The organism is Pseudomonas sp. YJ42 (assembly GCF_047225135.1).
Classification (GTDB): domain Bacteria; phylum Pseudomonadota; class Gammaproteobacteria; order Pseudomonadales; family Pseudomonadaceae; genus Stutzerimonas; species Stutzerimonas stutzeri_E.
In genome coordinates, this window is the sequence record NZ_CP178378.1 from 2599917 (window position 1) to 2656472 (window position 56556).

Below are 56556 nucleotides of genomic sequence, written 5' to 3' on the forward strand. Positions count from 1 at the left end.
GGCTGGACAGACTCAGCGAACAGCATCCAAAAGAATTGCTGCGTCTGACCCGGTCACTGAACAGACTGCTCGTCGGCGAGCGCCGCCAGCGTGAGCAGTACCGCAACTCGCTCGGCGATCTGGCGCACAGCCTGAAAACCCCGCTGACCGTGCTGCAGAGCGTGGGCGAGGTGATGAGCGCGCAGCCGGGCAATCGCGAGCAAGCCCGCGTCATGCATGCGCAGATCGAGCGAATGAGCCAACAGATCGGCTATCAGCTGCAACGTGCGAGCCTGGGCCAGAGCGGCCTGGTGCGTCACCGAGTCCCTCTGCATCCGCTGCTGGTACGGCTGTGCGGCACGCTGGACAAGGTCTACCAGGACAAGCGGGTGCAGATCGACCTGCAGCTGCCGCAGGATGCGACCCTACCGCTGGAGCAGGGTGCATTGATGGAACTGCTCGGCAATCTGCTCGAAAACGCCTACCGCCTCTGCCTGTATCAGGTGCGCGTCAGCTTGAAGCAGGACGCTGATCGGCTGTGGCTGAGCATCGAAGACGACGGCCCAGGCGTGCCGGTCGATCAACGCGCACGTATCCTGCGTCGCGGCGAACGTCTGGATGCCCAGCACCCCGGTCAGGGTATCGGCCTGGCGGTGGTCAAGGACATTCTCGACAGCTATGGCGGTGAGCTCCGGCTCGACGATTCCAGCCTGGGCGGCGCTGCGTTCAGGCTTAGTCTGCCTATCGACTGATTTGCCGAAGCGCATGCGGTGGCTGCCCGTCGCCAGTGGCTGCTACAGTAGAACCACCGCCGCGCAACGGATGATCGAAATGTCATTGAGCGACAATAAAAAGCTGGTTCGCAAACACATCGAGCTGTCCTGGAACCGCGGCCACATGGCCCTCGCCGAGCAGTTCCACAGCAAGGACTTTCTCTACAAGAGCTCGTTCGTTGGCCATCCCCTGAGCAGCGCCGAGTTCGCCGCGATGATCATGCAGATCCGCACCGCCATGCCCGATCTCGAAGTGGTGATAGAGGACTGCATCGCCGAGGACGACAAAGTGGTCACCTGGAGCACGCTGATCGGCACCATCGAGAATCCAGCCCTGGGATATCCGCCCAGCGACAAGGTCTTGAGCATCTCGGCCATGGCGTTCTGGACCCTGACACCGAGCGGGCAGATTCGCGACATCTGCACCATGTTCGACATGGAAAGCTTCCGCTCTCAGCTCGGACTGCCGACACGCACCTACGCTGAAAAAGCCCTGCCCTGACTGACACGGTCAGCCACAACCCGACGCTTTATCCCCTTCGTGGCAGTCTTCGCCTCGGTTTCGCGATCCGCTTCCGGTTCGCATGCATAGCCGCTATAAACCTCTCTCGCCTAATTAAAAGAAACGTACACAGCGCAATTATCAGTTAATTCGGCCACTCGTTTAACTATCGCCTCGATCGATTTATATAATTAGCCGAATCGATATATATAAAGATCAATCGACTTATCACGACTGTCGATGTTCACTATTGATACGCTCGCGTTTGCCCATGTAGTTCTCGCCCGTAGCATAGGCCCGTACCTAGCTCCTACCGAGGACAACTTATGAAAACGTTACTTGCAAGTTTGATTCTGGCGAGCGCCGCCTCCACCGCCTTCGCTGTTCCGCCGAGCCATCCGCAACCCCTGCTGGGTGAAGCTCATGACAGCGACACCGTGCGCCAGCATGTTGAGAGCGATCGCACGTTGGTGGAAAACGGCTCCGAACGCACGCCGCTAAGGCAACAACTGGCAGAAGATGGCTTTGATCTTACCCCACTTGGTGAACAGCTTGCCGAGGACGGTTTCGATCTGACTCCACACGCCGATCGATTGGCGGACGATGGTTTCGACCGTACGCCGCTGGGTCAGCTGCTTGCAGAAGATGGCAGTGACCGAACCCACTTGGGACGGACATGAAACAAACGATTCACTCAAGGCGCCGTTGGCGCCTTTTTTATTGCGGATGCGTTATTAACATTTTGAAACGCATAATTACTTTAGGGTTATAGAGTTTAGAGCCATAGGAATATGCAACTAACGTAGCGGCAGCGAAACATAGTATCGGCCTAACAACGAATGTTGCCTTCAGCAAGTTTGTCACATTATGAAAAAAGGATGCTCATCATCCCCCGTATAGTGAGAAGACTCACCACAACCATCCCAACCACAGCAGCGCCATCAGCAACCAGGCGCTGATGGCGAGCGTGCCGGTATTCCACAAGCGGTTCCAGCGTCGCTCCCGCCGCCGCCAACGGGGCCGATCCGGGTTCGCGTTCGGCACCACCAAGGGCGGCCGTTGCAGCAGCCGCTTGAGCCATAGCGATAACCAGAGCGTCAGCTTCGGACCGGCAGCCAGCCGTGACGGGACGTTCCAGCCGAGCCGCAACGCCAGCATCGCCAACGTGAGCGCCAACAGCAGCGGCCACAGCGCAGACCAGACGCCGCTTGGATAAACGCCATGCAACATGGGCGCACGCAAGGCGGGCCAGAACCAGGGCAGCAGCAGCGCCAGGCCGCTCAGCAGTGCCCAGGGCAACAGCTGCGCCAACGGCGGCCGCGACGGCGGCGCATCTGCTGCATCTCGGCGCAGTAGCCACAGGGCGCGCGTCAGCAATAGAGCGGTGGTCAGGCTGCTGAGGCTCAACCAGGGCAGCCAGGCCTCGAACGAACCGCCGTGCCAGGCCTCCTTCAGTGCCGTCTTCACCGCCCCGCCACTGGTCAAGGGCAGCCCGATGATCGCCAGTGCCGGTACGGCCAGCAGCAGCCAGCCGGTACGGGGCAGCCGTCCGGCATGGATCAGGCCGGCCGCGAGAAACAACGCCCCCTTGGCCAGCCCATGGTGCACGCCGTAGAGAACCAGCACGACAGTCAGCGCCTGCACTTGCTGCGGGTGGCGCCAAACCAGCGCCAGCAGCATCAGCAGATAGCCCATCTGGCTGACCGAGGAATAGGCCAGAACCGCCTTGGCTTTACCTGCACAGAGGCCCAGCAGTGCTGGGTAGAGGGCGCCGAAAATAGCGACGGCAAGCAGCCCGTCGGCCCAACCGGACAGCAACGGATCCGCTTCCGGCAAACAGCGCCAGAGGCCGAGAAAGCCCGCCTTGAGCATTGCCCCGGAGAGCACCGCACTGGCCGGTGCCGGCGCCGCCGGGTGCGCCAGCGGCAGCCACACGTGCAGCGGCCAGAACCCGGCTTTCAGCCCGAGGCCGATCAGCAACAGCAGTAGCGTCAGACCATCAATCGGCAGTGTCCGCCAGGCGGCAAAGGCAAAGTCGCCATCGGCGGCATGGCTGCGCAGCATCAGCCCTGCCAACAGTGCCATCTCGCCACAGATCGCCAGTTGCAGGTACAGCCGTCCGGCACGGCGCGGACCCGGGCCGCCCTGATGCACGATCAATCCGTAAGCGGAAAGGCTCATGGCGCTGAAACCGAGATAGAAGCTCAGCGCATCGGTGGCGATGATCAGCAGTAGGTTGCCGGACAGCGCCAGCAGCCAGAACGTCCAGAAACGCATTCGCTTGGGGTCGTCCCGCTGACTGCTGACGGCAAATACCCCGGCGCATCCCCAGAGTAGCGCTGTGAAGCCCAGCCAGGCGCGGCTCAGCTCATCATCCGCCCCCCAGCGTACGCCTTCCCAGAGCATTGGCAGATCCAGCGTCGGCATCGGCCAGACGACCATCGCCAGCGCCGGCCCACAACCGAGCCAGAGCCAGCCGAGGGCCCGCTCGCGCCAGATCAGCAGGCCCAAGCCGACCAGCAATGGAACCAGCGGGACGAGGAGCCACAGCCAGGAACTCATATGTCGAACTCCCGCCGGACGATCAGCTGCGCCCAGCCCAGCGGGCTTAGCGCGGTGCCGGCAAGCAACCCGACCACCACCGACAGCGCTGCGGTGAACAACGCCGGCAGCAACAACATCCAATGCGTTTCCCAGCGCTCCTCGCGCCAGTTGTCTTCATGCCAGTCGGCCGGGGCGGCAAACCAGCCGCGCCACAGCAGCGGTAGGAAATAGCCGGCATTGAGCAGCGCCGAGCCCATCAGCACCAGCAGCACCCAGTCCTGGCCGACCTCCAGTGCGCCCATCCCCAGCGCCCACTTGCTGACGAAACCGGCAATCGGCGGAATGCCGATCATACCCAGGGCGCCGATGCTGAAGGCGGTCATGGTCAGCGGCATGCGTCGGCCCACGCCATCCATCTCGCGGATGCGGTGAATCCCCAAGGTTTCGGCGAAATTGCCGGCGCAGTAGAAGAGCGTCACCTTCATCAGGCCCTGATGCACCAGATGCACCAGGCCACCGACCGCCGCAATCGGCCCGAGCAGCGCTACGCCAAGGGTCACGTAAGACACCTGGCTGATGGTCGAGTACGCCAGGCGTTTCTTCAGTTCCTGCTGCTGCAATGCCCGCCACGAGCCGTAGAGGATGGTCGCCGCGGCCAGCCAGAGCAGCGGCCCGGCCATGTCCAGTTTTAACAGCGCCTCGGCGCCGAACACGTCATAGACCACCCGGACGATACCGAAAGCGCCGGCCTTGACGACCGCCACTGCATGCAGCAACGCGCTGACCGGCGCGGGCGCCACCATCGCCTGCGGTAGCCAGCCATGTAGCGGAATCAGCGCCGCCTTGACGCCGAGCCCGGCGACCAACAGGACAAAGGCGACGCGCAGCGTTAGACCGTGCTCGCCCACCGCCTGCAGGAGATAGCCGCCGGGCTGGAAATCCTGTCCACCGGCCAGCCCATGCAGCAGCGCCACACCCATCAGCACCAGCGCACCGCCGCCCACCGTGTAGGCCAGATAGACCCGCCCGGCGCGCAGCGCTTCGGGCGTGCCGCGATGCACCACCAGCGGGAAGGTGGCCAGCGTCAGCATCTCGTAGAACAGCAGGAAGCTGACCAGATTTCCCGCGAGCGCCAGCCCCACGGTGGCACTGACGCAGAGGCTGAAGTAGCCGAAGAAGCGCGAGCGCAGCGGTGACTTTTCCAGATAGCCGATGGCGTAGACGGTGGTCGCCATCCACAGCACCGAGGACAGCGCAACGAACAGCAGCGACAGCGCATCGCCTTGCAACACCAGCGGCGCGCCGGGCAGGAACGGCAGACTGAAGCGAAACTCCAGGCCGCGACTGACCCCGTAAATCATCGCTCCCACCAGCACCAGTTTGACGCCGACTCCGCACAGGTTGAGCGCCACTCGGGTCCGCTGTTGGTCTTCGCGCAGGGTGAATATCAGCAGTCCCGGCAGCAATGAGCTGAGCACGATCGTCAACGGCAGCCAGTTGGTCCAGCTCATCGCGCCACCCCACCAAGCCAGAGCAGCAGCGGTTCGCTGATGAGCGCCAGGCTCAGCACCAGCAGGGCCGGCAGCATGGCCAGCCATTGCGCCAGGCGGTCCGGCACGACACTCGGCGGATTCGGCTTGGCGCGATCGAACCCCAGCGCCACCACGCGAAACACGTAAGCGGCCGACATCAGCGTGCCGAGCAGTACGCCAAAGGCCCAGGGCCAGTGCTGCGGTTGCTCGAACAGCGGCTGCAGCAACAGCCATTTGGCGAGAAATCCGCCGCTGGGGGGCAAGCCGATCAGGCTGGCGCCGGCCACCGCGAAAGCCGCCATGGCCACCGGCATGTTCTGACTGGCGCCCTTCAGCGCGCGCACCCGACGTGTGCCGAGCACCCGCTGCAACTCACCCGCGGCAAGAAACATCGAGACCTTGGCCAGGCCGTGGGCAAGGATGAACAGCCACAGCGCCGCCGTCATGCGCGGCTCCTGCCACCGCAACAACAGTCCCAGCGCCAGCAACGCATAGCCCAGCTGCGCGACGGTCGAATAAGCCACCAGCATCTTCAGCCGCGGCGCGCGCAACGCCGACCAGCCGCCGGAAATCAGCGCAAGGATGCCGGCGGCCGCGAACAGCCCACCCGCCTGGCGGCCCAGCTCCGGCGGGGCGATCTGGCTCCAGACCAGCCACAGAATGTAGATCGGGCCCTTGACCACCAACGCCGAGAGCAGCGCGCTGACCGCCGTCGGTGCGCCGGAATGTGCCGGCGGCAGCCACAGGTGCAGCGGCCATAGGGCCGCCTTGAGCATCAGGCCGACGCTCATCAGCAGCAGCGCCAGTCGCGTGCTGGCGTCCGCTTCGGCCAGTTCCGCCAGCAACAGCACATCGAGCACGCCGTAGCGGCCGTAGAACAGCGCGACACCGAACAGATAGGCAAGCGATCCGGCCAGCGACAGCATCAGGTAATTGAACGCCGGCCGGTAGGCCTTGCGCCCGGCCAGCGCCACCAGCGCAACCGCCGTGAGGCTGAGCAATTCGAGCGTGACGTAGAGATTGAACAGATCCGCTGACAGCCACAGCGCCACCAGCGCGCCGTGCAACAGGCAGGACAGCGGCCAATAATCCTCACTGCCAGTGGCATGCGGGCTGCGCGCGGCATAGAGCGCCACCAGCAAATGCAACCCTGCGGTAAACACCATCAGCAAGGCGGTCAGCGGAGTCAGCTGGAAGCGGATCGCCAGGGGCGTATCCCAGCCACCGACGTGCAGCAATTGCGGGCCCAGTTGCATCGCCTGGTGCAGTGCGGCAGACGCGGCCAGCAGGCTGGCGAGGCTGATGGCGATCACCCACAGGCCGTTATGCCGCGGCTGCAGCAGAACCAGCAGCAGTCCGCCGAGCAAGGGCAGGATCAGGCTCAGGAGCGCCAGGCTCATAGGCGCCGCTCCCCATCGCCCTGCACCACCCCAGCCAGCCGCAAAGCCAATGCCGTGGCGCTGACCGCCACCACCAGGCCGGTCACCACCAATGCCACCAGCAGCGGATCGCTCGGCTGGCTACGCGTTGCCAGCGCAATCATCACCAGAAACACGCCGCTGCCCATCAGATTGAAGGCGATGATCCGCCTCAGCGCCTGGCGTAGGGTCAGCAGGCCATGCAGCCCGAGCAGCCAGAGCGCGGCGCCGACACCCATCCAGAACAGCGCACTGCTCATGATGGTGATTCCTCGCCGTCACCAATCACCAACAAGCTGAGGCTGGCCGCGATCGACAGGGTCGCCATCGCCTCGACCAGCAGGATCAGGTACTTGGCCGATCCGTCCGGGTAGATGAGCCAGCCCTCCCCCAGCCAGGCAGTGCTGACGGCCACGGCGACAAATACCAGCAGGCCGCCCAGCACCAGCAGCCGTAGCGGCGCGAAGGACCAGCGCAACCTCGGCAGCAGCCCGGACAAGCGCAGCAACACCACCCCGGCCGCGAGCAACGAACCCGCCTGAAAGGCACCGCCCGGCGCGCTGGCGCCACGCCAAAGGATGTAACCCGCCGCCAGCACCAGCAACGGCGCCAGTACCCGCGCCCAGGCGCGCAACAGCGGCCAGGGTTCAGCCAGATCGAGGCTGCGCGGCCCCAGCTGGCGCGCGCCGAGCAGCGCCAGCAGCAGGACTGCCAGTTCCAGCAGCGTGTCCCAGGCGCGCAGGTTAAGCAGCACGGCGGTGACCGGATGGCTGACACCGGTCTGCGGCAACACCCGGTCAATGGCTGCCGGCAGCGCCGATGTGCGATCGGCCATCGGCGCGAGCCCCTGCACGAGCATGATCAGCAAGGGCAGCACCACCATCGACGCGGCGAGGCGCTTCCGGACCGGGGTGATATCCGGCAGCTCCGCCGGCCCCGGTTGGCGTGCCAACGCTGCGAACAGCAACACCCCGGTCAGCCCCGCCCCGATGGCCGTTTCGGCCAGGGCCAGGTCTGCCGCGCCCAGGCGCGCCCAGATCAGCGCCAGCGCCAAGCCGAAGGCAATGAACAGCAGCACGCTGGCGTAGAGGTTGCGTCCATGCAGCGCACCAAAGGCAAGGCCGAGCAACAGTAGGCCGAGCGCGCCGTCGAATAGCCACTCAGTCATCGTCCGGCTCCTCGCCAGCCTGGCGTGCCAGCAGCTGGCAGGCGGTGGCACTGGAGGCAAGCAGCAGTAGCCAGATCAACAGCATCTGGCCGACTTCCAGCAGGCTGTCGGCGCGAAGCGACAGACCGGCGATCACCAATCCCAGGCCAAGCGTATCGGCCTTGGTCAGGGCGTGCAGGCGGCTGACGGTATCGGGAAAACGCAGCAGACCGATGCTACCGGCCGCGAAGAAAAGCAGGCCGCCAACCAGCAGCAGCCAGCTCCACACTGCCAGCAGCAGATCAATCATGACGGCTCCGTCGCAGCAGCTGCACCAGTGCGGCACTGGCGACCGCCGCCAGCAAGCCCAGCAGCAGCGCCACGTCACGCAGTGCGGGTTGCTCCTGCCACTGCGCCAGGACCAGCAACAATGCCGTGCCGGCCGTGCCGAACAGCTGGATCGCCAGCAGCCGGTCCACCCGCCCCGGCCCCAGCACCACGCGGCCCAGGCCGACGACGATGGTCAGCAGCAACAGCGCCGAGTACAACGCCATCAGCGGTTGTCTCCGTCGCCGACCAGTCGCATCAGACGATCCTCGAGTTCGATCACCGTCGGCTCCCACCGCTGCCGTCGATCCAGTACATGCACGAGCATGCAGTCGGCATCGATCCGCGAAGCCAGGGTGCCCGGCAGCAGCCCGACCAATGCCGACAGCAGCAGCCGTACCCGTGGCGATTCGCTGCGTAGCCGGTAGTCGAGCCAGGCCGGCTGCAATGACCGTCGAGGGTGCAGCGCGCGCACCGCCACGTCCCAGGCGCCCAGCGTCATGCGCCCGAGGAAGAACCAGGCAAAGCCCGGCAGCGCCCGCAAGGCGGGCTGCCAGGGCCGCGAACCAAGCCGAAGTGACAGCGCGACAGCGAGCAGAATGCTCGGCACCCCCAGCGCCCAACCGCCACCCTCGGCGAACAGCGCCCAAAGCGCCGCGTAGAGCAGCGCCCAACCCAGCCCATCGACCCAGCGGCCTATCCCGATCTGTACCATCACTGTTGCTCCTTGCAGCAGGCCGACTCCGAAAGGGTCGCCGCGGCGCTCTGTCGAGATTGGCGCTGGCTGGGATCGCTGCGTTGTCGGCAAGACGGCCGCATGCCGCGCCTCACACGTCCACCCGACATGGCACCAGCAGCGACTGGCCAGGTTCAAGCAGCGACAGCCCCGCGGCGTGCTGCACCGGTACCGACCGCTGATTGTCGCCATGGGAAGTCACCCGCAGCTGCCCACCGCGCAATTGCAGTTCGATCCAGGCCTGGCGGTAGACCAACTGCCAGGTCAGATCGCCCAATGCTGGCGGCGCTGCCGGAAAGATGTGCAGCCCATCGAGTTCCAGACGAACCCCGAGATAGTGGCGCTGCAACACGTCCAACGCGCCACACATCGCCCCCAGATGCACGCCCTCTTGGGTCCCCGAGTTGCCCGGCGCATGCAGATCGGTGTTCAGCGCCTGCTGGAAATAGGTCCACGACGCCGGCCCGTCGACCGCCGCCAGGGCACCGGCACAGACCACATTGGACAGACTCGACTCATGGGTGATACGCGCCAGGTGATAGGCAAGCGTGCGCCGCTGGCTCTTTTCGTCATGGTGATAGCCGAGCCGTTCGCACAACGCCTCCAGTGCCGGCGGCGACAGTAGGTGATAAGCCATCAGCGCATCCGCCTGCTTGGTCAGCTGGTAGCGGTCGCTGCTGTCGTGGCGTGCTTCGAGCATCCAATCCAGACGCGGCCGATCCCCGTGCAGCCACTGCTGCGGCGGCGCTTGCAGCTGCTCGAAGCCGTCGAACTGATTGAGCACATCCTCGTCGATGAACGGCAGGTACATGCGACGGCTGATCTGCGTCCACTGACTGAGCTCATCCGCAGTCAATTGCAGCCGATCGGCCAATTCGGCAGCCCGGGACTCAGGCAACAGCTCCAGTACCTGCAGCGCACGGCACAGGGTCCAGACCGCCATCAGGTTGGTGTAGGCGTTGTTATCCAGGCCGGGCTCGGCGGCGTCGGGGTAGCCGTTGTGGTACTCATCCGGGCCGATCACGCCGCCGATCAGGTAGCGCTGCCGCGCCGGGTCAAAGCGCGCCAGACTGGCCCAGAAACGCGCAACTTCGATGATGATTTCCCCGGCAGGCCCGGCCAGCAGCGCCTCGTCGCCGGTCGCCAGGTACAGTTGCCAGGCGTCGTAGGCCACCGCGGAGCCGATGTGTCGCTGCAGGTAGGTGTGATCGGCCATCCAGCGCCCGGACATCGGATTGAACTGCCGGGGCGGCGTTTCCTCTTCGCCACTGCGGGCGCTGCGCCAGGGAAACAGGGCGCCCCGCAGTCCGGCCCGACGCGCCCGCTCACGGGCCTTATCCAGGCGTCTATGGCGGTAATCCAGCAGGCTGCGCGCCAGTTCTGGGAAGTGTGTGACGAGAAACGGAAAAGCGAACAGCTCATCCCAGAACACCTGACCGTAGTAGCCCTCCGTCCATCCGCGCGGTGGGAAGCCGATGTCATGCCCGACGCTGTGTGGAGACACCGTTTGTAGCAGATGGAAGGCATGAAAGCGCAGCGTCAGCTCGAGCCGCGCGTCATCGGCATCGATGCGCATCCGTTGCCAGAGCCGTGCCCAGGCTGTGCTGTGCGCCCGCTGCAAATGGATGAAGCTGTCGCCCGGCAGTTGCTCGAGTAGCTGCGCGAGCGCCACGCGATCCTCCGCCGGCCGCTCCTGATCGACCCGAACCAGTACCCGCTTCTCGATGATCAACCGGCCGTCAGCGGGACGGCGGCATTCGGCCTCCTGCTGCAGCCTCTGCTCGGCCTGCCGGCCCTGCCAACGCAGATCCATCCCCGGCGTGAGTACCTGGGTGGCCATCACCAGCCGGCGCTGATCATCGGCCAATCCGGCGCCAAGCGCGGCGCGCCCGTCCTCTTCGTGCTGCAGCACGACGTCACGCAGCCGCGGCCCTTCATAAGCCTGATTGCGCCGGATAGCGGCATTCGTGACGCCACCGTTCAGGACAGTGCGCAAGCGCAGCCGGTCGACTTGCGGCGGGATATTCAGCTCCCAACGCAACACCACGAGCTGCGAGGCGGCCATACTGACGAAGCGGGTTTCATGCAGACGCAACCTGTGACCACCCAGCTCGAATTCCAGCTCGCGTTCGAGCAGCCCGCTGTCCAGCGCCAGCGACTGGCGATACTCATGCAATTCGACGCCATCGAGACGGAACCAATCGCCGCCATCTAGCGCAAAGCTCAGTCCGAAGGGATCGGGCACATTGACCAGCGCCGCCATCTGCACCTCTCTGCCGTTGACCTCCCGCGGTGCCTGGTCATACCAGCCGGCGCGATAGAAGCCGGCGTAGTGATCGCCGTCGCGGGCAGCAGGCCACGCAGACGCTTCCGGTGCGCTGGCGCGGCAGGACAACAGGCCGTTGCCCTGGGCCAACAGCGCCTCGCGGCGGCGCTCATCGGCGGGATCGTAATGATCGAAGAGCAGCTTGCATGGCACTTGCCGATTACCCATCGACTGCCCTCGCTCGCTCCAGCAGACCGTTCGCCATCTGCTCCACCTGTTTACGTGCCGGGTAACTCGGTTGCGAGCCATAGCCGGTGACCGCCAGGTTGGCCGCCGCCACGCCCCAGGCAGCGGCCTCTCGAGGCAACCGGCCTTCCAGCAGCGCGATGGCGAAGACGCCGGTGAAGGCATCCCCAGCACCGGTTGTGTCCACCGGCTCCACCTCGCCCGGCGGGATATGCAGCAGTTCTTGCTCGTGGGCTAGCACGCAGCCGCCATCGGCCAACTTGATGCAGACGATGGGCGTGCCTGACCGTTGCAGTTCGCGCGCAGCGCTGGCAGCCTCCGTTACCGAGCCGATGGCACGTCCAACCAACCCCTCGGCTTCGGCCAGGTTCGGCGTGATGGCGTGCAGCTTGCCCAACAGGTCGCGCTCGAGACGAACGGGGAAGGACGGATCGAGCACCGTCTGCACACCCTTGCGTGCCGCAGCCTCGATGGCGCGTCGTACGACCCAACCCGGAATTTCATAATCGAGCACCAGGCTGGCCGGCGTTTCGCATCCGTCAATGCAGGCGGCCATGGCGTCGGCAGCCGCGTCATCCCAGCAGTCGTTGGCCTCCGTGGCCAGGACGATCTGCTTCTTCGCGTCCGGCGGCACCATGATCATCGACACGCCGGTGGATCGCCCTTCGGCATGCCCGACCCAGTTCACCTCAACGCCAGCCTCGCGCAGCGGCCCAAGCGCCTGCTCGGCCAATGCGTCGTCACCCACTCGGCCTAGCAGGATGCTGCGGTGGCCGAAGCCCGCCGCGAGGTAGGCGGTATTGCTGGCCTTGCCGCCGGACAGGCGGCACAGATCATGGGCCAGCAGGGTTTCGCGATGGCCAAGCGGCTCATCGACTCGCACCTGGAAATCGGCGTTAATGCTGCCCAGCGACAGCAGCGTGAGGCGGTCCATGACAGGCTCCGGTGAATCAGGCTCGTCCTTCAACGGACCTGAACCGTCGCCCAGGGTTCGCGTTTCGCTGAGCGCGGCAGTCCAGTCAGGTCGCGTCCGTCAGCCGTGACGTGTGGCCCGGTGGGACGGCGCTCGATCGTTCGGCAGGCTGTTGGAATAGAACGATACCGCCCGACAGCGCATCACGACGCAGTGATCAATCCAGGCAATCCAAACCGAAAAAGGCCGTCACTGCAGATGCGGATGGACATCAAACCGAGAAGAAATAACGGGTGAGATGAAAGAATACCGGCGCGGCAAAGCACACCGAGTCCATCCGATCCAGCATGCCCCCGTGGCCTTTGATCATGGTGCCCCAATCCTTGGCTTGCAGGCTGCGCTTGATCGCCGAGAGCGTCAGGCCGCCCAGAAAACCCATCACCACGATCACGAAGGACATGGCTACCGATTGATAGAAGCTGAACGGCGTGAGCCAGTACATGCCGCCGCCCGCCAGCGTTGCCGCCAAGCCGCCGCCAACCAGCCCTTCAACTGTCTTGGAGGGGCTGACGACAGGCGCAACCTTGGTTTTCCCGAACAGTTTTCCGAACACGTACTGCAATACGTCGCTGATCTGAACGACGAACATGAGGTAGAACAGCAGCAGGGCGTTCTGCCCCTCGAACCCCTCAAGGTCGAGTATGAGCAGCGCGGGCGCATGGCTGATGCAATACACCGTAATCATGACGCCCCATTGGATCTTGGCCGCGCGCTCGAGAAAGCCATCGGTTTCTTGTGACAGCACGGCAATCGACGGCAGGAAAAGGAACGCATAAACCGGAATCAGCAACGTGACCATCGAATACCAGTGGACTCCGATGAAGACGTACTGCAAAGGGATGAGAATAAAGAAGGCTGCGAACAGCGCATTGTGATCGCCTAGCCGGGTAGGAGTCAGGGTGATGAACTCTCGCAGGGCAAACAACGACACGAATGCGAACAGCACCACCGTCGCCGTGTTGCCCATCAGGTATGAGGCGACAAAAATCGCGATCATCGACCACCAGGCGTTGACTCTCAGATTCAGGTTGTCGACGGTCGCAATCGAGCCTTCCGCCTTGACCAAGCGCTTCAGGATCAGCCCCGTGACGGTGGCGACCGCCAAAAGGGAAACGACCCCGGCCATCAACAGGTAGAACTTGTTCTCGATCATCATCGGGCAAGCCTCACCACCGCTTCGCGGGCTCTGTTCAAGAAGTCGCCGATCTCTTCGTTCTCTAGAACCGCAAGCGGATCGCCGATCCGAATGGTGCAGATGATCGGCAGGGGCACGTGCTTGCCCTTCGGCATCGAGCGATAAAGGTTGTCCAGATAGATGGGGACCAGGTGCGCCTGCGGAAACGCCCTATGGAGTCGGTAAAGACCGGATTTAAACTCGCCGGGAAGTGCCTGAAAACTGCGTGTCCCTTCCGGAAAGATGATGACCGAGCAACCCTGCTCCATCACCTGGCGCACCGGCTCCAGCGGATCTTCACCGTCTTTCGATTGGCGATTGATCAGTACCGAGTTGAGCCCACGCGTTGCGATGTATCTCAGAAACCTGTTTTTGCCCCAGTAATCGGCTGCCGCAACGGGCTTCGTGTTGAGCCTCGCCTCCTTCGGTAGGGCCGCCATGATCGCCAGCGTGTCGATATGGCTTGTGTGATTGGCGAAATAGATGCGCTGACCGGACAGGTCTGGCGTGCTTTCGAAGCGAGCGCTGGCCCCCAGCAGTAGCCGCAAAATCGAAATCAACAGGGCGGAGATCCACATCACTGGGCCTCCTTCAACTGACCAGCGATTATTCGGGTGCGGGAGACACAAGTCACAACGGAGCCCGCCGCGATAGTGATCAGCGCGACAAACAGGCTATGGTGTGTGGAGAACAAAAGAGACTCTGGAATATTAAGCGCCAGGCCAGCCGTCATGACCGCCATGCGATGCTGCTTGGCCATGGGACCGACGAAGGTTTGCTTAAGCCCTAGCGCTCCGCCAAACACCCGCACATAGGCAGTCAAAGCAGCGGCGAGCGCGGCAAACCAGCCAAGCGAAGGATTGGCCGCTGCATACCCAAACGTAACGATCAGCAGGCTGTCTGCGATGCGATCCGGAAATTCGTTATACAGGCTGCCCAGCGCCGATTGCTTCCCGCCTTCGATGGCCACCATCCCATCGAGCAGGTTACATACCAGCCTGAGTTGGATGAATGTGATCGCCACAAGCGAAGCGAGTACACCGATAGACGCCGCCATACTGGCAGCCGCCGCTGCCGCGAATCCGATACTCGCAACTGAAATTTGATTAGGGGAGACGCCTTGGTTGATCAGATGCGTGGCAAGGTTCATTGCCCAACCTTGCGATCGGGACGTAACGGGTCTTCGGTTGTCTTGCATTTGGCGCTCCCTTCCCTGGTATTTATCCGCATTTGATTTAAAGCGAAAGCTGCTATCTCGTATTTATCGAGAAAACTGCACTCGAAATAATTCTGCTCGTTATGCCGCACCGTGCGCATAGTTACCTGAGCATTCTCCATCTCTACCAGCTGCCGTAAGGAATGCCGTACTTGTCGATGTATCGCTTGGTTTTTTCATTGATCTTGTAAGCGTATCGCCCATCAGTCTTCCCTTGCGAAGGACCGAGCGGCTCGATTTCAGCTTGCGCACGGGCGATTTTGACCGGCCTGTTGCATTCATCCCGAGTCCATACCTGCACAATACCGCCCGGCGCCAAACCCAGATGAAGGGCCGCTAAGTATAGGGCCGGGCGGCCCGGTGTTTCCGGGCAACGCCGATGAGTCGACATGTGCATAAGCTGCCGAGCTCTCTCAGGGATATCGATCCATACTCGATAAGTTTGCGGCTCCACGATGGATTGCCAACGTACATAGACACGCTTGGGCAGATCTGCGCCGACTACCCCCTGAATACCTCCTGACTTACCCCTGGGCCAACCTCTAGCCAGCTCACTGTCATATCCATGATTACCAGTCCCGATAATTCCACCACTGCCATGATTGAACAGTTCGCCGTGAATATCCTCGACCCAGCTCGCCTCAACCCAACCAGTCATGTAAAGCGGCGCAAAAAACTCCAGGCTCCACCACGGATCCTTTGGATCGTGCTCGCCTGATAACGGATCAGACTGGCAACCCGATAAAAACAGGATCCCGACAAGGGCAAAAAAAAGTTTAATCACAGTAAAGTCCATTCAGCTACGTGAGGATGAAATTGACGCACCCCACTGGAATTAGGCGCATTGAAGTAGATCAAGTTAAGCCCGCTAGAATCTTTCTTTCCGAACGGATTATTCCAATGTGCCGAAACATGTATATAACGATATTTAAGAATGCGTTCTTCCTCATCAGCCAGAGCGTAGTCGCCCCGAATAAACCGGTCGGACATCGCTGACAACTCATCGGGAATGAGATATTGCGGCTCATCGGGAATATCATCAAACCTAACGCCATTCTTTCTTGCCAACTCGTGCATGACTCGGAGATAGACGCGCGATAGCGCATTACTCACCCTGCGCTTGAGTTGCAGACCGACATATACCCGCTTTTGCCGAGGCGCCAACCGATCTTGCGGATCGACCGGCAGTAGTAGTGCCTCCGGGGTGATGATCTCCAGCATGGCAGACGGCCAACCCTCGGCAAGCATCCGCTGCCTGGCCTCGACCGCGTCCTGGTAGATGGACGTTGTCGTTACATCGACGCGCTGACCCACCACCAGCGCCTGCATCGGGCTGACCAGCACTCGCTCTTCGGCATCGTCCAGATAGCCTCCGCCGATGTCTGAGTGCACGCCCGGCAGAACGATCTCAGGGTGGTCCGGGCTGACCTCGCTCAGTGGAAAGTTGGCGCGTATCTCGTCACGCGCCACCAGCTGGACCACATTCGCGAAGTATTTGCGCGGTAGATGCAGGTTCAGCCATGGCGTGGTGGCGCTTCTGACGTTACCCAGATTCGCTAAGCCGCCAACCGAAGCTACCGTATCGAACAGGCCGATAAAACCGACGTTGATGTCACGTCCGTAGCGGTCGACGAAACTTTTACTGAAGGCGCGCGCGTTGCCTTGCAATACCGAACCGAGAGGGCCTTGTTTGCCTTTGACGACTTCATTGGCGAAATGCCTCGCCGCTGCAGCACCGCGACTGAAACCAAAGGTATCAAAGGTCAGAGAAGTAATTTCGCCGTCGGGATTCCCCTCCTTGGCGCGACCGATAGCGGCACCGATCATGGTGAATGCCCGCTGGACGCAGCTGCGAACGCCGGTAGCGCCTCGCCCCATGGCATAGCCCAATGCGCTGTCTTCCTCGCCGCTGTCCGTACCGATTCCTTCGATATAGATCCTTAGGGCTATGTGCCGCTGCGGGCCGCCATCTTCCGCATCGGTCCGGTCGATATGGAGGCTCATCAGCTTCCGCACATTAGTCACATCATTTCCGTAACTGCTGTCCGGCTCGGCCATATATGGCTTGCAGGTGGAATTCAGATCTTCGGCCGCTATCGGGTGATGGGCGCCACATGCCAGACCGAGCGCGGCGTTGGTGGCGTTGTTGAGGGTGCCGTCGAAGAACACGCCGATACGCAAGGCCAGCTTGATCTTCTCGGGTGATTTGGCCGGTTGGCTGCTGTGGAGCTCGTACTCGGCCCAGCGCTCGGCATGAATTTCGGTGGGCTGGACCTCCTTCAGCTCGGCGTCGCGCTTGGCCCTCGGGATATTGGGTACGTAACCACTCATTGTTTCCACCATCCTTGGTTGGAAGTTTCCGCCCATTGCAGGGCGTCGGTTGGCGTCACCGGACAGGCACGCGCCATGGCTTCTAGTAGGACTGAGCGCAGGCGTCGTTTCAAGCGCGTCGTTCACAAAGTGTGCATCCGACGTTGCGGTTCCGCGATGTATCCAGCAGCACACGGAGGCGGGGCGGTCCTGGTTTACCGGCGAACATCTCGCCGAAACGCGTAGCGGAATCGGTACTGGCCCGGGACGCCGGGTGCCGCCGCCCCATTCCCGGCGTGAACGCCCCTTCCAAGTGCAAAAATTCTCCGTATAGTGCGCCGTCGCCTTCGGATGCGCCGACCTCACAAGGTCTGGCGCGTGCTGAAGACCAGGGCATGATCCTTGCCTGAGCCATAACGCAGCCCATCACCCCGGCGCTGCGTTTGCCGAAAACCCTATCCGGGTAGCCGGTCCGATGCTGGAGATACACGATGTCTACCGAACCCGTCACCCTGATGGTGGCCCGCCGTGTGCGTGATGGCCGCTACCAAGATCTACTCGCCTGGCTGCACGAAGGCGAACAGCTGGCTGCGGATTTTCCCGGCTACCTCGGCTCCGGCGTGCTGGCCCCGCCGCCCGGAGACGACGAATTCCAGATCGTCTTCCGCTTCGCCGACGAACAAACCCTCGACACCTGGGAGCACTCCGCTTCACGCCGGGCCTGGTTGCAGCGTGGTGGCGAATTGTTCGGCCAGCCCCACGAGCAACGCGCTCGCGGCATCGACGCCTGGTTCGGCGGCGTCGACAGCCCAACACCGCCTCGTTGGAAGCAGAGCGTGGCGATCTGGTTGGCGTTCTTTCCCGTGTCGCTGCTGTTCAACCTGTTGTTTGGCGGCGCACTCAGCGAGCTCAGCCTGGTAATGCGCATCCTGGTTTCCACGCTGGCGCTGACGCCGCTGATGACTTATCTATTCATCCCACTCTCCACCCGCCTGCTGACCGCCTGGCTACAGACACCGCCTCGCCCGCGCGTTCGCCACGGCAAACAAGCGGCTCCTGTCCGCTGATCGGAACAGCCCACAAAGATATTGTCGCCATTCGTCTGACGCCATTAAAGTGCCATCTAGGTGAGCCGATAGCCGATTGATGCCCGCGTGCTCAGCCCTCGGTACTTCTCGAGCCGATACGCAGGTGTTTGAAAGCAGGCGAGCACCGCCACGCCCCGCCGGGAAACCAAGGGCGAGGTCGGGCAGTGCCATAGCGAATGGAGCAATGGATGAACAACAAGAACCTGGGCTCTTCTTACAGCCGACGCCTCGGCGTCGCGGCGCTGGTCGCCCTCGGCCTGATGTTTCCATCGACCGGCGTTCGCGCGGCGCAGACCCTGACGCTGCTCAACTGGGAGGAATACCTGAGCGAAGCAGTAATACAGCGCTGGCAGGATGAAACCGGCGTGGGCATCCAGCAGATCTATTTCGACAGCGGGGACAAGCGCGACGAGATCCTTGCCAAACCGGACCATCAGATCGACATTGCCTTGACCGAGCTGATCAGCTCCGATCGATTCGGCCAACGCGGGCTGCTCGAGCCCATCAGCGACACGCCACTACCCAATCTGAGCAACGTCTCGCAGCGCTGGCGTAACAGCTGCGGGCGTTACAGCATGCCCTACCTGTGGGGCACCCTGGGCATCGCCTATCGCGCGGATCGCCTCGCCGAGGCGCCGCAATCCTGGGCTGAACTGTTGCAGCCGACCGAACGCGAGAAGCCGCACATCATCATGATGGAAGATCACGAGGATATTCTCGCCGCACCGTTACTCTTCCAACGGCGCTCAATCAACACCTCGAATAATGACGAACTCAAGGCGGCGTTCGAGCTGCTCCGGGCGCAGGCCAGCGCTGTGTTGACCTACGAATACGCAATCACCTCGCTGGGGCGGCGGCGCTACCTCGACCAGGCCGACATGGCGCTGGCCTACAGCGGCGATCAGCAGGTACTCAACCAGACCGAGGGCATCGAAGGGGAGCCCTGGCGCTATGTAGTGCCCCAAGAAGGCACGTTGCTGTGGGTCGATTGCCTGTCGATTCCGGCAAGCACGCCGAACAAGGACCTGGCCTACCGCTTCCTGAACTTCATCAGCGATCCCGAGATCGCCGCATTGAACGCCACCGAACTGGGCGTCGCGACTCCCAACGCCGCGGCCCGAGCCCTGTTGCCGGACGCGATCCGCCAGGATGTGACCATCTATCCGCCAGAGGACGTACTGGAGCGCAGCCAGACGTTCGAGACGCGCCCACCGCAAGCCACGCAGACGCGGCGGCGCATCATCAGCGCACTGATAAACGCCCATGACGCTCGGTAAGCGCGCGCTGCTGGTGATCTTTCCGGTCATCCTGATCATTCAGCTGCTGGCCGCGACCACTGCCTACCTGACCCAGCGGGCTTCCCTGTTCGGCCTCGAAGAGGCGCGTCTGGCACAACAGTTGTCCATGCTGAAGTCCGCGTACCTGGACTACGAGGCGTTCAACCGCAGCGTGCTCAACTCGATCATGGAGAGCGAGGCGCTATTGTTGTTTCTGCGCGAGACCAATACCGGCTACCGCAACGAGACGCTGGGCTTGCGTATTCAACAAAGCATCCGCTCATTGTCCACAAGCCGGCTGTCCTTCGTCTCGTTCGCCATCGTCCAGCCCGACGGTGAGGCGGCGTATTACTTCGAAAGCAGCCTGTCGCCATTCGCCACCATGAGCGCCAGGCAGCAACAGCTCGTTCGCGAGGCCAGGCAGGCTGCCGACACGGGCACTATGAGCTACCTGGACGGCGCCGATGGCGGACCGCTACTGCTGGACACCGACTTTCTGCTGTCGGCGTCCAACAGCCGGCCATTACCAAGCCAGCGCACGGAGGCCTTTGCCGTGCAACTGGCCGTGCGACCGGACCGCTTCGTCGCGCTGAAGCAGCGCCTGGAAAAGGAATACGGCGCGCAAATCGAGATCGCCTCCAAATTGCCGTCGGCCCCGCCGGGTCTGTCAGCCGATATCGAGCTGTCACGTTCGCTGCATGCACGGCTGACGCCGCCGGCCGATTACATTGCCGCACGTCTGCAAACGCTGAGCCTGGCCTTTCTGGTCGGCGGCTCGCTCATCTGCCTGATATCCATCGGGCTCTTGTTGTTGCTGATCCGCCGCTACATCACCGACCCCATCAGCCACCTCGACAGCCAGCTCACCGACCTGCTGCTGTGCAAGCGCGACGCCCTGGACGAGCCCAGCGACGGCGGTGAGATCGGTCGCCTGACACTGAACATGAAGACCCTCCACGAGCGCAACACCGCCGCGCTGCAGCGTATCCAGGAGATTTCCTGGACCGACAGCCTGACCCACATCAGCAACCGTGCCCACTTCGGCGTACTGGCCACCGCCATGTACGATCAGTGCGCACAAAGCGGTCGACAGCTGGCACTGCTGTTTCTCGATCTGGACGATTTCAAGCAGGTCAACGACCAGCACGGCCACGATGCAGGCGATGCGCTGCTGCAAATCTTCGCCAAACGCGTGCAGGGCGTGCTCGAACATCACCACCAGACCCACCCGGACACCGAGGCCGCGTTCGCCCGCCTTTCCGGCGACGAATTCGCCGTACTGCTGATGGCCGATGCCGGCAACGATACCTTGCCGGCACTCACCGACGCGTTGCTGGGCCTGTGCCGAGGCGGCTTTCACTTGGACGATCGCATCTATCCGGTGAGCGTCAGTATCGGCACTGCCCGCTATCCCACCGATGCCAACACGATCACCCAATTGCTGACCCGTGCCGACACCGCGATGTATCAGGCCAAGGCCGAGAGCAAGAACGTCGCGGTGGCCTTTTCGGCGGAGCTCGAGCAACGCAACCAGCGCATCCGCCTGGTGGAGGAACAGTTGCGCCTGCTCGATGGCGACGAGCAGTTCCGCCTGGTTTACATGCCTGCGGTGGATCGCCAAGGGGCCGTGGCCAGCTGCGAAGTGCTGCTGCGCTGGCATTCGCCGTTGCTGGGCACGGTATCGCCGGGAGAGTTCATTCCTATCGCCGAGCGCGCCGGGCTGTTTCCGAAGATCGACAGCTGGGTGATCGACAATGCGTTGGCGGGCTACCCAGAACTGGTTCGTCTGTTTGGCGAGGGGGTGATTCTGGCGATCAACGTGTCCTCGGCGCAGCTGACCGATGACCGTTTGTGCAACTACCTGATCGAGCGCGCCGCGCATTACCGCATCTGCCCGAACCGCATCGAGATCGAACTCACCGAGACCTACGCCGCCGAGCTGAGCCGTAACACCATGGAAGTGGTGCACGCGATCCGCATGGCCGGCTTCCGAGTGGCCATCGACGATTTCGGTGTCGGTTACACGTCGATCCAGCAATTGCTCGAATACCCGGCCGATACCATCAAGCTGGACATGGCGATCGTCGAACGTCTGACCCGTACTGAAATGCAGGAGAGCCTGAAGGCGATCATCGCGTTCTGTCAGGCCCAGGGCAAACGGGTCAATGCCGAAGGCGTGGATACGCTGGAAAAGCAGTCCGCATTGTTGCAGGCCGGCTGCGATCTGTTTCAGGGTTACCTGATTTCACCGCCGCGCTCGGTAACCGCATTGCTTGAATGGGTGGCGATCCGCAATCGCTCGGCCGAACTGCAGCTGGAACCGCAGATGGTCGCCCTGCGCTGACAGGCGCAGGGGGGCTAATCGGGTGCGGCATCAGGATGCCGAGCCCCGCTCGAAGCCGCGAACCATGGGCGAAGTTAACGGCTGACTTACGCCTCGTCCTGCTCCTTCTCGCCCAGCCGGCGATACAGGGTGCGCCGACCGATCCCAAGCAATGCAGCGGCACGTCGTTTGTTGCCCTCGACCCGCTCCAGCACGTGACGGATGTAGCGCATTTCCAGCTCGTCCAGCGTAGGCAGCAAGGGCCCGTCGATCATCAGCCCGAGCAGTTCATCCGAGCGGGCTTCGGGCGCGGTCTCCTGGTAGCTGGCGATGCGCGTTGGTAGGTGCTCCAGCTCGATGCTGCGGCCATGACAGAAGGTGACCGCCCGCTCCATGGCGTTCTGCAGCTCACGCACATTGCCGGGAAAGGGGTAGCGCCTCAGCTGTTCCAGGGCTGTGCGCGACAGACCGCGCACCGGCCGACCGTCGCGCGCAGCGAAGCGGGCGACGAAGCCGGCGGCGAGCAACTCGCGGTCCTCCTCGCGATCGCGCAGCGGCGGCACCTGGAGGATGAAGGTTTCCAGGCGAAAAAAAAGGTCTTCGCGAAACGACTCGCGGCCGGCAGCGGTTTCCAGCGGCCGGTTGCTGGCCGCGATGATGCGCACATCGACGCTCAGTTCGCGCTCGCCGCCCACTGGCCGAATGGTGCCCTCCTGCAATACGCGCAGCAGTTTGGCCTGCAGCGGCAACGGCATTTCGCCAATTTCGTCGAGGAATAGCGTGCCACCGTCGGCCTGCTGGAACAGCCCTTTGTGCGCGCGGCTGGCACCGGTGAAGGCACCGGCCGCGTGACCGAAGAATTCGCTTTCCAGCAGCTCGGCCGGCAAGCCTGCACAGTTGATCGCCAGGAAGGGTCGTTGCGCCCGTTCGCTCTCAGCATGCACAGCGCGAGCGACCAATTCCTTACCGGTGCCGCTTTCCCCAATCACCAGCACAGGCCCGGCGGCACGCGCCAACTGCCTGATCTGGTCGAACAGTTCCCGCATCACCCGACTGCGGCCAAGCATGCCGTGGAAGCGGTCATCGCTGAGCAGTTGCTGAAAGCGCCGCACCTCGTCGCGTAGCCGCCGCGTCTCCAGCGCGCGCGACACGGCAAGCCCGAGGTGTTCGAGATCCAGCGGCTTGGTGAGGAATTCATCGGCGCCCTCTTTCAACGCCGCCACCGCCTGCTGGATGCTGCCGAACGCGGTGATCACCACAAACGCCGGCGCGGCCTGCATCGCCTTGACCCGCCGCAATAGCGCCATACCATCAGCGCCCGGCAACCGCAGGTCACTTATCAGCAGTTCCGGCTCCCAACTGTCGAGCAGCGGCACGGCGTCCTCTGCGCTCGCCACGGCACGCACCTGCAGTGAGCGATCCTCCAGTTCTTCGACCAGCAACTGACGCAGGCTGTCGTCGTCCTCCACGACCAACACCCGCTGCGGGGCGATTTCATCCATTTGCATGAGTGTCATCCTCATTGGCGAGCGCCAGGGAAATACGAAACGCCGCGCCACCCAGCGGGCTCTCGACCAGCTCGAGACGGCCACCGCACTCGGCCACTACGCCATGCGCAACGGCCAGTCCGAGCCCACTGCCCTTACCCACCGGTTTGGTGGTGAAGAACGGCTCGAACAGCGCGGCGCGGTGTTGCTCGGCCACACCCGGCCCGTCGTCCTCGACTTGAAAGATCAGGCAATCGGCTTCCTGCCACCAGCGCAGCACCACCCGTCCGCCCGGACTGGCCTGGGCCGCGTTGCGCAGCAGGTTGGTCAACGCCTGCTCGAAACGTGGCGGGTCCACCTCGCAATACAGGGCAGCCGCTGGTGCCTGGAGCTGCAGCTCGACCTTCAACGTGGCCAGCTCGTCGGCCACCGCGGCGGCCGACGAATGCGCCAGCACATCGGCGGGCATGCGCCGTGGCGGGCGGCCGGCAGCGCGGCCAAAGTCCAACAACTGACGGACGATCTCGCTCAACCGCTGCACCTGACTGCGGATTTGCAGCAGCCCCTTGCGCTGGCCGTCCTCCAGCGTCTCACTGCGCAAGACGCGCTGGGCCTTGCCATCGATGACGCTGAGCGGGCTGCCCAGTTCATGCGCCACGCCTGCAGCCAAGCGGCCTACCGCCGCCAGTTGCTGAGTGCGCCGCAACCGACTCTCGAGTTCCGCCTCGCGCGCCTTCTGCTCGGCCATGCGCTGCTCGGCGTCGGCGATACTGTCGAGCATGCGGTTCAGTGCGCGGCCGAGCACGGCGATTTCCTGCGGGCCACTGCGCGGCGCGCGATGCTGACGATCACCGGAGGCGACCCTCGCCATGCTCTGCGTCAGTTGCTGCAAGTGGCGCCCGATCGCCGACCAGTGGCCGAGCAGAACGATGCAGACCGCGGCCAGCGCCAGCACCGCGGCGGAAATACCCGCGATCATGCGCAAGCGCCGGGTATCGCTCTCGAAATCGTTCCAGCGCCGGGTGACCTGCAACAGGCCGTTGATGCGCCCGCCACTTTGTTCAAGTGGGAGAAAATAGGAATAGACCTCGCGCCCGCGGATGCGCTGATAACCACCGCGACGCTTACCGTCGGCCGTGAGTTCCTGAATGGAGGACTGATCCTGATCCGGTTCGATGGCCCCGGCAAAAGCCACCAGCTCGCCCTGATCGTCATAGAGATAGGCGCCGTAGACGCGGCCGACGCCGAGCACCGACTCCAATACCTGCTGTGAGGTGCGGTCGTGCTGCTTTTCCAGGCTGTCGCTGAGTGGCAGCCGAACCGCCCGCGCCACCAGTTCGACCTCTTCCTGCAAACGCCGCTCGCTGTTGCGCTCGACCGTCCACAGCAGCAGATAGCTGAAGCCGAGCATGATCGCCACCAGGGGCACCACTACCTTCAACAACAGCGCGCCGCGTAACGTCGAAGTTCTTTGCCAAACTGCTACATGTGCCATTCTGGCACGATACAGGTCGTGTCCCACAGCGTCGAGGGCGTCAGGACGGATGGAGAAATGTTTTTGGTATCAATAGCTTGGAACTAACGACCCGGTCTGGCATGGCTGATGCACTGCGCCTTGTGTCTTTTAAATCGCAGGATGAATCGCACATGACCAAGCTAAACGCCCGCCTCGTTTCCAGCCTCGCCGCCCTTCTTATCGCCGCCAGTGCCTCTCAGGTAGTGGCGCAGGAAGCGAATCAGGCGCCGGCCACACAACCCGCACCCGGGGTGCAGGCAGCAGACATCAGCGACAAGAAGCTGGAGAAGTTCGCCGACTCGCTGGGCGAGATCATGGAGATCCGCGAGGATTTCACCGCCAAGCTGGAAAAGACCGGTGACCCAGCCGAGGCCCAGCAGTTGCAGCAAGAAGCCAACGAGAAAATGATGAACACCGTGGTGGAAAACGACCTCAGCATCGAGGAATACAACGCCATCAACCAGGCGGTACAAAACGACCCGCAACTGCGTGACCGGGTCATTGCGATGGTTCAGAACTAAGCGATCGCAGGTTCAACGAGCCCCGCCCGCATCGGCGGGGCTTTTTTCGGTCCGGGAAAGGGCCCGGCGAACAAACCGTCCGATCAGTTACCGCGCAGCGCCAGCCCCTTGAGGAAGTTGCGCAGCAGCTGGTCGCCGCAGACCCGGTAGTTGCTGTGCCCGACCTTGCGGAACAGCGCGCTGAGCTCCGGCTTGGATACCGGAAAGTCGGCCGCCTTGAGGACTGCGTGCATGTCGTCTTCCTTCAACTCGAAGGCTACGCGCAGCTTCTTCAGCACCATGTTGTTGGTCACCGGCAACTCGATCGGCGGGGTCGGACGGCTTTCGTCCTTGCCGCGCTTGTAGATCACCAGGCCATCGAGAAAGTGCGCCATGACTTCGTCGCTGCAGAGCTTGTAGCCCTCCTCGTCATCTTTCTTCAGGAAGGCGACCATATCGGCTTCGCCAACTTCGTAGCCGGCCAGACGGGTGATCTCGACGAGCTTCGCGTCGCTTACGTTCAGGATGTAACGCAGGCTGCGCAACACATCGTTATTGACCATGGGCAATCCTTCTTCGTGGATGAGAGCGCGCGACGCCGCGGCTCGATCTGTTGATTCGTTGCGAGCGGCCGTCAAACGGTCACCGGCGGGTCGGTCTGATGCCAGCAATGAAAGCAGGCCGGCCTGAATGGGCCGCGAGTATAGAGGATAGGCAGGGCATTTCAGGAAAATGCTGCGATCAATGCCCACGGCTGGGCAATGCGCGCGCGTGCTATTGCGGCAGCTCGACACTGACCTTGATCGCCGCGTACCAGGCGGCCAGATTGGCGATGTCGTCATCGCTCAGGCCGGCGGCGACGAGCGACATCTGTGGATGCTTGCGCTCACCGCTGCGAAAGGCCTTGAGCTGCCGTACCAGATAGAGCTCGCCGTTGCCCGCCAGATTCGGTGCATCGGCGACCTTGCTCAATCCGTCGAGGCCATGGCAGGCCGTGCACATCCCGGCCTTGGCTTGCCCAGCATTGATATCCGCCGCCCTCGCCTCGGTCGTGAACAGCAGCGTCAGCAGCATCAGCCAGGGTACGAGCATCCCGCCGCGACGATTTCTAACCATACGAGTGTCTCCCGTGAACGACGCCGCCGAGCTCGGATGAGCGAACCAGACGGCCAGGCAGAAAAGGTTGACGTCAGTCCGAACCGCCCTCGTAGGAAATCCGATAGATCGCCCCAGCAGTGTCGTCACTGACCAGCAGCGAGCCATCCTTCAGCTGCGCCACATCGACGATGCGGCCGTAGTATTCGCCGGTTTCCTCGTCCAGCCAGCCTTCAGCGAAGGGCTGCGTCTCGCCGGCCGGTGCCGAGCCATCGGCGGGAAATGGGGTGAACATCACCCGCGCACCAGCCGGCACGGTGCGATTCCAGCTGCCCCGCTGCGCGCTGAACAGGCCACCGCGGTATTTCTCTGGAAACATCTTGCCGGTATAGAAGAGCAACCCCATGTCGGCCGCATGAGCCACGGTTTCCACCACCGGGAAGGTCAGGCCCTCCGGCGGAGTCTCGTCGGCGTACTCAGTGGTGCGTACCTGACCGCCGCCGTACCAGGGCATACCGAACTTCATCCCGGCCTTCGGCGCGTGATTAATTTCACCGGGCGGACTGTCGTCGCCCATGCCATCCACCTGGTTGTCGGTGAACCACAGCTCTTTACTGGTCGGGTGGTAAGTGATCCCCACCGAGTTGCGTATACCGGTGGCATAAACCTCACGTTTGCTACCGTCGCGCTCCATGCGCACGATGCCGCCAATGCCGTGCTGGTTGTACAGCTCGAGCTTGTCTTTCGGCGGCACGTTATGCGGTTGGCCCAGAGAGACGGTGAGTCTGTTGTCCGGCCCCACGGCGCACACCCGCGCGCCATGGTTGTAGCTCTCCTCGTCGGTCGGGATCAGCTCGCCGGTCGGCACCACGATATCGGCCGCGACATCCGGACCTTCGTAGAAAAATTCCGCCGCCGGAAACACCAGTACGCGGTTGTGCTCGGCGACGAAAAGGAAACCGTCCGGACTGAAACAGGGCCCTGGCTGCGTGAAGGAAATCGCCGGGGCGAAGCGCTTCACTTCATCGGCGGTGCGGTTCTTGGTGCGATCGGTGACCGCCCAGAGATCGGTCTTGCGCGTGCCGACGAACACCACGCCGCTGGACGGCCCCACCGCCATGTGCCGCGCGCCGGGTACCACCGCGTACAGCTCGATCTTGAAGCCTTCCGGTAATTTGATGCGTTTAAGGTTCTGGCGAATGGCATCGGCGATCTCGCCGTCCTGCGGCACGGTCTTCATGTCGAGCGACTGGCCGGTCGTCTTCATCGACCGCATGCGCTCCAACGCTTCGTCGCTGGCGGGCGCAGCCAAGGCAGCTCCAGCCACACACATGGCAAAGGCGATCAAGCTAACGGGAGCATATTTCATGGGCACCAACCTCATTGAGGAATCGTCTCGCTGGACGAGGTTTATTGTTGTGCTCGGCGCCTGCGCAGCTGCGCGCATGAACTACATTGAAACGTGAGCTATATCACAGCGTAGCGTCATCCCAGGCCATTACCAGGCGACTGCATCAGCGCTCCTGCTGCTCCTCGACCCTAAAGCAATTGCGTCGAAGACGACTGCTGCTCAGTAAATGGTCCGTCAAGCTTGCAATGTCCTATTTCAAATTATTTCAGAGCTGCCGCTTCGAGCTTGTTGAATCAATAACCAGAAAAGGAAAATGAGCATGAGAAAAGCCGCACTTGCGATCGGCGTAATGATTGCCTGCGCCAATGCCTGGGCCGTCACGCCAGGTACGCATTGGGATTATTCGGGCGAAGCAGGTCCGCAGAACTGGGCGAAACTAACTCCTGAATTCCATTCCTGTGCGGGGCAGAACCAATCGCCCGTCAACCTGGACGGATTCATCGAGGCAGAACTTACGCCATTGAAGCTGGACTACACCGCTGGTGCGAGCGAGGTCGTCAATAATGGTCACACCGTGCAAGTGGCTTACGAGCCAGGGAGCACTCTCACCCTGGACGGCAAGCAGTATCAGCTCATCCAGTTCCACTTCCACATGCCCAGTGAAAACCAGATCAAGGGACATTCTTATCCGTTAGAAGGGCATCTGGTTCATTCCGATGAGATGGGACACCTTGTCGTGCTCGCAGTGATGTTCAAGGAGGGCAAGCAGAACACCGTGCTGGCCAGCCTCTGGAACACCCCGCCGGCCGAAGGCACAAAGCAGCTCTTGCCGCAGCGAGTGAATATCGGAGACATGCTGCCAGCCGATCTGGATTACTACCGCTTCAACGGCTCACTCACCACGCCGCCCTGTTCGGAAGGGGTCCGCTGGCTGGTTCTCAAGCAACCTATCGCGGCATCCCTTGCACAGATCGAAGCCCTCACGAAGGCCGTCGGACATGCCAACAACCGTCCGCTACAACCCGTTAACGCGCGAACGATCCTGCAATAGATCAACTCGCTCAGCCGGGCGTCGCATCAGCGATGGCCGGCTCGTTCGTGGCATTCCGAATTCATGACAGTGGGAGCCGTCACCGCTACACTGCGCGCCGCGCAAATCGTCGGTTTACGCCCGCTCACCTCACCTCTGCCGGGGCTACCGGCCAGGACTCGCCATGATTCGCATCAACGAACTGCAACTGCCGCTCGATCACCCCGCCGAGGCCCTGCGCCAAGCCATCGTTGCGCGCCTGAAGATTAGCGACAACGAGCTGCTCGACTTCAGTGTATTCAAGCGTAGCTATGACGCGCGCAAGAAGAACAGCGAGATCACCTTCGTCTACATCATCGACGCCAGCGTAGCGAACGAAGACAAAGTGCTCGAACGCCTGGCCGATGACCGAAATATCCGCGTCTCGCCGGACACCGGCTATTACCCTGTCGGCACGGCACCCGAGGGGCTGAACGAACGTCCGCTGGTGATCGGTTTCGGCCCGTGTGGCCTGTTCGCCGCGCTGACGCTGGCGCAGATGGGCTTCCGGCCGATCGTGCTGGAACGCGGGCGTGATGTACGCAGCCGCACCAAGGACACCTGGGCACTATGGCGCAAGAAAGTGCTGAGCCCGGAATCCAACGTGCAGTTCGGCGAAGGCGGCGCCGGGCTGTTCTCCGACGGCAAACTCTACAGCCAGATCAAGGACCCGAAGTTCTACGGCCGCAAGGTGATGCACGAGTTCGTCCGCGCCGGCGCGCCGGAAGAAATCATGTTCGTCAGCAAACCCCACATTGGCACCTTCCGCCTGACCGGCGTCGTCTCGACCATGCGCGAAGAAATCAAGGCGCTGGGCGGTGAGGTGCGATTCGACAGCCGCGTGGTCGATTTCATCATCGAAGACGGCCGCATCCAGGGCGTGCGCATGGCCAGCGGCGAAGAGCTGCGCAGCCGCTATGTCGTCTTGGCGCTCGGCCACAGCTCACGCGACACCTTCCGCATGCTCCACGAGCGCGGCGTCTATATCGAGGCCAAGCCCTTCGCCGTGGGCTTTCGTATCGAGCACCCGCAGTCACTGATCGACCAGGCCCGCCTGGGCAAGTATGCCGGGCACCCTGAACTGGGCGCGGCCGACTACAAGCTGGTCTACCACGCCAAGAACGGCCGAGCGGTCTATAGCTTCTGCATGTGCCCGGGCGGCACTGTGGTGGCGGCGACCTCCGAGCCCAACCGCGTGGTCACTAACGGCATGAGCCAGTATTCGCGCAACGAGCGCAACGCCAACGCCGGCATCGTCGTCGGCATCAATCCGGATGAAGATTTCCCCGGCGGTCCGCTGGCTGGCGTCGAGCTGCAGGAACGATTGGAATCGCGCGCATTCGAGCTGGGCGGTAGCGATTACTGCGCGCCGGGGCAGCTGGTGGGCGACTTCATTCGTGGCCGGGCGTCGAGCGCATTCGGTGAGGTCGAGCCGTCCTACAAGCCGGGCGTTCGGCCGGGCGACCTGGCACCTTCGCTTCCCGACTACGTGATCGAGGCCATTCGCGAAGCACTGCCGGCCTTCGGCAAGCAGATCCGCGGTTTCGATCGCGCCGACGCGGTGCTTACCGGCATCGAAACACGAACCTCTTCACCGGTGCGGATCAAGCGCGACAACGAGACCCTGCAAAGCATCAACACCCGCGGCCTGTATCCGGCCGGTGAAGGCGCCGGGTACGCCGGCGGCATCCTCTCCGCCGGTGTCGATGGCATCAAGGTCGCCGAAGCGGTGGCCACCGCGATGCTGGCCGACCTGCAGGGCTGAGCGAGACGGGCGTAACGTCGGCAGCGCCGGCCTCGTTCAGCGCTGCCCTGCCATGAGGCGGGCTACTGTCCCATCCGCTTGCAGAGACTCGAAAGCCGCCTGGGTGCGCAGCACCACGTCCTCACTGCTTTGCAGGCTGTAAGCCATATAAAGGCTCGTGGCGGTGTTGAGAGTAAGGACGCGCTCCAGACAGCCATCAGCGAGCCCCTCCTCAGTGCAGAACATCCTGACGCCTTGTTTCGACATCGGTACCAAATCGACCTGACCGTTGCTCAGGAGCTTGAAGCTGTCTGCGTTCGAGACAGTTACCACCAGTTTGGTAAATCCCTCGTCCTGCAGATAGCGATAGCGGACATCCCCGCGCAACGCCCCGATACGGTACTGCTTGGCATCCTCCAGCTGCGCGATCTGGACGTCTTTCCGTGAGGGCAGCCGGTACAGGTGGTAGTCGATTCGCAGGATTTCTCCGGCCCAATGAAACTGACCTTCGCGCTCGGGGGTGCGAGCGATGAGATAGATCAGCACGTTCGGCTCGCGCAGCGCCATGTCATAGGCCCGTGCCCAGGGATACAGGCCAATGCGGTAATCATCCAGACCCGCACGCGCAAGGGTTGCCTCCACCACCTGGGTCGCTGGACCGACCACCCGGCCCTGTCGCAGGTAACTGAACGACGTCTCTTCAGTGACTACACGGATTGTCTCTGCCTGAACGCAGGGCACCAGGCAGGTCCACAGCAAGGCGATACGAACGACAAACGGGAGCATCATATGAGCCTCGGTATCTTAGTCGGCAACCCGATCGCGGCCCTGCGCCTTGGCCCGATAGAGGGCCTCGTCGGCGCTGTGCAGCAAGAGGTCGAAATGATCCATGGTTTCGGCATCGAGTGCGGCAACGCCAATGCTCAGCGTCACCTGTGACGAAACCGGTGAGTCGCCATGGGGCAGGGCCCGCTCGGCCAACCGTTGTTGCAGGCGTTCAGCCGCGCGCCTGGCACTGTCCCGATCCGAGCCTGGCAGGAGCACCACGAACTCCTCGCCACCCAAGCGCGCAACTAACTCGCCGGCCCGACCAAAGGTGTTCGTCAGGGTCTCGGACACGATCTGCAAGCAGCGATCACCGGACGCGTGGCCGTGGGCATCGTTGTAGCGCTTGAAATGGTCGACGTCGCACATCAGCACCGCCAAGGGCTGGCCCAACCGAAGCGCACGACGAAATTCGACCTCCTTGATCTCGTCGAAATGTCGACGATTGGCCAGCCCGGTCAGCGGGTCGCTGCGCGACAGCTCTTCGAGCAACACGTTGGCGGCACTCAACTCGATGGTACGTTCTTCGACCAATTCGGCCAGGCGATCTCGATGCGCGGCTAGCGCCAGCTCATCCAGATGTTGTCGTTCGAGGTATGCCGAAAGTTTCGCCTGCAGGCCGTTGACGCCGGATTCCAGCAGGCTCAGCTCATCGTGGCGCTTCAAGGGGCGCTCGAGTCGCAGGGTCTGATCCAGATTCTCAGGCGTCAGGAGAGTCAGGTGACGGGCAATCCGGCGCACATGCAGAGTGACGCTGCGGTTGAACATCCACATTATCAGCCCGGCCAGCAAAAGCGACTGGATGACCTGGGTGATGACAATATTGGTGATCTCATCAATCAGCCGCTCCCAGAGCAGTCCTTCGTTTCCTTCTAGCTTCAGCTCGCCCACCGTCTCAAGGGCCCCCGGATAAGGCTCGTACGTCAGGGAATGCTGCAACGTCGGCGCTCGGTGCCGAACCTGCTGCTGCGCGCGCTCGCGCTGAATGATTTGCGGCTCGCGCCCTGCACGGATGATCTGCAATTCGACGCGACCGACCGGGGCCGCCTTGGCGACGCTGTCGATCTGCGTCCGCAGTGCATCGCTGTCCATTTCCCAGATCGCCTTGGCCAGGTTGCTTTGAAACACCTGATCGATCAGCACCAGCTCCGCATTCATCGCCGCCAGGCTGGTCTGCCAGGCCGACCAGGTCCGCACCCCGACAGTGACCAGCGTAAACAGCAGGCAAAAGCCGAGCGTGGCCAGCACCAGACGACGTCCGAGCGAGCCAGTCCGTCGCTGCAAAAGGGCTGCGGGGTCAGGACTGTCGTGCGCGTTCATTTCAGCCATTTAGCGGCGATCGCGTCATAGCGACCATCAGCGCGTACACGCGCCAAAGCCTGGCGGAACTGCTCGACGCGCTCATCCGAGGTTTTGCGGCTGAACGCCAAACACAGTCCATTGGTGCCACCGAGGTCGTCCAGGCTTAACTGAGGGACGGCAGCTTCGTTTGGATTACCGCTGCCCTGGCGCACCAGATAGTGAGCGTTGAGCTCGTTGGAAATCCATAGATCTACCCGCCCGGCCTTGAGCTTCTGGTAGTTGTGTTCGTATTTATTGCTCGACTGCAGATTGCGCCCCACGGCAAAGCCGTTGCTGATCAGATACTGCTCTCCGACATCCTCCTTGACCGTAGCGATCTGATATTGCTTTGCGTCCTCAAGGCTCTTCAGATTGAAGTGCATGCCAGGTAGCGAGAACAGGTACCAGCGCGTCGGCGCGATGACGCCCACCCACTTGAACAGCGCCTCGCGCTGCGGAGTTCTGGCAATTGAATAGATCAGCACGTTTTCGGTATTGAGCGCGATGTCATAGGCGCGCGCCCAGGGCATCGATTGAATACGCGCGGTTTCCCCAAGCTCTTCCAGAACGGCCTCTACCACCTCGGTGCCCATGCCGGTCAGCTTGCCGTCGATGGTCATGTTGTAGGGGGGCAGCTCTTCGGTGACCGCGGTGATTGCATGGGCATAGGTGAGCGCGCTATAGGCCCCGGACACTAGCAGGACAAGGGCGACGCTCAGATCGCGGAGACAGGACGAACGCATGCAGTGTCCTCGGAGGGATCAAGGAATCCGGGCCGGCATCGGGGGCAGGCCACTAGAATCAATCAGATACCCCCTTTGTCGGCGCCAGCCCATCACACTTGAGCAGATGGGCGTGCCCGTCCACAGCTCTCCGACGTATGGCGAGCCCGATGGGGGCGGGAATGTGGGGGAAGAGGCGCCGCTCACATGGCGTAGATCGCCGGGCCAGCTTGTTCAATCGTCAGCCGGGCTATATCACGCGTTACGCGGCACGCCCGCGGTTCCCGCTCAGGGCCGCTGTCGCTTGTGCTCGAACGCCTCTACGCAGGCAGGCGCGTCATAGAAGCGAGGCGCACCGCCGGCCCGGTTGCCGTTTTCACCGGCGGTCTTGCGCCGACACTCGGTCTCGGCGCGACTGTTGCGGGTCGTTCTCATGCAGTCCTGAAACGCCGCTTCGCGCAGCGGCGCCAGCTTCGCCTCCCGGGCCGACTCGCAACGTTGGTCGAGCTCGGCCTGGCGCATGTCGAACGCCTCCCTGTCCTTCTGGAAACCGGCCTGCGCCTGTGTCACTAACACAGCCAGCAGCACCGTAGCCAACAATCCCTGTTTCATCGAATCGCTCCTTTGAATACCGGTGGCGAGCATGGCGCGGCGGTGGCGGCTTAACAAGCAGCCGCGAGATGTGGCCGCGGGCAAAAGTCTTACGGCACACCTTCCGAGCATTCAAACCCGCGCCCGCACCTGCCGCGGGCGGATGCCGAACTGGCGTTTGAATGCCGTGGCGAAGTTGGCCGGACTGTTGTAGCCGGCGCGCCAGGCGGCCTCGTTGACGCTGGCACCTTCGCGCTCCAAAGCCTCCCGCGCCAGCTGCAGCCGGCGGGCACGCTGGTACTCGAACACGGTCATGCCCTTGAACAGGCGAAACTGCCGCTGCAGCGTGGTGGCATTGACGCCCACCTCCCGGGCGATGCGCTCCAGCGTCCAGTCGTCAGCCTCACCGCTGTCGAGGAGCGCAAGGAGGCGTTGCAGACGGCGGTACTCCTGCGGGCGCAGGCCCTGTTCCGCCGACGCCGAGCGATCACCCAGGCTGATCAGTGCCTCGCAGGCGATATCCAGTGCGCGGCTTTCCAGGTACAGGCCCTGAAGCAGCGTGTCGTAGCCGGGCGGGTTGAGCATCTGGTCGGCCAACGTCAGCAGCCGCGCCGAGGGCATCCAGACACGCGGCACCAGGTGGCTATCCATGAAGCGACGGATCGCGCCATCGCTCGAGCCGACACCCTCCCCGCGCCCTTCGAACCAGTCCGGCGTCAGGCTCACCACCAGCTTGCGGATATGACTGCCGCGGCGCGCCTGGCGGCGGAACAGCACCGGTTCGTTCATCGAAACCGCCACGCCCTCGGGTGCCTGCCGCGACGCCGGCTGACCGAGCGTCAGCGGCAGATCGCCATAGCTGACCCGGCTCTGGCCCTGCAGAAAGAGCACGAACGATACCCGCGGACCAACCACGTTTTCGGTGACGAAATCCTGCAGCTCTTCGCAATCGGACCAGTGCAGCGACAGGCCATCACGCAGCTGCGCCCACTTCACTCGGCCGTAGAGCAGGCGGTCGTCATCCTCGTTGGACAGGCGCAGCCCCGGCCTGCTCATGGCCGGCAACTCATCGCCACGAATGATGTGATCAGCTTGATTCATGCGGCGCTGCGCCTCGAACTGACGGGATTGCAAAGCAAATGTTCGGCCCCGCAAAGGTTCGCGAAGCGACTGGGTGGCAGACTACGCGTCGACATCTTTTGATGCAAATAATTATCATTAAGCAGCGCGAACGTTTGCCAACACGTCGCCGCCGCTGCGACAGGAGCCGCCCATGGACAGAATTCTCCGCACCTCAAGCCTCAGGCCATTGCTGCTTGCCGGCCTGCTCGCCCCGTTTCCGTTGAGCGCCCTGGCGCAGAGTGTCGCCGCTCAGGCCGAACCGGTGCAGCTGGAGAGCATCACCGTCGAAGGCAACCGCCTGTACGACATGCCGTCTTCGGAGCAAAGCGGCGGCTACACCGTGCCGGCCGCCACCGTCGGCACCAAGACGCCGGCCGAACTGCGCGACATCCCGCAGTCGATCAGCGTGTACACCAGCGATTACATCCGCGACCGCCAGTTCGTGAACCTGGATGACCTGGCTAAGTACTCCACCGGCCTGCGCACCCTGAGCAACGACAGCGGGCGCTCGTCGATCTATGCACGCGGCTACGAGTACGACGAATTCAACATCGATGGACTGCCCGCGCCGATGGCCAGCATCAACGGCACGCTGCCGTCGCTGTCGCCGTTCGATCGGGTCGAGGTCATGCGCGGGCCGTCCGGGCTGTTCAACAGCACCAGCGAGATGGGCGGCATCGTCAACATGGTGCGCAAGCGCCCGACTCGCGAGGTCCAGGGCAGCCTGACCGGGCGCTACGGCAGCTGGGACACCCATTACCTGGAAGCGGACCTGTCCGGCCCGCTCGACGAGCAGGGGCGCGTGCGCGGCCGTACGGTCATCTCCCGCGCCGACACCAACGGCGAGGTCGACTACAACGCCAACACCAGCGAGAGCTTCTATGGCGCACTGGACATCGACCTGTCCGACGCCACCGTCATGTCTTTCGGGCTGATCCACCAGACCAAGGACATCCTTCCGCACAACGGCTATCCGGCCGCCATCGACGGCAGCCTGGAAGACTTCAGCCGCTCGACCTACCTGGGCGCCGACTGGGGTGATTTCGACAGTCGCGGCACCGACGTCGTCGCCGAGCTGACCCATCGCTTCGACAATGGCGGCTACGGTCGCGTGGCGGTGCGCGGCTCCAGGCGCGCGACCGATTACCTCTATGCCTTCACCGCGCGCAACGTCAACAGCGGCGCCACCAGCCTGGCCTACACCGCCCGCGATCTGGAGCAGGACACCCTCGCCGTCGATGCCAACTACAGCCAGCCGTTCGAGCTGCTCGGGCAGGTCAGCGAGTTCGTCATCGGCAGCGATTTCAAACGCTACGAGACCGAGTACGCGGACGCCCGCGGCAATCTCGGCGCCATCGACGTCGCCAGCTACCAGCCGGGCGACACCAGCAAGCCGAACGTCACCTTCGGCACACCGACCGAAACCGATGAGCGCGAAGCCGGCCTCTACGCCAAGCTGACCTTCCGCCCGATCCAGCGCCTGGCGCTGATCGGTGGCGCGCGGGTCAGCAGCTTCGAAGGCGAGAACAGCAGCGCCACGCAGGATGTGCGCGAGTCCGGCTATATCACGCCCTACGGCGGCCTGGTGTTCGATCTGGATGACCAGCACTCCCTCTACGCCAGCTACTCGCAGGTATTCAAGCCACAGAGCGAGGCCGGTGCCGACGGCCGCATCATCGACCCGCGCGAAGGCGAGCAGTACGAGGTAGGCATCAAGGGCAGCTATTTCGGCGGCGACCTGAACGCGCGCATCACCGCCTTCCAGCTCACCGACGAGAACCGCGCGGCCGGCGCCATCGATGACAGTGGCGCGCCGATCAGCGGCGTCTACGAGGCCACCGGCAAGACCCGCATCCGCGGTGGCGAACTGGAAATCAGCGGCTACCTGACCTCCGACTGGGAAGTGCTGGCCGGCTACACCTACATGAAGACCGAGAACCTGGCCGGTGACGACAACGCGCTCTTCGCGCTGATGCCCCAGCACCAGGCCTCGCTGTGGACCAAGTACACCCTGCCCGGCGGTGCCCTGCGCGGCCTGGGGATCGGTGGTGGCGTGACCGCGATGAGCGACTACTACATCGAACGCGCCGGCAGCCCGCGCCTCAGCGCACCGGGATATGCAGTGGTGGATGCCAAGTTGTCCTACCCGATCACCGACAAGCTGACCGGCACCTTCGACGTGAACAACCTGCTCGACCGCAAATACGTTTCGCGAGTTGGCAGCGTCGGCACCTTCAACTTCTACGGGCCGTCACGCAGCTTCACGGTGGGCGCCCGTTACGAGTTCTGATCCACCTGGCCGCCTGCGCCCGTAGGCGTCGGCGGCTGACTTCCGGAGATCACCATGCCCCATTTTCACGCCCAGGTGGCGACACCCCGCGCGTCCCGCAACATGATGCGGCTGTGCAAACACTTCGCGCACAAGGCCGAAGTCCAGCTGGATGAGCGTCAGGCGCAGGTCGAATTCGCCTTCGGCCAGTGCCGGATGCTCGCCGATGACGAGCGACTGCTGATCGACTGCCAGGCCGAGGCCGGCGAGGCGGAAAAGCGCCTGCGCTTCGTCATCGACGACCACCTCCATCGCTTCTCGGGCGACGAAGCACTGAAGGTGAACTGGCTGGACGGGCCGCTACCGCCAAGCCACAGGCAGGCCGAGCCATGAAAGGCGCCCTGCTCGCCTTGCTCGCCATTCTGGGACTTGCCGCCGTACAGGCACACGCCAGGGAACAAGCCGGCTGGCAGCCAGTTCAGCTACCGCACAGCAGCCAGCGTGACCTGCATTCGCAACGCACTGGCAAGGACTACCGCATCTTCGTCTCGGAGCCGCGACACGCGCCACCGCCGGGTGGCTATCCGGTGCTCTATGTGCTGGATGGCAACGCCCTGTTTCCGGGGTTGGCGATCCAGGCCCAGGCCCTAGAGGATCGGCCCGCCCCTAATCTTCGCGATTCGGTACTGGTGGTCGGCATCGGCTACACCGGCGAGGCCCTGTACGACTTCAAGGCGCGTGCCGAGGATTACACGCCCAAAGCCGACGATCGCCAGCGCCTGCCGGGCCGCGAACCACCGCCATCGGGCGGTGCCGATGACTTTCTGGCCTTTATCGAGCACGAACTCAAACCCGTGATCGCCAAGCGCTACCCGGTAGACGCCCGACGGCAGACCCTGTTCGGCCATTCCTACGGCGGCCTGTTCACCCTCTACACACTGTTCACCAATCCGCAGGCATTTCAGGGCTATGTGGCCGCCAGTCCGTCGATCTGGTGGTACCAGGGCTATGTCGAACGCACACTCGCCGCATTCGAATGGCAGCTCGCGGACCAGCCTGTCGCCGCGCGCCTGCTGGTCACCGCTGGCGGTGCCGAAGAGCCCGCGGCGGATGCCGACATGGACGACCCGCGCCAGCGCCATATGGCCGAGCGGCGCATGGTCGGCAATGCCCGGGATCTGGTCGACCGTCTGCAGCGGCTGTCCGGCCACGGCCTGAACAGCGCATTCCAGCTGTTTCCGGGAGCCAACCACGGCACCAACGCCGCACACAGCTCGGTCGTGGCACTGGTGTTGGCGGCCGCGATCGGACGCCAGCCATCCCGCGATCAGGACGACTGAAGATGACGAAAGCGACGAGAACCGACCGGTCAGCCGGCCAGGGCAAGTGCAGGCAAATGTCCGATGCTAGAGTCGGCGCTGCCTTTTCCATCACTGGAGACACCATGCGTCCTCTTTTCAATGCCCTGCTGCTGGCCCTGCCACTCTCGCTCTCGTCACTGGCCCTTGCCGCCGAGTCACCCGCCGGCCGCTGGCAGACCATCGATGACGAAACCGGCAAGCCCAAGTCCATCGTCGACATTCAAGAGGCCGCCGACGGAACACTGAGCGGTAAAGTGGCGGAGATCCTGCAATCGGACCATGGCCAGAATCCGATATGCAGTGCCTGCGACGGCGAGCGCAAAGACCAGCCGATCACCGGCATGACCATTCTCTGGGGACTCAAGCCCGACGGCGAACGTGTATGGACCGGCGGCACCATCCTCGATCCAGCCAAAGGCAAGACTTACCGCGCCAAGGTGACGCTGCTCGAAGGCGGAGATAAGTTGGAGATGCGCGGGTACGTCGGCATTGAAGCGCTGGGCCGCACCCAGACCTGGATTCGCCAGTAAGCTTAAACCTCTACCGGGGCGCGCCTGGCAGGCTCACCGGCTGGGGACTCGGCGCGACCGGCTCGGGATAGCCGAACATTCGGTTGTTTGTAAGCACCCCGTTCCGTTACTGGCGCGGGGCGCTTGGATGATGGCAGATGGTCGGTGAAGCGGGCGCCGGCGACGATCAATAAACGCCATCCCGCCCGAAGCCCGGTATATACAGTTCGGCCGCCGCCTTGCGCACCGGCGCGATCTGTACCGGCTCGTCTTGTGCTGTGTCGGTCACGGCATCACCGCCGAACACCTGCATGAGCGTTGGCTGGGCCAGCAGCGAAGCGAGCGCCGCCTGGCCTGCTTGAGTGTAGCCGTAAACACGGTCCGACCCGCTGGCCTGTGCCGTCGCCAGGCGCTGTCCGGATTGGTCGATCAGCTCCGCACGTAGCGAGTAGGTCAGGATTTCTCCAAAGGCGGCTTCGCTTTTCCATTCGTGTACAAAGACGGCAAGCAGCAAGGTTTCCGATTTCGATGCCTTTCGTGCGTCTGCCTCAGCCAAGTGCGTCGAGACGCCCTTGCGCTCGAACCCACCGACCAACGCAGCTTGCAGATCTTCGGCCAATGGCAGACCCGAGCGGGTGTTCACGTCGTAGGGGATGTAATAACTGCCGCGCACAAGGCCAACGAAGGTGCCTTTCTTGTTACCTGATAGCACGTACGGTCGTGCGTCCGTCACCTGCACTTCGACCGCCTGGATGGGAGCGGCTGAAAGGGTCGGATAGCTATGTGCGTAATCGGCCTTTCGACCGTAGGCACAACCACTGAGCAAGACAAAAGCAATCGCGAGCGCAACAAGACGAGACATGGGGAAAGGCATCCGTTCCGATGATTACAGACGACATGCGCTGACTTGCTTGTCAGCACGGGTCAAAGAGGGGCGCATACTTGCGGATAACGCCGTGATACTCAATCGCCATTAGTCGGTGAGTCCAGGCGCGACGTGATTGTGGTCACAGCTGAAACAATGCCCATGGCGTGCCGTATTTTTTCCGGCTACAGCCCCCCCCTAGGGCCCGCTGCCCAACGCTCAATTCACACGGAAATGTCCGGTCAGCGCCTGCAGTTCATGGCTGAGTTCCCTGAACTGATCGAGCGAGTTTGTCGTTTCTTCCATCGTCGTGAACGACAGGTCTGCGACGTCCCGGATGCTGATGACACTGCGATTGATTTCTTCGGCCACAGCGGTCTGCTCCTCGGCGGCCGTGGCGATCTGCTGGTTCATCTGCTGAATGATGGATACCGCGGCGGCGATCTCGCTCAGAGCGAGTGCCGTCTGGTTCGCGTCGGTGGCTGTCGACTGGACAAGATCGTTGCTGTGCTGCATCTGCCGCACCGACACCTTCGCGCCGTTCTGCAGCGTATCGATCAGATGCTGGATTTCGGCCGTCGATTGCTGGGTGCGCCGGGCGAGCGAGCGGACCTCATCGGCCACCACGGCAAAGCCCCGCCCTTGCTCGCCGGCGCGCGCCGCCTCGATGGCAGCGTTCAACGCGAGCAGGTTGGTCTGCTCGGCAACGCTCTTGATGACGTCGAGCACAGTGCCGATGTTTTGGCTTTCTTCGCTCAGCGCATCGATGCCTCGGACCGCTTCCTGGACCGAGTCGACCAATTGAGTCACCCGCTCCAGGCTTTGTTTGACCATCGCATGCCCGTTGCCAACCGTGCGGTCGGCCATTCGAGTTGAACCAGCCGCCTCCTCGGCGTTGCGAGCCACTTCGTGAACGGTAGCGGACATCTCATTCATCGCGGTGGCAACCTGATCGATCTCGACTCTCTGCCGCAACACGCCGTCCCTCGCTTTGGCGGTAACGCCCGCGACCTTCTCCGCAGAGTCAGCGATTTGCGTCACCGCGCCCTGCAGGCGGCCTACGATCCCACGCAGGCTCTTCGACATCTCCTGCATCGCCTGCATTAGCTGGCCGAACTCATCACGACGGTTAACCACAATCTGCGCGCTCAGGTCTCCCCGAGCGATTTGATTGGCGGCCTGTATCACTTCGCGCAGGGGGCGGACGATGAGGCGGGTTATCAACAGCGAAGCGAGAATGCCGACGATTAGCGCCAATCCGGAAGCAAGCAAAATCAAGCGGCTGCTCGCGACTAGATCGACCTGCATGGCGTCTTGCTGAGCCTGATAGGCCTTATCCGCAGCCTCAAGCGCGCCTTCCGCACGATTGTTCATTTCAGTGTAAAGGCGGGCACCGTCTTCCAATGCTTGGGTGTAATCCCCCAATCTGTCGTTGAACGACCTGATGTTGCCCACCACCTCGGTCAACACCGCACCGTACATGCCACGGTCCAGCGCCTCCATGAGCGAGTTAGCGAGGTCAAGCGCTGCCTGGGCCTGGTGGATGGTTGTAGCAGACTTTTCGTCGCTCTGCTGCAGGCGTTGGCGGGCTTCATTCAGTGCAGAAAGAATCAAGCTGTACAGCTGAGCGATCTGCTGGCCCTGGCCGACCATTTCGGCGCCTTGCTGCCCCTGGGATTCCTTTAAATCATAGAGGCCGTCTTCCACCAGCCCACTCTGCAGGATATCGAGACTGTTGGAAGCGCTGACCACTGACCAGTAGGCGGAGTCGAGCGCAATGGCCTTGGCGTCTGAAACCTGCACGAAACGGGTGAATGCATCTTGGTATTCAGCGAGCGCTAGCTCAACGCTGGTGAGGCCCTCTTGCTGGGCCTCACCAAGTTGCGACTTGAGTTCCGCGACGTTGGCCAGGGTAGTGGCGACTTTGTCGTTGAGCGCCTTTACATGCTTAGCGTCGCCGCTAGCGGTGAAATGCTGCTCGATGCTGCGGATGTACAGGACCTCGGTTTTTATTGACGACACGCGCTTGAGTTCGTCGAATCGCATATCTACCGAACGCAAGGCTGTCAGTCCAACGACGGCGACCACGGCGGTCAACAGCAAGACCAGGCCGAAACCGAGGGCGAGCTTCGTGGCCGTTCCCAAATTGGCCAGTTTGGCCGTTGCGAAACCGAGCATCGTCATCTTCCATTCGAGGTGTGGCAAATGAAATGGCCACTGGCCATAGATGTCTGTCTCTCACTCTGTCGACCGCATGGCAATTGTTTTTAGCTGGACTGCCTGAATCGGCTTCATAGGGGTCGTTTTCTAGAATGGCGGTGTCGTTTGGAGTAATAGGGCCGACACGACTTCACGGAAGGTCTAGCCATATCGAGCACTTCGGCCTCCCGCCGCCCCCGCCCCGCTCGACGCCCAAAAGCCTGCTCTATCTCCTTTTTGAATCGCTGTTTCCAATGCGACGGCACCCCGGGCAGCAGCAGCCTTGCTCGATGCCGCATAGGGCTCTCCTCTCTTCAGGTGAGCCCCAGGTCAACCACGTTCACGCCTGCAAAAAGGCGGGCTATCGCCTGTTAGCTTTCCTTCATTACGAAAGGTAACAGGCCGCACGGCGGCTATCGGCCCACGCCGTATCGGGATACTGGGCCGCCTGGCCGAGCGCCGCGTCCATTCGTATGCGGTTGACGCCTAATTAGTGGAAGCCAATGACGCACCGAATATCGCTGTGACCGGTCCGCCTTCGCGGTGAGTGACCCCTTTGAGCCAGGTGGCAACAATCTGCGGATTGGCTTTGATCCATTGCTTGGCGACCCGCCGACGATTGGTGTTGCTTTCCTGCACCGCGCTCATCAGCTCACTGACCGACGCGATGGTGAACGTCATGTTGCTGAACAGCCTTGCAAGGTTCTGGCAGTCTTTAGAGAAGCCGCCGCGCGCCACTGTATTCACTTGTGCGGCACCGTAGTTGGGGCCGAAATAGGCGTCGCCGCCTGACAGGTAGGACAGACGAAAGCGCTTATTCATAGGGTGCGGCTCCCAGGCCAGGAATACCGCAAACTGGCCCAGGTGCTGGGCGCGCTCAACGTAATTGAGCATTTCGTTTTCATTGGACTCCACCAGGGTGAAACCCTTCAGGCCGAAAACATTGTCCTTGATCATGCCCTGCACCATCTTGTTGCCGCCGTTCCCGCGCTCGAGCCCATAGATTTTCCCGCCGAGCTCTTTTTCGAAACGCTGGATATCGGCGAAATCGTGCAGCCCGGCCTCGTAACCTGGCTGCAGTACGGCCAGGGTATAGCGCACGACAGGCAAATTCGTTTGCAGCTTTTCGATCAGCCCCGCGTCCAGATGCGGCTGGGCCAACGCGGCCTGCGCTGGCATCCAGTTGCCGAGGAACACATCTACCTTTCCCTCTGCCAAGCCAGCGTAGGTTTCTGGAAGCGATAGCCGCGCGACATGCGTGCGGTAGCCTAGCTCGCCGAGCAGAAGCCGCGTGACGGCTGTGGTCATGGTGATGTCGGTCCAGCCGACGTCGGACAACCGGACCTGCTCACAGCGCGCTGTTTCGGCAGCTTGCAGGTTCCCGGCGCAAGTCAGGGAAAGCGTGAGCATCCAGCCCATTAAGCGTTTCATAAAGTCCACCTGCCTTCTGTGACGGTCTGATTCTGGGAATTAACCACCCAGCGATGGCTAACAGCCACGACTGAGCAAATACCAGACCACGGCCATGTGCGTAGCGTCTCATTCCTGACTCATGGGGCTCGGACCGCTGAAATAGTGGAAGGAAGCATTGAGATAACCGCGAAGGCTTTAAAGAAATGCGTCGGGCTTGCGACGGCTGCGTTCCGCGTCACTCGGCAGGCAGGTTCATGCTGACGCGGACGATGGGGTTAATCGGCGCAACAGGGGCAAATCAGCAGATTGGAGCGGGGCAATTGCGACATATCCATTGGCGCGAGGCCGGCGACTATGCCGCAATGTTCGTCTGGTCGGTCGGCTCGTTATCGTGCCGCTGGCAGGCCGTTGAAGAGACGTAGGCGAGGTAGCCAAGGATAATACCGATGGCGGCCCGCAAAAACAGGCGAGAAACGCAGCGCAGCGAAATACCAGTCAACGGCTCCGCGCTGCAGCGCGTTAGTCGCGAGCGACTTGCCGAGCCTGTGTTTACGCCCTGTCTTTTATCAGAAGGGCCAATGCAGGTAGTTCTTTCACCGACCTGTCAGGGCCACTGCATTTCACCCTTTAGCACCTTGGCGCTCAGCTCGAGGCTGCTGGCGTCGAGTAATGCCGGGTATTTGGCTTTCATCGCCGCGATCAGGCTTTGGCTGTCCTTGGCTTTCGGCAGCTCGGCTTCTAGGGTCAGCAGATAGTCGCGGGTGAAGCGCAGGTCGTCGAGGTTCAGCTTGGGTTGGCCCAGGTAATGGCCAGGGACCAGCATGGTCGGTTGCAGGGCTTCAAGCTCGTCAAGGGACTTGAGCCAGGACTGGCGCGCTTCGACAGTCTGCGCATCGGCAATCCAGGGATGGATGTTGGCGTAGGTGAGCACCCCGCCGACCACGGTTTTGATACTGGGAATCCACAGGCTGGTGTGCTTGGGGTCGTGGCCGATCAGCTCCAAGCTCTGCCCTTCCAGGGTCAGGCTATCGCCCTGCAGAACTTCCGGCACCAGGGTGCGCTGCGGCGCGCTGCCCTTGAGGATCGGGCCCCAGTACGCCAGTTTGGGCGCGCGGCTTTTTTCGATATGGGCGACGGTCTCCGCCGTCGCCAGCACCTTGGCCTCGGGGTAGGCGCGGGTCAGGGTATCGAGGCCGAAGTAAAAATCGGGATCGCCGTGGCTGATAAAAATGGTGGTCAGAGTTTTGCCGCTGGCCTGGATGCGTTCGACGAGCTCCTGGGCTTCGCGAGTGGAGAACTGCGCGTCGACCAAAATCGCGTCGCGCTCGCCGCTGATCAGCGTAGACGCGACTGGAAAAACGGCACTTTCGCCGGGGTTGTACACCTCGACGCTGAGCGGTTGCGCCAGGACGGCGCTGGCACCGGCGAGCAAAGCAGCACCGGCGAGAAGTTGGCGAACGATACGGGTTGGGAACATGAGAGCCTCCGTTTTTGAGTGACGGAGGGATATTAGTTGCTTTAAATGGCTCAAAAAGCCCCTTAATTCGCGCATATTTGTTGCGCATATCGAGCGAATAATGGATCGACTGACGGCAACCCGGGTATTTGTCGAAGTGGTGGACAGAGGCAGCCAAACAGCGGCTGCCGAGGCGCTGGAAATGTCGCGGGCGATGGTTTCGCGCTATCTCGCCGAACTGGAAAGCTGGGTCGGCGCGCGTCTGTTGCACCGCAGCACGCGCAAACTGAGCCTGACCGGCATCGGCGAGCAGCTATTGCCGCAGTGCAGGGAAATGCTCGCCGTAGCCGAAACCATGCAGGGCATCAGTTCGAGTAGCGATATCGCCCCACGTGGCAACCTGCGTATCGCCTGCAGCCAGTCATTCGCCCAGGCCTGGCTGGTGCACCAGCTCAACGCATTTATGGCTATGTATCCGCAGGTCGATTTCGATCTGCTGATCGACAGTCAAACGGTCAATCTGGTGGAAGCGCGGGTCGATCTGGCGTTGCGCATCACCAACCAGCTCGACCCCAATCTGATCGCCCGCCAGCTCGCCGTATGTCGTTCGGCGGTGTGCGCGACACCGACCTATCTCAAGCGCCATGGCACGCCACAGCGGCCTACGGATCTGGCGCAGCACAATTGCCTGAGCTACGCCTATTTCGGCCGCAGCATCTGGGAGTTCCAACGCGCCGGCGAGCCCTTCGCCGTGGCCGTCAGGGGTAACCTCAGCGCCAACGAGTCCATGGTGCTGCTGGAGGCCACGCTGGCCGATGCGGGTATCAGTTTGCAGCCGCTTTACTCAGTTAGCGCGCTGCTGCGTTCCGGGGCACTGGTGCAGCTACTGCCCGAGTACGAACCGCAGGAACTGGGTATCCATGCGCTCTATGGCACACGCCGGCAAATGCCGCCAGCACTACGCGCCTTGCTGGATTTTCTGATCGAGCGGCTTGCTGAACAGCCGGACTGGGATCGCTGAGCGAGGCCGGGAAAATAATGCCGAGCCGGCTAAGCCTTAGCGGTCGATATAGCCAGTTGCGACCCTCTCATACTTGATCTTGCCAGCCCGAACGCATGCTCTTTCGCCTGGCCGCCGCGACTGACTACTATCGGACGACGTATCAATTCAGGACACTTCACTCATGCATCAGGCCACCGCACATCTACTGCAACGCTACTACGATGCCTTTAACGCCGGCGACATGGATACCTTTCTCTCGCTGCTGACGGACGATGTCATTCACGACATCAACCAGAGTGGACGTGAGGTCGGCAAGGCGGCCTTTGCGAAGTTCATGGAGCGCATGAACCGCAACTACCGGGAGACTATCGTGGACCTCTCCATCACCACGAATGAAGCCGGCGACCGAGCAGCGGTCGAGTTCACGGTCATCGGGGAATACCTGGCGACCGATGAAGGGCTGCCCGAAGCGAAGGGCCAGACTTACCGCCTTCCGGCTGGGGCTTTCTTCGTGATCAGAGACGGCCAAGTGGCGCGGGTCACCAACTACTACAACCTTGAAGACTGGATCGCTCAAGTTTCCGTGTAATGGCCAAGTTGATCTTCCGGCGCTTGTCTGGCGCAGCGCTTCATCGGTTCATCCCTGAACTGGCTCGGTTACGCATGCGCGTGTTCCGCGACTTTCCGTACCTGTATGACGGTGCCGCGGATTACGAGGCGCGCTATCTGCAAACCTACATCGAAGCACCGCACAGTGTGGTGGTGCTGGCATTCGATGGCGACAGGGTCGTAGGTGCGTCTACCGGGTTACCGATGTCCCATGAGACGGATGAAGTCCAGCAGCCCTTCCGCGAGGCGGATTACAACATTGATGAAATATTTTACTGCGGCGAATCCGTGTTACTGCCTGAATACCGCGGACAGGGGGCGGGAGTGGCGTTTTTTGAACAACGTGAGCTGCATGCGCGCGCCATTGGCGGCATGAGGTATTCCTGCTTCTGTGGGGTGGAGCGGCCCGCTACCCATCCTGCTCGCCCTGCCGATTACCAGCCACTGGATGAGTTCTGGCGTCATCGTGGGTACAAAAAACACCCGGAGCTGACGACGCACTTCAGCTGGAAAGACCTTGGCGATGGGCGGGAGTCACTCAAACCCATGATCTTCTGGATGAAACCTTTGCAATGAGCGCGTTTAAGCTGGCGACAGCCCAGTACGATATCGGCTTTTTTTCACACTGGGATGAGTTCGCTGAAAAACTGGAGACCTGGATCGCCAACGCCGCGCAGCAAGGCGCCAAACTGTTGGTGTTTCCCGAATACGGCAGCATGGAACTGGCCTCGCTGTTCGGCGAGGCGGTTTACAGCGACCTGCAGCAGCAGCTCCGTACGATGCAGACCTTGCTGCCGAAGTGGCACGAAATACACCAGACCCTTGCCAGCCGCTATGACGTCCTGATTCTGGCAAGCTCCTTCCCGACTGAATTGCAGGCTGGCCGTGTCGTAAACCGGGCAACCCTGTTTGGCCCGCAAGGAAAGCTGGGGCATCAGGACAAACTGATGATGACTCGCTTCGAGACTGAGCAATGGCGTATCAGTGGTGGCAACCACATTGAGGTAATCGATACCGAACTGGGCCGTATCGGCATTCTGATTTGCTATGACTCTGAGTTTCCTATGATTGCGAGCCAGCAGGTTGCAGCCGGAGCAGATTTGCTGCTGGTTCCCAGCTGCACCGATACCCAGGCGGGTTTCCATCGGGTACGTATCGGCTGCCAGGCCCGCGCGCTGGAACATCAATGCTATGTGGTCCAGGCGCCCACCGTCGGCCATGCCCCCTGGTCCGAAGCGGTTGACGTCAATACCGGCCGCGCCAGTGTCTACACGCCAGTCGATTACGGCTTTCCCGACGACGGCATCCTGGCGGAAGGCACGGACGACGAGCCCCGCTGGGTCTTTGCAACCGTCGACCTGCGCGAGATCGCCCGCATTCGCGCCGAGGGCCAAGTCTTCAACCATCGTGACTGGCCGAACCAATTTGCATTGAAGGGGCCGGAGCAATTTGCATTGAAGGGGCCGGAGCGAGGGAAGCTCTAGTTATCGCGAGCTGCAATGATGAGCAGGCCCCTGATCTCTATACGGGGGAAAGGCGAAACGACTAACGTCCAGCCGGGAATTACAGACAGCAAAAAGGCGCCCTAAGGCGCCTTTTCGTTGTAGCTAAGCCGGAATCAAGCCTTGGCTTTCTTCGCAGCGCGGTTACGCTCGCCTTCGTCGAGGATCTTCTTGCGAAGACGGATCGACTTCGGGGTCACTTCGCACAGCTCGTCGTCCTGGATGAATTCCAGAGCCTGTTCCAGCGTGAAGCGGACCGGCGGAACCAGGGCGATGGTTTCATCCTTGCCCGAAGCACGCATGTTGTCGAGCTTCTTGCCCTTGGTGGGGTTCACGCCCATGTCGTTGTCACGGCTGTTCAGGCCGACGATCTGGCCGTTGTAGATTTCCTGGCCATGCTCGACGAACAGCTTGCCGCGCGCCTGCAGAGTTTCCAGCGAATAGGTCAGCGCCTTGCCGGTTTCGACCGATACCAGTACGCCGTTCTGACGGCCGGACATGTGGCCGGACTTCATCACGTCGTAGCGGTCGAAGATCGAAGTCAGGATGCCTGCGCCGTTGGTCAGGGTCAGGAACTGGTTACGGAAACCGATCAGACCACGGGCCGGGATGTTGTACTCCAGGCGAACACGGCCCTTGCCATCCGGCACCATGTTGCTCAGGTCGCCCTTACGCAGGCCCATCTCTTCCATCACCTTGCCCTGCGCTTCTTCAGGGATGTCGATGGTGACGTTCTCGAACGGCTCATGCTTGGCGCCGTCGACTTCACGGATGATCACTTCTGGACGGCCCACGGCCATTTCGAAGCCTTCACGACGCATGGTTTCGATCAGCACCGACAGGTGCAACTCGCCGCGACCGGAGACTTTGAACTTGTCAGCCGAATCGCCTTCTTCGACGCGCAGGGCCACGTTGTACAGCAGCTCCTTGTCCAGGCGCTCCTTGATGTTACGGCTGGTGACGAACTTGCCTTCCTTACCGCAGAACGGCGAATCGTTGACCTGGAACGTCATGGATACGGTTGGCTCGTCAACGGTCAGCGGCTTCATGGCTTCGACGTGGTTCTGGTCGCACAGGGTGTCGGAGATGAACAGTTCATCCATACCGCTGATGCAGACGATGTCGCCGGCGGTGGCTTCGTCGACGTCGACGCGGTGCAGACCGTGGTGGCCCATCAGCTTGAGGATACGGCCGTTACGCTTCTTGCCATGCATGTCGATGGCAGTGACCGGGGTGTTCGGCTTGACGCGGCCACGGGCGATGCGGCCTACGCCGATGATGCCGAGGAAGCTGTTGTAGTCCAGCGCGGAGATCTGCATCTGGAACGGGCCATCGACATCGACCTGCGGGGCCGGTACGTGGTCGACGATGGCCTGATACAGCGGGGTCATGTCTTCGGCCATGTCGGTGTGGTCCAGACCGGCGATGCCGTTCAGGGCCGAGGCGTAGACGACCTGGAAGTCTAACTGCTCTTCGGTGGCGCCCAGGTTGTCGAACAGGTCGAAGATCTGATCCAGCACCCAGTCCGGACGCGCGCCCGGACGGTCGACCTTGTTGATCACCACGATCGGGCGCAGGCCGGCTTCGAAGGCCTTCTTGGTCACGAAGCGGGTTTGCGGCATCGGGCCGTCCTGGGCGTCGACCAGCAGCAGCACGGAGTCGACCATCGACATCACACGCTCTACTTCACCGCCGAAGTCGGCGTGGCCGGGGGTGTCGACGATGTTGATCCGGTATTCGTTCCAGCGAATGGCGGTGTTCTTGGCCAGGATGGTGATGCCGCGCTCTTTTTCCTGGTCGTTGGAGTCCATCACACGCTCGTCGTTGAGCTCGCCGCGCTCCAGGGTGCCGGACTGACGCAGAAGCTTGTCGACCAGGGTGGTTTTGCCATGGTCAACGTGAGCGATGATGGCGATGTTACGTAGATTCTCGATCACAGTAGTGGTCTCGTAGTTGGGTCGGGCGGTGGAGCGGATGCGCTCAGCGCCCTACGCGAAAAATCGGTTTGATAAAAGCTGACAATTGACGAGGTGTCGCGGCCGTTACAGGCCGCGGTGCGGGTCGGGAGGGCGGTGACGGATACTGCCGCCATTCAGCCCGGGCATCTTATGCCGGACGATAAACGCGCACATTGATATGCCCCTCGCTCAACAAATGATGAGCATGCAGGCGGCTCATGACACCTTTATCGCAATACAGCAGGTACTGGCGATTCACGTCCAGCTCCTTGAAGCGGTTGTTGATCGCATAGAACGGCAACGTTTGCACTTCGATGCCATCCAGCTGCAGGGGTTCGTCCTCGGCTGCATCGGGATGACGGATGTCCAGCACCACCTGGCCTGCAGAAGCCTCGGCGACTTCTTCGACTTGCAGGTCCTGGCCCAGCTCGTCGATCACCCGGTCGATGGCGACTTGACGGGCGTTGGCCATGGCACGCTCGAGGACTGCCATGTCGAACTGTTTCTCTTCGTGTTCGATACGGTAGCGCTTGGCCTTGGTGGTCGGATTCTTCGAGATCACGCCACAATATTCGGGCATGTTCTTGGCGAACTCGGCCGTGCCGATTTCGAAAGCGGTGTCGATGATGTCCTGCTTGTGGCTCGCGATCAGCGGGCGCAGCATCAGCATGTCGGTGGCCGAATCGATCACTGACAGGTTCGGCAACGTCTGGCTCGACACCTGGGAAATCGCCTCACCGGTCACCAGTGCATCGATGTGCAGACGCTCGGCAATCTCGGTCGAGGCGCGCAGCATCATGCGTTTGAGCACCACGCCCATCTGGCTGTTGTCGACCTTCTCGAGAATCTCGCCAACGACTTCTTCGAAGGGCACGCTGATAAACAGCACGCGATGCGAGCTGCCGTACTTCTTCCATAAATAGTGGGCGACTTCCATCACACCCAGCTCATGGGCACGACCGCCGAGGTTGAAGAAGCAGAAGTGCGTCATCAGTCCGCGGCGCATCATCTGGTAGGCGGCCACGGTGGAATCGAACCCACCGGACATCAACACCAGTGTTTGCTCCAACGCACCCAGCGGATAGCCGCCAATGCCGTCATGCTGGGCATGCACGATGAACAAGCGCTGGTCGCGGATCTCCATCCGCACTTCGATTTCCGGCGCTTTCAGCGAAATGCCGGCGGCGCCGCAGTGCACACGCAGCTCACTGCCGACATGACGCTCGACGTCCATCGAGCTGAACGGATGCTTGCCGGCACGCTTGCAGCGGACAGCGAATATCTTGCCAGCCAGCCGGTCGGCGAAGTGCGCCTTGCACTTGTCGACGATGTCGTCCAGACCGATCAGCGGGTACTCATGCACTTCCAGGCAATGGGCGATGCCCGGCGTGCAGCGAAGGCGCTCGATCATTTCCTTCAGCAACTTCGAATCGCTGAGCGCCGTTTCCACCTCGACGTTGTCCCACACCCCTTCCACCCGCAAGTCGGGATCGAGGTCGCGCAGCACGGTGCGGATATTCTTCGCCAACTGGCGAATGAACCCCTTTCGCACCGGCGGGCTCTTGATGGTGATTTCTGGGAATACTTTGACGATCAGTTTCATGGAAAACAGCGCAAGCGCCGGCAAGGCGTAAAAAGAGGGGGGCGGAGTATATCGGAAATTGATCAAGCTTTAGTCAGTTTTCTCAACCCCACACGAGTTGCACCAAAACAGGACGACGCCACTCCATATCGCACCACTATGGGGCGTAATAATTAGAATACGGCTGGCCAAACGCCCCAAGTTGTCAGGGAGCCGCCGTTTTCAGGCGTCCGGACCCATCACGGAGCACTGGCATGCAATTTGCTCCCTTGTGAGGCAGGTCGCCTTGACGGAGTATCCCCGCTCGGCTTCACCCCTAGATTTCGGAAGCTTTGTCTGCCAACGCTTCCACCACTTGGAGAGCACCATGTCGAAGTCGCTTCAACTGATCAAAGATTACGATGTGAAGTGGATTGATCTGCGCTTCACCGACACCAAAGGCAAGCAGCACCACGTGACCGTTCCGGCGCGTGACGCTCAGGACGAAGACTTCTTCGAGCACGGCAAAATGTTCGACGGCTCGTCCATTCATGGCTGGAAGGGCATCGAAGCCTCCGACATGATCCTGATGCCGGTCGATGAAACCGCCGTACTGGATCCGTTCACCGAAGAGCCGACCCTGATCCTGGTCTGCGATATCGTCGAGCCGAGCACCATGCAGGGCTACGACCGCGACCCTCGCTCGATCGCCAAGCGCGCCGAAGAATTCCTCAAGTCGACCGGTATCGGTGACACCGTATTCGTTGGTCCGGAGCCTGAGTTCTTCATCTTCGACGAAGTGAAGTTCAAGTCCGACATCTCCGGCTCGATGTTCAAGATTTTCTCCGAGCAAGGCTCCTGGAACACCGACGCTGACATCGAAGGCGGCAACAAGGGCCATCGCCCGGCCGTCAAAGGCGGTTACTTCCCAGTTCCGCCGTGCGACCACGACCACGAAATCCGCACCGCCATGTGCAACGCCATGGAAGAGATGGGCCTGGTCGTCGAAGTGCACCACCACGAAGTGGCCACTGCCGGCCAGAACGAAATCGGCGTCAAGTTCAACACGCTGGTTAACAAGGCTGACGAAGTTCAGACCCTGAAGTACTGCGTACACAACGTCGCCGATGCCTACGGCAAGACCGCGACCTTCATGCCGAAGCCGCTGTACGGCGACAACGGTTCGGGTATGCACGTACACATGTCCATCTCCAAGGATGGCAAGAACACCTTCGCAGGCGAAGGCTACGCCGGCCTGTCCGATACCGCCCTGTATTTCATCGGCGGCATCATCAAGCACGGCAAGGCGCTGAACGGCTTCACCAACCCGTCGACCAACTCCTACAAGCGTCTGGTTCCGGGCTTCGAAGCACCGGTGATGCTGGCCTACTCGGCCCGCAACCGCTCCGCCTCGATCCGTATCCCGTACGTATCCAGTCCGAAAGCCCGCCGTATCGAAGCGCGCTTCCCGGACCCGGCTGCCAACCCCTACCTGTGCTTCGCCGCACTGCTGATGGCTGGCCTGGACGGCATCCAGAACAAGATTCACCCTGGCGATGCAGCTGACAAGAACCTGTACGATCTGCCGCCGGAAGAAGGCAAGCTGATCCCGCAGGTGTGCGGCAGCCTGAAGGAAGCTCTGGAAGAGCTGGACAAGGGCCGTGCGTTCCTGACCAAGGGCGGCGTGTTCTCCGACGACTTCATTGACGCCTACCTCGAGCTCAAGAGCGAGGAAGAAATCAAGGTCCGCACCTTCGTGCACCCGCTGGAATACGACCTGTACTACAGCGTCTAAGCCAGTCCGCATGATAGAAAAGGCCTCCTTCGGGAGGCCTTTTTTATATCTACGCTATCGCAGGGCAGGACAACATGCGTTTGCGCTGCGACCGGCGGGCATCGATCGCAAATCGCAACGTTGGCACTTGCCTGTCCACCAACACAGTGCAAGGCTTCCCGCATTCACTCCGCGGAGCTTCCCATGCGCATCGCATTGTTCAGCCTGCTCGTACTGCTAACGGCCCCGGCCATGGCGCAGATCTACAAATACACAGACGACAAGGGCAACACGGTCTTCACCAACCAGCCACCGGAAGGCGTGACGGCGGAGACCATCGATCTGCCGCCTGCCAATACCGTGGACATCAAGGTGCCGAACGCACCGCCACCCTTACCCGAAGAGCAGAACGGCACGGACCGACAGCAGGCCTACCGCAGCCTGTCCATCGGCGGCATACCGGACGAGCAGGCGCTGCGGGCGAACAACGGCACCTTCGTGGTCAATGCTCAACTCGATCCACCACTGCGCAGGAATCATCGGATCCGCTTTCTGCTCGATGGCGAGCCCCAGGGAGAACCGAGCAGCAATACGTCGCTGCAGCTGACCAACGTCGATCGCGGCACCCATGTCATCGAAGCCGAAGTGCTGAGCGGCGGACAGGTGATTCAGCGTGCCCAGGAGCAGTTCACCGTGCAGCGGGTCAACACCTCCAGCCCCGCGTTGCGACCCAAACCGACAGTTCCGCCGAAACCCAAACCGACACCCACCCCCAAACCGAAACCTGCGTCTTGAACGTCAGTCATCGAATATTCGCGGCCGCCCTGCTGGCCTGCGCCCTGCCTGCTGTCGCCGAGATCTACAGCTATACGGACGAACAGGGCAACCGCGTGTTCACCGATCGCCCCGGCGGGCGGTCGGTCGAGTCGGTGAAACCTGGGCCGACCAACCGCATGCCCGCAGTCGAAACGCACCGTCCGCAAGCACCAGAGCCGGCGCCGACGGTCGACACTGCGAAGCACCACTACAGCCTGCTCGAGATCCTTGCGCCGCAACCAGACGCCACGATTCGCGACAATGCCGGCGGCCTGCTGGTCAAGGTCGCCAGCACGCCTGGGTTGTTGCCGGGCCACCGCTACCGCCTGCTGATGGACGGCTACGCCGCCGGCCTGGCCGATGGCGGCTCGCAGTTCGTTTTGCAGAACATCGATCGCGGCACCCACCAGCTCACTGTGGAAGTGATCGATGAGAACGGCCAGCCCCTGCAGAGCAGCCTACCGCGCACCTTTCATATGATGCGCACCTCGCTGGCCCAGCGACGCATGGTCAATCCCTGCAAGAAGGACGATTACGGCGTCCGCCCCGAATGCCCGCTGAAGGATAAACCCAAGGAAAAGAAAGATATTCCCTTCGTGCCCTTTCTGTGACCATGCTATGCACCTGAATGGTGCATAAGCCGGACCGATCCGATCCGCTTCACTCGTTTTTCACGACGCCCCGCTCTGGAGCGCTAGCGCGCACGCCGCCGCGCCGAAAAAGAGCGCCTTGGTTTGCTTCTTGCATTTCCCGTCTTACCCATCGGATGCAGACAGCCATGATCAACGAAGCCCTACAGCGCCTGCTGATCGAGAACCTGACCACCGCGACGCTGCTGCTTAACTCGCGCTTGCGGCTGGAATATATGAATCCGGCTGCAGAGATGCTGCTCGCCGTGAGCGGCCAGCGTAGCCACGGCCAGTTCATCAGCGAGCTTTTCACCGAATCAGCCGAAGCGCTGGCCGCGCTGCGCCAGGCCGTGGAACAGGCACATCCGTTTACCAAGCGCGAAGCGACGCTGACCTCAACCAATGGCCAGACACTGACCGTCGATTACGCCGTCACGCCGATACTGACCCGCCAGGAAACCATGCTGCTGCTGGAGGTGCTGCCCCGCGATCGCTTGCTGCGCATCACCAAGGAAGAAGCGCAGTTGTCCGCTCACGAAACCACCAAGCTGCTGGTGCGCGGCCTTGCTCATGAGATCAAGAATCCGCTAGGCGGCATCCGCGGCGCCGCACAGCTGCTATCGCGAGAGCTGCCCGAAGAGCATCTCAAGGACTACACCGGGGTGATCATCGAGGAAGCCGACCGCTTGCGGAACCTGGTCGATCGGATGCTCGGCTCGAACAAGCTGCCCTCCCTGTCAATGACGAACATCCACGAAGTGCTCGAGCATGTGGCCAGCCTGATCGAGGCTGAAAGCCAGGGAAGCCTCATTTTGGTGCGCGACTATGATCCGAGCATCCCCGAAGTGTTGCTCGACCGCGAACAGATGATCCAGGCCGTGCTCAACATCATGCGTAACGCCATGCAAGCACTGGCCGGACAGTGCGAGCTGGGCCTCGGTCGCCTGACCTTGCGCACCCGCACCCTGCGCCAGTTCACCATCGGACACGTCCGGCATCGTCTGGTCGCGCGTCTCGAAATCATCGACAACGGTCCGGGAATCCCGGCCGAACTGCAGAACACCCTCTTTTATCCGATGGTCAGTGGCCGTCCGGACGGAACCGGACTTGGCTTGGCCATCACCCAGAACATCATCAGTCAGCATCAGGGCCTGATCGAATGCGAAAGCCATCCCGGCCACACCGCATTCTCGATCTTCCTGCCGCTGGAACAAGGAGCCTCTTCCCTATGAGCCGAAGCGAAAACGTCTGGATCGTCGATGACGACCGCTCCATCCGCTGGGTACTGGAAAAGGCGCTGCAGCAGGAAGGCATGGCCACGCAGAGCTTCGACAGCGCCGACAGCGTGCTCGCCCGCCTGGCGCGGCAACAACCGGACGTGATCATCTCCGACATCCGCATGCCCGGCACCAGCGGCCTGGACCTGCTCAAGCAGATC

At 62.0% G+C, this 56556-nt stretch carries 53 protein-coding genes (2 of these 53 running past the window's edge); 22 read left to right on the forward strand and 31 right to left on the reverse strand.

Annotated features, from left to right (window positions below; translation table 11 throughout):
- The 3 genes from ACL0K2_RS11860 to ACL0K2_RS11870 all read left to right on the forward strand — a co-directional run.
- On the forward strand, window positions 1–731 hold the 3' portion of the coding sequence (locus ACL0K2_RS11860) for an ATP-binding protein (RefSeq protein WP_045160295.1). Its footprint begins 667 nt before the window's first position; only the last 731 of its 1398 coding nucleotides appear in the window; the start codon falls outside the window, past its left edge; its stop codon occupies window positions 729–731.
- Window positions 732–810: 79 nt separating this feature from the next.
- Window positions 811–1254 carry a ketosteroid isomerase-related protein gene (locus ACL0K2_RS11865; protein WP_045160294.1) on the forward strand — a complete coding sequence of 148 codons (444 nt, stop codon included), beginning with the start codon at window positions 811–813 and terminating at the stop codon, window positions 1252–1254.
- Between the two features lie 326 nt (window positions 1255–1580).
- On the forward strand, window positions 1581–1934 hold the full coding sequence (locus ACL0K2_RS11870) for a hypothetical protein (RefSeq protein WP_045160293.1): 354 nt from the start codon (window positions 1581–1583) through the stop codon (window positions 1932–1934).
- Between the two features lie 229 nt (window positions 1935–2163).
- On the opposite strand, the gene ACL0K2_RS11875 is transcribed toward ACL0K2_RS11870, so the two are convergent.
- The 15 genes from ACL0K2_RS11875 to ACL0K2_RS11945 form a co-directional block, all read right to left on the reverse strand.
- On the reverse strand, window positions 2164–3816 hold the full coding sequence (locus tag ACL0K2_RS11875; RefSeq protein ID WP_413042714.1) for a proton-conducting transporter membrane subunit: 1653 nt from the start codon (window positions 3814–3816) through the stop codon (window positions 2164–2166).
- Window positions 3813–5309 carry a complex I subunit 5 family protein gene (locus ACL0K2_RS11880; protein WP_413042715.1) on the reverse strand — a complete coding sequence of 499 codons (1497 nt, stop codon included), beginning with the start codon at window positions 5307–5309 and terminating at the stop codon, window positions 3813–3815. The genes ACL0K2_RS11875 and ACL0K2_RS11880 overlap by 4 nt, the downstream gene beginning before the upstream one ends.
- Entirely contained in the window at window positions 5306–6730 is a 1425-nt protein-coding gene (locus ACL0K2_RS11885; RefSeq protein ID WP_413042716.1) for a complex I subunit 5 family protein, read from the reverse strand. Before ACL0K2_RS11885 ends, ACL0K2_RS11880 begins: the two co-directional genes overlap by 4 nt.
- Window positions 6727–7008, reverse strand: a complete 282-nt coding sequence (locus ACL0K2_RS11890) for an NADH-quinone oxidoreductase subunit K (RefSeq protein WP_045160288.1) — start codon at window positions 7006–7008, stop codon at window positions 6727–6729. The genes ACL0K2_RS11885 and ACL0K2_RS11890 overlap by 4 nt, the downstream gene beginning before the upstream one ends.
- Entirely contained in the window at window positions 7005–7916 is a 912-nt protein-coding gene (locus ACL0K2_RS11895; RefSeq protein WP_239610024.1) for a hydrogenase subunit MbhD domain-containing protein, read from the reverse strand. The genes ACL0K2_RS11890 and ACL0K2_RS11895 overlap by 4 nt, the downstream gene beginning before the upstream one ends.
- Entirely contained in the window at window positions 7909–8205 is a 297-nt protein-coding gene (locus tag ACL0K2_RS11900) for a cation:proton antiporter (protein ID WP_045160286.1), read from the reverse strand. The genes ACL0K2_RS11895 and ACL0K2_RS11900 overlap by 8 nt, the downstream gene beginning before the upstream one ends.
- The gene (locus ACL0K2_RS11905; protein WP_045160285.1) at window positions 8198–8449 is read right to left on the reverse strand and encodes a monovalent cation/H+ antiporter complex subunit F; all 252 of its coding nucleotides are present in this window, start codon (window positions 8447–8449) and stop codon (window positions 8198–8200) included. The genes ACL0K2_RS11900 and ACL0K2_RS11905 overlap by 8 nt, the downstream gene beginning before the upstream one ends.
- Window positions 8449–8937, reverse strand: a complete 489-nt coding sequence (locus ACL0K2_RS11910; RefSeq protein WP_413044464.1) for a Na+/H+ antiporter subunit E — start codon at window positions 8935–8937, stop codon at window positions 8449–8451. Before ACL0K2_RS11910 ends, ACL0K2_RS11905 begins: the two co-directional genes overlap by 1 nt.
- 112 nt (window positions 8938–9049) lie before the next feature.
- Complete coding sequence (locus tag ACL0K2_RS11915) at window positions 9050–11452, reverse strand: glycoside hydrolase family 65 protein (protein WP_413042717.1); 2403 nt, start codon at window positions 11450–11452, stop codon at window positions 9050–9052.
- Window positions 11445–12404, reverse strand: a complete 960-nt coding sequence (locus ACL0K2_RS11920; RefSeq protein WP_413042718.1) for a PfkB family carbohydrate kinase — start codon at window positions 12402–12404, stop codon at window positions 11445–11447. The genes ACL0K2_RS11915 and ACL0K2_RS11920 overlap by 8 nt, the downstream gene beginning before the upstream one ends.
- A 250-nt stretch (window positions 12405–12654) precedes the next feature.
- A complete protein-coding gene (locus ACL0K2_RS11925; protein WP_413042719.1) occupies window positions 12655–13599 on the reverse strand; it encodes a phosphatidate cytidylyltransferase in 945 nt (314 codons plus the stop codon).
- Window positions 13596–14195, reverse strand: coding sequence for a lysophospholipid acyltransferase family protein (locus ACL0K2_RS11930; RefSeq protein WP_413042720.1), 600 nt, complete (start codon window positions 14193–14195; stop codon window positions 13596–13598). The genes ACL0K2_RS11925 and ACL0K2_RS11930 overlap by 4 nt, the downstream gene beginning before the upstream one ends.
- On the reverse strand, window positions 14195–14767 hold the full coding sequence (locus ACL0K2_RS11935; RefSeq protein WP_413042721.1) for a CDP-alcohol phosphatidyltransferase family protein: 573 nt from the start codon (window positions 14765–14767) through the stop codon (window positions 14195–14197). Before ACL0K2_RS11935 ends, ACL0K2_RS11930 begins: the two co-directional genes overlap by 1 nt.
- Before the next feature lie 190 nt (window positions 14768–14957).
- Window positions 14958–15614, reverse strand: coding sequence for a DUF2931 family protein (locus tag ACL0K2_RS11940; protein WP_045160348.1), 657 nt, complete (start codon window positions 15612–15614; stop codon window positions 14958–14960).
- Entirely contained in the window at window positions 15614–17164 is a 1551-nt protein-coding gene (locus ACL0K2_RS11945) for a T6SS phospholipase effector Tle1-like catalytic domain-containing protein (protein ID WP_045160278.1), read from the reverse strand. Before ACL0K2_RS11945 ends, ACL0K2_RS11940 begins: the two co-directional genes overlap by 1 nt.
- 470 nt (window positions 17165–17634) lie before the next feature.
- Between ACL0K2_RS11945 and ACL0K2_RS11950 the strand changes: the two genes are divergently transcribed.
- The 3 genes from ACL0K2_RS11950 to ACL0K2_RS11960 all read left to right on the forward strand — a co-directional run bounded on the left by ACL0K2_RS11950 (window position 17635) and on the right by ACL0K2_RS11960 (window position 21852).
- A complete protein-coding gene (locus ACL0K2_RS11950) occupies window positions 17635–18210 on the forward strand; it encodes an antibiotic biosynthesis monooxygenase (protein WP_045160277.1) in 576 nt (191 codons plus the stop codon).
- Window positions 18211–18419: 209 nt separating this feature from the next.
- Window positions 18420–19508, forward strand: a complete 1089-nt coding sequence (locus tag ACL0K2_RS11955; RefSeq protein ID WP_045160276.1) for a spermidine/putrescine ABC transporter substrate-binding protein — start codon at window positions 18420–18422, stop codon at window positions 19506–19508.
- A complete protein-coding gene (locus tag ACL0K2_RS11960) occupies window positions 19495–21852 on the forward strand; it encodes a putative bifunctional diguanylate cyclase/phosphodiesterase (protein ID WP_045160274.1) in 2358 nt (785 codons plus the stop codon). Before ACL0K2_RS11955 ends, ACL0K2_RS11960 begins: the two co-directional genes overlap by 14 nt.
- 86 nt (window positions 21853–21938) lie before the next feature.
- On the opposite strand, the gene ACL0K2_RS11965 is transcribed toward ACL0K2_RS11960, so the two are convergent.
- Together ACL0K2_RS11965 and ACL0K2_RS11970 are read right to left on the reverse strand one after the other, a co-directional pair.
- Window positions 21939–23333 carry a sigma-54-dependent transcriptional regulator gene (locus tag ACL0K2_RS11965; RefSeq protein ID WP_045160346.1) on the reverse strand — a complete coding sequence of 465 codons (1395 nt, stop codon included), beginning with the start codon at window positions 23331–23333 and terminating at the stop codon, window positions 21939–21941.
- Window positions 23326–24813 (reverse strand): ATP-binding protein, encoded by a 1488-nt coding sequence (locus ACL0K2_RS11970; RefSeq protein WP_413042722.1) that lies wholly within the window; start codon window positions 24811–24813, stop codon window positions 23326–23328. Before ACL0K2_RS11970 ends, ACL0K2_RS11965 begins: the two co-directional genes overlap by 8 nt.
- 152 nt (window positions 24814–24965) lie before the next feature.
- On the opposite strand from ACL0K2_RS11970, the gene ACL0K2_RS11975 reads away from it, so the two are divergent.
- A complete protein-coding gene (locus tag ACL0K2_RS11975; protein WP_413042723.1) occupies window positions 24966–25355 on the forward strand; it encodes a DUF4168 domain-containing protein in 390 nt (129 codons plus the stop codon).
- Window positions 25356–25438: 83 nt separating this feature from the next.
- Here ACL0K2_RS11975 and ACL0K2_RS11980 read toward each other — a convergent pair whose 3' ends face one another.
- The 3 genes from ACL0K2_RS11980 to ACL0K2_RS11990 all read right to left on the reverse strand — a co-directional run bounded on the left by ACL0K2_RS11980 (window position 25439) and on the right by ACL0K2_RS11990 (window position 27798).
- Entirely contained in the window at window positions 25439–25897 is a 459-nt protein-coding gene (locus ACL0K2_RS11980) for a DUF1456 family protein (protein ID WP_045160271.1), read from the reverse strand.
- A 211-nt stretch (window positions 25898–26108) separates the two neighbouring features.
- The gene (locus tag ACL0K2_RS11985) at window positions 26109–26426 is read right to left on the reverse strand and encodes a c-type cytochrome (protein WP_045160270.1); all 318 of its coding nucleotides are present in this window, start codon (window positions 26424–26426) and stop codon (window positions 26109–26111) included.
- Between the two features lie 97 nt (window positions 26427–26523).
- Entirely contained in the window at window positions 26524–27798 is a 1275-nt protein-coding gene (locus ACL0K2_RS11990; protein WP_413042724.1) for a PQQ-dependent sugar dehydrogenase, read from the reverse strand.
- 301 nt (window positions 27799–28099) lie between these two features.
- On the opposite strand from ACL0K2_RS11990, the gene ACL0K2_RS11995 reads away from it, so the two are divergent.
- Both ACL0K2_RS11995 and ACL0K2_RS12000 read left to right on the forward strand, forming a co-directional pair.
- Window positions 28100–28831, forward strand: a complete 732-nt coding sequence (locus ACL0K2_RS11995) for a carbonic anhydrase (protein ID WP_413042725.1) — start codon at window positions 28100–28102, stop codon at window positions 28829–28831.
- Between the two features lie 163 nt (window positions 28832–28994).
- Window positions 28995–30614 carry an NAD(P)/FAD-dependent oxidoreductase gene (locus tag ACL0K2_RS12000; protein WP_413042726.1) on the forward strand — a complete coding sequence of 540 codons (1620 nt, stop codon included), beginning with the start codon at window positions 28995–28997 and terminating at the stop codon, window positions 30612–30614.
- 36 nt (window positions 30615–30650) lie between these two features.
- Here the strand turns inward: ACL0K2_RS12000 and ACL0K2_RS12005 are convergent, their stop codons facing one another.
- The 5 genes from ACL0K2_RS12005 to ACL0K2_RS12025 all read right to left on the reverse strand — a co-directional run bounded on the left by ACL0K2_RS12005 (window position 30651) and on the right by ACL0K2_RS12025 (window position 35173).
- A complete protein-coding gene (locus ACL0K2_RS12005; RefSeq protein ID WP_413042727.1) occupies window positions 30651–31382 on the reverse strand; it encodes a substrate-binding periplasmic protein in 732 nt (243 codons plus the stop codon).
- A gap of 15 nt (window positions 31383–31397) precedes the next feature.
- Window positions 31398–32747 carry a diguanylate cyclase domain-containing protein gene (locus ACL0K2_RS12010; protein ID WP_413042728.1) on the reverse strand — a complete coding sequence of 450 codons (1350 nt, stop codon included), beginning with the start codon at window positions 32745–32747 and terminating at the stop codon, window positions 31398–31400.
- Window positions 32735–33502: a substrate-binding periplasmic protein gene (locus tag ACL0K2_RS12015; protein ID WP_413042729.1), complete on the reverse strand. Its 768-nt coding sequence runs from the start codon at window positions 33500–33502 to the stop codon at window positions 32735–32737. Before ACL0K2_RS12015 ends, ACL0K2_RS12010 begins: the two co-directional genes overlap by 13 nt.
- 267 nt (window positions 33503–33769) lie before the next feature.
- A complete protein-coding gene (locus tag ACL0K2_RS12020; RefSeq protein WP_413042730.1) occupies window positions 33770–34093 on the reverse strand; it encodes a hypothetical protein in 324 nt (107 codons plus the stop codon).
- Window positions 34094–34204: 111 nt separating this feature from the next.
- Window positions 34205–35173, reverse strand: coding sequence for a helix-turn-helix transcriptional regulator (locus ACL0K2_RS12025; protein ID WP_413042731.1), 969 nt, complete (start codon window positions 35171–35173; stop codon window positions 34205–34207).
- Between the two features lie 172 nt (window positions 35174–35345).
- Between ACL0K2_RS12025 and ACL0K2_RS12030 the strand changes: the two genes are divergently transcribed.
- From ACL0K2_RS12030 to ACL0K2_RS12045, 4 genes are all read left to right on the forward strand, one after another.
- On the forward strand, window positions 35346–37484 hold the full coding sequence (locus tag ACL0K2_RS12030) for a TonB-dependent siderophore receptor (RefSeq protein ID WP_045160263.1): 2139 nt from the start codon (window positions 35346–35348) through the stop codon (window positions 37482–37484).
- A gap of 54 nt (window positions 37485–37538) precedes the next feature.
- Window positions 37539–37856, forward strand: a complete 318-nt coding sequence (locus ACL0K2_RS12035) for a DUF2218 domain-containing protein (RefSeq protein WP_045160262.1) — start codon at window positions 37539–37541, stop codon at window positions 37854–37856.
- Window positions 37853–38803 (forward strand): alpha/beta hydrolase, encoded by a 951-nt coding sequence (locus ACL0K2_RS12040; RefSeq protein ID WP_045160259.1) that lies wholly within the window; start codon window positions 37853–37855, stop codon window positions 38801–38803. The genes ACL0K2_RS12035 and ACL0K2_RS12040 overlap by 4 nt, the downstream gene beginning before the upstream one ends.
- 104 nt (window positions 38804–38907) lie before the next feature.
- A complete protein-coding gene (locus ACL0K2_RS12045; protein WP_413042732.1) occupies window positions 38908–39354 on the forward strand; it encodes a DUF2147 domain-containing protein in 447 nt (148 codons plus the stop codon).
- A gap of 166 nt (window positions 39355–39520) precedes the next feature.
- Here ACL0K2_RS12045 and ACL0K2_RS12050 read toward each other — a convergent pair whose 3' ends face one another.
- The 4 genes from ACL0K2_RS12050 to ACL0K2_RS12065 form a co-directional block, all read right to left on the reverse strand.
- Complete coding sequence (locus tag ACL0K2_RS12050) at window positions 39521–40195, reverse strand: hypothetical protein (protein WP_413042734.1); 675 nt, start codon at window positions 40193–40195, stop codon at window positions 39521–39523.
- Between the two features lie 222 nt (window positions 40196–40417).
- Window positions 40418–42376, reverse strand: coding sequence for a methyl-accepting chemotaxis protein (locus tag ACL0K2_RS12055; protein WP_413042735.1), 1959 nt, complete (start codon window positions 42374–42376; stop codon window positions 40418–40420).
- A 507-nt stretch (window positions 42377–42883) separates the two neighbouring features.
- Window positions 42884–43828: a glycine betaine ABC transporter substrate-binding protein gene (locus ACL0K2_RS12060; protein WP_045160252.1), complete on the reverse strand. Its 945-nt coding sequence runs from the start codon at window positions 43826–43828 to the stop codon at window positions 42884–42886.
- Between the two features lie 586 nt (window positions 43829–44414).
- A complete protein-coding gene (locus ACL0K2_RS12065) occupies window positions 44415–45287 on the reverse strand; it encodes an MBL fold metallo-hydrolase (RefSeq protein WP_413042736.1) in 873 nt (290 codons plus the stop codon).
- A 100-nt stretch (window positions 45288–45387) separates the two neighbouring features.
- On the opposite strand from ACL0K2_RS12065, the gene ACL0K2_RS12070 reads away from it, so the two are divergent.
- From ACL0K2_RS12070 to ACL0K2_RS12085, 4 genes are all read left to right on the forward strand, one after another.
- Window positions 45388–46287, forward strand: coding sequence for a LysR family transcriptional regulator (locus ACL0K2_RS12070; RefSeq protein WP_239609975.1), 900 nt, complete (start codon window positions 45388–45390; stop codon window positions 46285–46287).
- A 163-nt stretch (window positions 46288–46450) separates the two neighbouring features.
- Window positions 46451–46858, forward strand: coding sequence for a ketosteroid isomerase-related protein (locus tag ACL0K2_RS12075; protein WP_045160245.1), 408 nt, complete (start codon window positions 46451–46453; stop codon window positions 46856–46858).
- Window positions 46858–47454, forward strand: a complete 597-nt coding sequence (locus ACL0K2_RS12080; RefSeq protein ID WP_413042737.1) for a GNAT family N-acetyltransferase — start codon at window positions 46858–46860, stop codon at window positions 47452–47454. Before ACL0K2_RS12075 ends, ACL0K2_RS12080 begins: the two co-directional genes overlap by 1 nt.
- Entirely contained in the window at window positions 47451–48362 is a 912-nt protein-coding gene (locus tag ACL0K2_RS12085; protein WP_413042738.1) for a carbon-nitrogen hydrolase family protein, read from the forward strand. The genes ACL0K2_RS12080 and ACL0K2_RS12085 overlap by 4 nt, the downstream gene beginning before the upstream one ends.
- A gap of 134 nt (window positions 48363–48496) precedes the next feature.
- Here the strand turns inward: ACL0K2_RS12085 and typA are convergent, their stop codons facing one another.
- Window positions 48497–50317: a translational GTPase TypA gene (gene typA / locus ACL0K2_RS12090; protein WP_045160241.1), complete on the reverse strand. Its 1821-nt coding sequence runs from the start codon at window positions 50315–50317 to the stop codon at window positions 48497–48499.
- 169 nt (window positions 50318–50486) lie between these two features.
- The gene (thiI, locus tag ACL0K2_RS12095; RefSeq protein WP_413042739.1) at window positions 50487–51941 is read right to left on the reverse strand and encodes a tRNA uracil 4-sulfurtransferase ThiI; all 1455 of its coding nucleotides are present in this window, start codon (window positions 51939–51941) and stop codon (window positions 50487–50489) included.
- A 346-nt stretch (window positions 51942–52287) separates the two neighbouring features.
- Between thiI and glnA the strand changes: the two genes are divergently transcribed.
- The 5 genes from glnA to ntrC form a co-directional block, all read left to right on the forward strand.
- Window positions 52288–53694 (forward strand): glutamate--ammonia ligase, encoded by a 1407-nt coding sequence (gene glnA / locus ACL0K2_RS12100; RefSeq protein ID WP_045160239.1) that lies wholly within the window; start codon window positions 52288–52290, stop codon window positions 53692–53694.
- Between the two features lie 183 nt (window positions 53695–53877).
- Window positions 53878–54468, forward strand: coding sequence for a DUF4124 domain-containing protein (locus ACL0K2_RS12105; RefSeq protein WP_045160238.1), 591 nt, complete (start codon window positions 53878–53880; stop codon window positions 54466–54468).
- Entirely contained in the window at window positions 54465–55100 is a 636-nt protein-coding gene (locus ACL0K2_RS12110; RefSeq protein WP_045160236.1) for a DUF4124 domain-containing protein, read from the forward strand. The genes ACL0K2_RS12105 and ACL0K2_RS12110 overlap by 4 nt, the downstream gene beginning before the upstream one ends.
- 167 nt (window positions 55101–55267) lie before the next feature.
- On the forward strand, window positions 55268–56350 hold the full coding sequence (glnL, locus tag ACL0K2_RS12115; RefSeq protein WP_045160235.1) for a nitrogen regulation protein NR(II): 1083 nt from the start codon (window positions 55268–55270) through the stop codon (window positions 56348–56350).
- On the forward strand, window positions 56347–56556 hold the 5' portion of the coding sequence (gene ntrC, locus ACL0K2_RS12120; protein ID WP_045160234.1) for a nitrogen regulation protein NR(I). It continues 1227 nt past the right edge of the window; 210 of the gene's 1437 nt are visible here — the first part of the coding sequence; the start codon lies at window positions 56347–56349; its stop codon lies off the right edge, out of view. The genes glnL and ntrC overlap by 4 nt, the downstream gene beginning before the upstream one ends.

Excerpts from the sequence above, each read along its gene's own strand:
- ACL0K2_RS11865 (WP_045160294.1), top strand. The coding sequence starts at position 811 with ATGTCATTGAGCGACAATAAAAAGCTGGTTCGCAAACACATCGAGCTG.
- ACL0K2_RS11870 (WP_045160293.1), top strand. The coding sequence starts at position 1,581 with ATGAAAACGTTACTTGCAAGTTTGATTCTGGCGAGCGCCGCCTCCACC.
- ACL0K2_RS11875 (WP_413042714.1), bottom strand. The coding sequence starts at position 3,816 with ATGAGTTCCTGGCTGTGGCTCCTCGTCCCGCTGGTTCCATTGCTGGTC.
- ACL0K2_RS11880 (WP_413042715.1), bottom strand. The coding sequence starts at position 5,309 with ATGAGCTGGACCAACTGGCTGCCGTTGACGATCGTGCTCAGCTCATTG.
- ACL0K2_RS11885 (WP_413042716.1), bottom strand. The coding sequence starts at position 6,730 with ATGAGCCTGGCGCTCCTGAGCCTGATCCTGCCCTTGCTCGGCGGACTG.
- ACL0K2_RS11890 (WP_045160288.1), bottom strand. The coding sequence starts at position 7,008 with ATGAGCAGTGCGCTGTTCTGGATGGGTGTCGGCGCCGCGCTCTGGCTG.
- ACL0K2_RS11895 (WP_239610024.1), bottom strand. The coding sequence starts at position 7,916 with ATGACTGAGTGGCTATTCGACGGCGCGCTCGGCCTACTGTTGCTCGGC.
- ACL0K2_RS11900 (WP_045160286.1), bottom strand. The coding sequence starts at position 8,205 with ATGATTGATCTGCTGCTGGCAGTGTGGAGCTGGCTGCTGCTGGTTGGC.
- ACL0K2_RS11905 (WP_045160285.1), bottom strand. The coding sequence starts at position 8,449 with ATGGCGTTGTACTCGGCGCTGTTGCTGCTGACCATCGTCGTCGGCCTG.
- ACL0K2_RS11910 (WP_413044464.1), bottom strand. The coding sequence starts at position 8,937 with ATGGTACAGATCGGGATAGGCCGCTGGGTCGATGGGCTGGGTTGGGCG.
- ACL0K2_RS11915 (WP_413042717.1), bottom strand. The coding sequence starts at position 11,452 with ATGGGTAATCGGCAAGTGCCATGCAAGCTGCTCTTCGATCATTACGAT.
- ACL0K2_RS11920 (WP_413042718.1), bottom strand. The coding sequence starts at position 12,404 with ATGGACCGCCTCACGCTGCTGTCGCTGGGCAGCATTAACGCCGATTTC.
- ACL0K2_RS11925 (WP_413042719.1), bottom strand. The coding sequence starts at position 13,599 with ATGATGATCGAGAACAAGTTCTACCTGTTGATGGCCGGGGTCGTTTCC.
- ACL0K2_RS11930 (WP_413042720.1), bottom strand. The coding sequence starts at position 14,195 with ATGTGGATCTCCGCCCTGTTGATTTCGATTTTGCGGCTACTGCTGGGG.
- ACL0K2_RS11935 (WP_413042721.1), bottom strand. The coding sequence starts at position 14,767 with ATGAACCTTGCCACGCATCTGATCAACCAAGGCGTCTCCCCTAATCAA.
- ACL0K2_RS11945 (WP_045160278.1), bottom strand. The coding sequence starts at position 17,164 with ATGAGTGGTTACGTACCCAATATCCCGAGGGCCAAGCGCGACGCCGAG.
- ACL0K2_RS11950 (WP_045160277.1), top strand. The coding sequence starts at position 17,635 with ATGTCTACCGAACCCGTCACCCTGATGGTGGCCCGCCGTGTGCGTGAT.
- ACL0K2_RS11955 (WP_045160276.1), top strand. The coding sequence starts at position 18,420 with ATGAACAACAAGAACCTGGGCTCTTCTTACAGCCGACGCCTCGGCGTC.
- ACL0K2_RS11960 (WP_045160274.1), top strand. The coding sequence starts at position 19,495 with ATGACGCTCGGTAAGCGCGCGCTGCTGGTGATCTTTCCGGTCATCCTG.
- ACL0K2_RS11965 (WP_045160346.1), bottom strand. The coding sequence starts at position 23,333 with ATGGATGAAATCGCCCCGCAGCGGGTGTTGGTCGTGGAGGACGACGAC.
- ACL0K2_RS11970 (WP_413042722.1), bottom strand. The coding sequence starts at position 24,813 with ATGGCACATGTAGCAGTTTGGCAAAGAACTTCGACGTTACGCGGCGCG.
- ACL0K2_RS11975 (WP_413042723.1), top strand. The coding sequence starts at position 24,966 with ATGACCAAGCTAAACGCCCGCCTCGTTTCCAGCCTCGCCGCCCTTCTT.
- ACL0K2_RS11980 (WP_045160271.1), bottom strand. The coding sequence starts at position 25,897 with ATGGTCAATAACGATGTGTTGCGCAGCCTGCGTTACATCCTGAACGTA.
- ACL0K2_RS11985 (WP_045160270.1), bottom strand. The coding sequence starts at position 26,426 with ATGCTCGTACCCTGGCTGATGCTGCTGACGCTGCTGTTCACGACCGAG.
- ACL0K2_RS11990 (WP_413042724.1), bottom strand. The coding sequence starts at position 27,798 with ATGAAATATGCTCCCGTTAGCTTGATCGCCTTTGCCATGTGTGTGGCT.
- ACL0K2_RS11995 (WP_413042725.1), top strand. The coding sequence starts at position 28,100 with ATGAGAAAAGCCGCACTTGCGATCGGCGTAATGATTGCCTGCGCCAAT.
- ACL0K2_RS12000 (WP_413042726.1), top strand. The coding sequence starts at position 28,995 with ATGATTCGCATCAACGAACTGCAACTGCCGCTCGATCACCCCGCCGAG.
- ACL0K2_RS12005 (WP_413042727.1), bottom strand. The coding sequence starts at position 31,382 with ATGATGCTCCCGTTTGTCGTTCGTATCGCCTTGCTGTGGACCTGCCTG.
- ACL0K2_RS12010 (WP_413042728.1), bottom strand. The coding sequence starts at position 32,747 with ATGGCTGAAATGAACGCGCACGACAGTCCTGACCCCGCAGCCCTTTTG.
- ACL0K2_RS12015 (WP_413042729.1), bottom strand. The coding sequence starts at position 33,502 with ATGCGTTCGTCCTGTCTCCGCGATCTGAGCGTCGCCCTTGTCCTGCTA.
- ACL0K2_RS12020 (WP_413042730.1), bottom strand. The coding sequence starts at position 34,093 with ATGAAACAGGGATTGTTGGCTACGGTGCTGCTGGCTGTGTTAGTGACA.
- ACL0K2_RS12025 (WP_413042731.1), bottom strand. The coding sequence starts at position 35,173 with ATGAATCAAGCTGATCACATCATTCGTGGCGATGAGTTGCCGGCCATG.
- ACL0K2_RS12030 (WP_045160263.1), top strand. The coding sequence starts at position 35,346 with ATGGACAGAATTCTCCGCACCTCAAGCCTCAGGCCATTGCTGCTTGCC.
- ACL0K2_RS12035 (WP_045160262.1), top strand. The coding sequence starts at position 37,539 with ATGCCCCATTTTCACGCCCAGGTGGCGACACCCCGCGCGTCCCGCAAC.
- ACL0K2_RS12040 (WP_045160259.1), top strand. The coding sequence starts at position 37,853 with ATGAAAGGCGCCCTGCTCGCCTTGCTCGCCATTCTGGGACTTGCCGCC.
- ACL0K2_RS12045 (WP_413042732.1), top strand. The coding sequence starts at position 38,908 with ATGCGTCCTCTTTTCAATGCCCTGCTGCTGGCCCTGCCACTCTCGCTC.
- ACL0K2_RS12050 (WP_413042734.1), bottom strand. The coding sequence starts at position 40,195 with ATGTCTCGTCTTGTTGCGCTCGCGATTGCTTTTGTCTTGCTCAGTGGT.
- ACL0K2_RS12055 (WP_413042735.1), bottom strand. The coding sequence starts at position 42,376 with ATGCTCGGTTTCGCAACGGCCAAACTGGCCAATTTGGGAACGGCCACG.
- ACL0K2_RS12060 (WP_045160252.1), bottom strand. The coding sequence starts at position 43,828 with ATGAAACGCTTAATGGGCTGGATGCTCACGCTTTCCCTGACTTGCGCC.
- ACL0K2_RS12065 (WP_413042736.1), bottom strand. The coding sequence starts at position 45,287 with ATGTTCCCAACCCGTATCGTTCGCCAACTTCTCGCCGGTGCTGCTTTG.
- ACL0K2_RS12070 (WP_239609975.1), top strand. The coding sequence starts at position 45,388 with ATGGATCGACTGACGGCAACCCGGGTATTTGTCGAAGTGGTGGACAGA.
- ACL0K2_RS12075 (WP_045160245.1), top strand. The coding sequence starts at position 46,451 with ATGCATCAGGCCACCGCACATCTACTGCAACGCTACTACGATGCCTTT.
- ACL0K2_RS12080 (WP_413042737.1), top strand. The coding sequence starts at position 46,858 with ATGGCCAAGTTGATCTTCCGGCGCTTGTCTGGCGCAGCGCTTCATCGG.
- ACL0K2_RS12085 (WP_413042738.1), top strand. The coding sequence starts at position 47,451 with ATGAGCGCGTTTAAGCTGGCGACAGCCCAGTACGATATCGGCTTTTTT.
- thiI (WP_413042739.1), bottom strand. The coding sequence starts at position 51,941 with ATGAAACTGATCGTCAAAGTATTCCCAGAAATCACCATCAAGAGCCCG.
- glnA (WP_045160239.1), top strand. The coding sequence starts at position 52,288 with ATGTCGAAGTCGCTTCAACTGATCAAAGATTACGATGTGAAGTGGATT.
- ACL0K2_RS12105 (WP_045160238.1), top strand. The coding sequence starts at position 53,878 with ATGCGCATCGCATTGTTCAGCCTGCTCGTACTGCTAACGGCCCCGGCC.
- glnL (WP_045160235.1), top strand. The coding sequence starts at position 55,268 with ATGATCAACGAAGCCCTACAGCGCCTGCTGATCGAGAACCTGACCACC.